The sequence below is a fragment of the Actinomycetota bacterium genome, from assembly GCA_014360655.1.
Taxonomy (GTDB): Bacteria; Actinomycetota; Geothermincolia; order Geothermincolales; family RBG-13-55-18; genus JACIXC01.
Genome location: JACIXC010000002.1, coordinates 171,416 through 229,086, shown reverse-complemented (window position 1 = coordinate 229,086; position 57,671 = coordinate 171,416). Strand labels below are relative to the sequence as shown.

Sequence of the window (57,671 nt, the reverse complement as noted above, 5' to 3'; positions counted from 1 at the left end):
ATGCGCAGCGACCTGGCGGTGCTGACGTGGGCGAGGTGGAGACGTGCCCCCGTTTCCTCGGCCAGCAGCAGGTCACGCGCCACCATGACCTCCTCCGCGAGTGCGGGCATGCCGCGCAGTCCGAGGGCGAAGGAGACCTCTCCCTCGTTCACCTGGCCGCCCCGCGAAAGCCCGCGGTCCTCGGGATGGGATACTATGATCCCGTCGAAGCCCTTTACGTACTCCAGCGCGCGCCTCATGAGCCCGGCGTCCTCGATGCCGTCGCCGTCGTCGGAGAAGGCCCTCACCCGCGCCCTGCTGAGGTGCATCAACCCCATCTCTGCCAGCTCGCGGCCCTCCCTTCCCCGCGTGACGCAGCCCACGGGGAAAAGGTCCGCGAGGCCCAGTTTCACGGCCTTGAGCGCCAGCTCCTCCACCAGCGCGGCATTGTCCAGGGGCGGTTCCGTGTTCGGCATGCAACAGACGGCCGTGAAGCCTCCCCGCAGCGCCGCGGCCAGCCCGCTCTCCAGCGTCTCCTCGTCCTCCCTTCCCGGCTCCCGCAGGTGCACGTGTATGTCCAGGAAACCCGGAGCCAGTATCATGCCCTCCGCGCCTATCACCTCGCGCCCCTCCGCGGGGATGCCCTTCCCCATCTCGGCCACGCGCCCCCTGGAGACAAGAACATCAAGGGTCTCGTCCCTCCCGAGGAAGGGGTCCATGAGCCGCGCGCCCCTTATGAGTATGTCAGGCAAGGGCGCCACCTCCTTCCGCTCCCCCCAGGAGCAGGAAGAGAACGGCCATGCGCACCGCCACCCCGGAGGACACCTGCGAGTTTATCGCCGCGTGCGGCGCGTCAGCCACCTCGGAGGAGATCTCCACCCCCCGGTTCACCGGTCCGGGGTGCATCACCACCACCCCCGGCTTCGCCCTGCGCATGCGCTCCATGTTCAACTGGTAACATCTGGCATATTCTTCCAGGCTGGGGAACCTCGCCTCCTGCTGTCTCTCCTTCTGTATGCGCAGCATGTAGAGCACGTCGCAACGTGGTATCACCTCGTCGAAGGAATGCGACACCTCGACGTCGCCGGGCATGGAGGGCGGCAGCAGGGTGGGAGGCGCCACCGCCAAGACCCGCATGCCCGCCGCCCTGCAGGCTTTCATGCCCGAGCGCGCCACGCGGGAATGCAGGATGTCCCCCACGTAGGCGATGGTAAGTCCTTCCAGGTCTCCCAGCCGTTCCCGCATGGTGAAGATGTCGAGCAGCGCCTGGGTGGGGTGTGCGTGCATGCCGTCCCCGGCGTTGATCACCGTCACGTCAAGCCACTTCCTCAGCAGCCAGGGGGCTCCCGCCACGGGATGGCGCACGATCACGGCATCCACCCCCATGGCACGCAGGGTGAGGGCGGTGTCCTTCAGGCTCTCGCCCTTCTCCACGCTTGAGGCGGAGGCGGTGAAGTTCAGCACGTCGGCGCTCAGGCTCTTCGCGGCCACCTCGAAGGAGAGTCGGGTGCGGGTGGATGGTTCGTAGAACAGGTTGACCACCGTCTTGCCCCGCAGGGCGGGGACCTTCTTGATGGGCCTGCGCAGAACCTCGGAAAAGGAGTGGGCCATCTCCAGAATCCGTTCCAGGTCCTCCTTATCCAGGTCGTCCACGTCCAGTAGATGGCCCCTAACGGCCATGGGATACCTCCGTGTCACCGCTCACCCCGGGCGACGGCACCGGCCGTCCCGCGCCCTTCTCCGCCCCGGCCGGCGGATATGCCGGGCCTCCTCCCGCACACCACCCGCTCATGCTCCCGTCCGCCTTCCTCTCGCTGCATCTCCATACCGCTCCCGTCTTCCCGCTCTCACGCATGCCCCGGCCTCCCGAAAAGGGTCCCGTTGCGGGACCGGGCCTCAATCCTGGTACCCGATGAAGACCCCGTCCTCGCCGTCCACCTCCCGCAGGGCGACCTTCACCTCCTCATCGCGAGAGGTCGGGATGTTCTTGCCCACGTAGTCAGCCCTGATGGGCAGCTCGCGGTGCCCCCTGTCCACCAGGACCGCCAGCTGGATGGATGCGGGGCGTCCGAAATCTATGATGGCGTCCATGGCCGCGCGCACGCTGCGGCCGGTAAACAGCACATCGTCCACGATGACCACCTGCTTCCCGTCGATGTCGGGCGGCAGGTAGGTCTCCTTCACCACCGGCTGCTCCAGGGTATGCAGGTCATCCCTATAGAGGGTGATGTCCAGCCTCCCGACGGGCACCTCCACGCCCTCGATCTCCCGTATGGCCTCCGCTATGCGGCCGGAAAGGGGGACGCCGCGCGTGCGGATGCCGACCAGCACCAGGTCCTTTGCTCCCTTGTTACGCTCCACTATCTCGTGGGCTATACGACGTACGGCACGCTGCACGTCTTTCTCCTCCATCACCCTTGCCTTCTCCACGAAGCTCATCTCCATCACCTTGCGTTAAAAAACCTTCCTGCGGCCGGCGCAGGAAGGTCTCCTTTCACGCTTATTCTCCTTTTTCCCTTGCCAGCCTCACGGGACTGGTTTAAAGGTCTATCCCATAATAGCATCGCACCGGTCCCCGGGCAACGCTATCCATACACATAGTTCTTCTTCCGTGATCACTTATCCTTTCCTCTCCGAATGATCCTTTTTGCGTTTCTTTTTCCTTCATGTTGTCATACGAGCATCGCCGGGGCCCTTTCGAGCGATATCATAAGAGGCCTCCTTATTTCCACCCACCAAGCCCGGGGAACCACAGGGCCGGTCGCAGCGAGCCTTTACTGAACCACCCACCCAGGCCGGGTCCGGGGGTCGGGCGAACGACATCGCAAGCGGCCTCCATCATGGCCCTGGCGAAGTGTCCCCTTTAAAGTGAGGGATTACCCGGAGGAAGGGAATTACCCATCACGAGGCCGCGCGTCGCGGAGTGAGCACGAGCCCCCGGCCCGGCCTCTTTATGCAACCACCCATCCCGGGGAACCACAGGGCCGGTCGCAGCGAGCTTGCGAGCGAGACCGTTACCCGGCGGCCCGGCCGCCGCAAGAAGCAAAGACACGCGCCCATCAGCCATAAGGCGTGCCCCGACCCTTGTGTATCTAAGCCAGGCGGTCCCGGTAAAGCCTCCCCAGCACCCCGTTGACGAACTTACCGGAATCCTCGGTCGAGAAGGCCTTGGCCAGCTCCACGTACTCGTTGATAGTGACGTTGGTGGGGATGTCCTCACGGTAGAGGAGCTCCGCGAACCCCAGGCGCAGGAGGTTGCGGTCGACCATGGGCATGCGTTCCAGCGACCAGCGGTCCGCGTAGGAGTCGATAAGCCCGTCTATCTCCTCACGGTGCTCGAGGTAAAGATCCACGAGGTCCAGGGAGAAAACGGGGATCTCAGGCGGGTAGAGCAGGCTCTCCGAGCCGAAGGAGGACAGTTCCTCTATCCGCGCCTCGTCGCCGAGAAGGAGGTGCACCCTCTCCATGGATATGTCGGGGATGCCGTCGGGAGGGGTCGGGTTCTCCTCTATCCCCTCTTCCAGCATGCGCCGGAAACCCTCCACCACGGAGTCAAGGTCTTCCCCGGTAAGGTCCGCCTGGTAAAGGATATCGCAGGCCAGCTTCCTGGCCAGCGTACGCCTGCCGAAGGGATGGGATTCGCTCACCTAGACGGCGTTCACCCCCGTGACGTTGACGTCAACCGCATCCACCCGCCATCCGGTCATGGACTCCACCGCCTCCTTCACAGCACGCTGCACCTCTCTCCCCACTTCGTGGAAGTCCCTGCCGTAATCCATGTGCACCTCGACCTCGAAGGTCACGGCGCCCTCGTTCGCTTCCGCCTTTATGCCCTTTGCGAGGTTCTTCCGCTTCCTTCCCTCGTCCGCGACCTCGCCGCGCATGGCCACCCCCGAGGCCCCCTCCACGCGCGAGAGGGCTATGCCCGCCATGAGCTCGAGCATCCCATGTCGCAGCCTGTAATCCCCCGCGTCAATCATGCTCGCCCTGCCTCCCGAGCTACTCGACCCGCTCCACGTACTCGCCGCTGCGTGTATCGATCTTCACCCTGTTCCCCGCCTCTATGAAGAAGGGGACGTTCACCACGAGACCCGTCTCCAGGGTGGCCGGCTTGCTTCCCCCGCTGGCGGTGTCGCCCTTCACGCCGGGCGCCGTCTCCACCACCTCCATCTCCACGAAGACGGGCGGCTCCACGCCCACCGGCTTACCTTCGTAGAGCGGAACCTCCACCGTTATCCCCTCAACCAGGTACTTCGCGGTCTCCCCCACTTCTTCGCCCGATATGGGCATCTGCTCGTAGCTATCAAGGTCCATGAAGAGGTAGTTGTCTCCGTCACGATAGAGATACTGCATGCGCCGCTTGTCCAGGACGGCCAGCTCCACACGCTCCCCGGCCCGGAAGGTCTTCTCGATCACCGCTCCCGTCTTGAGGTTCTTTAAGCGGGTTCGCACGAAGGCGCCTCCCTTGCCCGGCTTCACGTGTTGAAAATAGACCAGGTTGTACAGCGTGCCGTCCAGTTCGATGGTGATGCCGTTCCTGAAATCCGCCGTGGTTATCATGTCGCCTTTCTCCCTTGTTGCTCCTGCCTACGCGTCCCATTTTAACACAGGAGAACATCCCTTATTTCCACACAACTGAGGCCGGGAACGACCGGGTCGGTCGCAGCGAGCCTGCGAGCGAGACCGTTACCCGGCGGCCCGGCCGCCGGAAGAAGGAAAGGCGCGCGGCGCCGAGCGAGACCGTTACCCTGAGGCCCCGGGCCGGAAGAACGACATATACGCAACCACCAAGGCCGGGAACGACCGGGTCGGTCGCAGCGAGCCTGCGAGCGAGACCGTTACCCGGCGGCCCGGCCGCCGGAAGAAGGAAAGGCGCGCGGCGCCGAGCGAGACCATTACCCCGAGGCCCCGGGCCGGAAGAAGTACATATACGCACCCAGCAAGCCCGGGGAATTACAGGGTCGGTCGCAGCGAGCCTGCGAGCGAGACCGTTACCCGGCGGCCCGGCCGCCGGGTAAGTTCAGTAATCTGAGGGGTCGAGGGAATGCGGGAACGACGCGAGCACCTCCATCCCGTGGGCGGTGACCAAAACCATGTCCTCCACCCTCACTCCCCCCACCCCCGGAAGGTATATGCCCGGCTCCACGGTGAAGACCATGCCCTCCTCCAGCAAGTCCCGGCTCTTCGGCCCCACGTGCGGCCTTTCGTGCACCTCCAGCCCCACCCCGTGACCCAGTCCGTGGCCGAAAGCCTCCCCGTACCCCGCTTTTTCGATAACCTCCCGTGCCGCCCTGTCAACCTCGCGGGCCCTTACGCCCGCCCTCACCGCCGCCAGTGCACGCTCCCGCGCTTCCATGACCAGGCGGTGCGCCTTCACGAGCTCGGCAGGCACCCTTCCGAAGGCGAGGGTGCGCGTGCAGTCCGTGTTATACCCCCCGTACACCACGCCCCAGTCGATTACCGCCGCCCCCGCCAGCCCTTTCCGGGACGGCTTGGCGTGCACCAGGGCCCCCCTGCTCCCCGAAGCCACGATGGTCTCGAAGGCAGTGGTCTCGGCACCCCGCCTGCGTGCCGCGAAGTCCACCTCCATGGCGAGTTCCCACTCCGTGGTGCGCTTATCCACCCGTCCCAGGGCCTCCCGGAAGGCCTCCTCCGCCACCCTCAGCCCCTTTTTTAGAACCTCCACCTCGCTCCGGCTCTTGCGTGCCCTCAGCGCCTGCGTCTCCGCCCCCATCGCGACCAGCGAGGCCACTCCCCGCAACTGTCTTCGCAGCCTTAAGAGTTCCGCGTAGGTCACCGTACCCGGATCGAAACCTATCCTCATCACCCCCGGGGCGCCCTTCGCCGTGCGCCGGGACAGCACCTCCCGCAGGGCCTGTCCGAATCCGTCCTCGCAGATCACGACACGCAAGCCCGCCACCTCGAGGGCTGCCTGCTCCCGGTAGCGGAAGTCGGTGATAAAGTATCCCGACCTTCCGAGGAGGAGCACCATGCCGCTGGAGCCGCTGAAACCGCAGAGGTAACGTACGTCCGCCGGGCCGCTCAACAGCAGGCCGTCCAGCCTCTCCCTCGACATTACGGCCCGCAAGCGGCTCATGCGCCTGCGATATTCTTCATCCTTGAAGGCCATAACCGCTCCCGAACGGGATCTTCCTCCGGCACATCGACTGCTCCACGCCGGCCGCCGATCGCTCCCCCTCAGTCGGGAGGCTCTCGACCGTCACCTTCCAGCGCGCGAGGGCCATTGGCGTCTTTTCCCTGCCCTTTCTCCGCGTAACGGAGGAAGAAGACGGCAAGGGCGGCGATGATCGCGGCCCAGACGATGTGGGCCAGGAACTCGAAGATGTACCAGTCTATCCAGCCCAGGACCCCGCCGGTCTCGGCACGGGGGAGGAAATATACCCGGTCTATGCCCAGCACCAGCATGAGCAGCACCACCGCGAGCAGGTAACAGGCGAGGATGCGCAGCTTGAAGAGCGTAACGGCCAGCTTTTCCGGGTCCCTCCCCGTGAGGGCGAAGCCTATCCCGAAGAGCATCACCCCCAGGGCGAGCAGGTTGGCGTTCACCGCCAGCCAGGGCGAGAAGGCCGCCACCCAGCCGGATACCCCGTGCAGCACCACGCTTTCCCCCTCGTCGACGAGCTGGTCTCCCTGGTAGCGTGGCTCCCGGACGACTATGACCGCACCCTTCCCCGCCAGGTCGACCCCGTAGACCATGTTTATGGCGAGATTCAACGTGAAATAGGCTACCAGAATGAGGCCGGCCAGCGCGAGGAACCAGAAAAAATCCTTCTTCGCCGGCTCCTTACCGCCCTTTCCCGCGTATTCCCTTCTCAACATGCGGCCTTTCTCCTTCCGCTAATACCTGCAGACTCCTATATAGAATATTTTCTGCGCGCCCCCTTTCTCCTGCACTACTCCCTCTTTTCCGCCTTTTCGAGCGTTTTGCCGTCCCATCGCCTCTCCGGCTCGCGATCGATCCTTCTCGCCCATGCAGGGTGCGGGTGGCGGCGAGTACCTCTTGCAGCGTTCCTTGCGCCATCATGCAAGGAACACGACGACACCGTAACTCCGGCGAGAATGCTCAAAGCCCCATCGCATCCCAGGCAAGGATCAAGACAGGCGTAAAGTGCGTTTAAGACGGAGGCCGAAGCCTCCCGTAAAAATATGGGGCGGCGGTCATCCGCCGCCCCTATCGCCGTCCTTCTTCACAGTTCCTTCCAGGATTTCACCTTGAAGGGGATGCGGAACGCCTCACCCAGCACCGACGGGTTACGATATGTTATCGAGTAATTCGCAAGCGGGAACCAGGAGAAGGCGGACCCGCTCGAGTTGAGTACTATATCGCCCCTTGCCGTGATCTGCCCGTATATGTTCTTGAACCACCCCATCTCGTAGACCACGCTGACCGGGTCGGTAGTCGGGTCATAGGTCTCATGAGCGGCATAGATGAAAACCCGGTCATTGTCGTCGATCTTCATGTTGCCGCTTGCGTCATAGTAAAACTTGTTCTTGGCGATTATCTGGAACTCGGCGTCGCCGGCTCCCTGCCTCGACAGTTCCCTTAACCTGATATTGCCGGTTGCCACCAACACGGCCTTGGTGTTTACAGGAACGGTCACCGAGTTTATGAGTAGGTTGCCATTGCAGAAAACGACGTATACACTCGATTTCACGTCGTCCGCCCCGAGGGTCAACGAGTACTCGCCCCCCGGAGGCGCCGTGACATAGTGGCGGGGATCTTTGTCAACCTCCATCTGTGCCTTGGCCTCCTCCGCGTAGTAGGCGAAGTCACACTGCGGCATCAACACTTCGTTGTAGGAAAGGGGCTCTATCGGCTCGGGCAAGGAGTCGCTGAAGGAGACCGGCGGCGTCTTCGTGCCTTCCTGCACATCACCTCCGCCCACCTCCTGTATCGTCGGGCCGTCTGCGGTCTTGTCCCTGGCGTTCGGCTTCATGTACAGGATGGCCTCGGCGTTAAGATACTCCGAAGCACGTAAGGTCATCTCCCCTCCGGACGAGAAACCCCCCGCGAGGTTTGGAGGATTGATGACGCTGCCTCCACCTTTCACGTAAAAATGGGACCGTGCTTTAGAAATAATTAAGCCCACTGCATCACAATTTACGTTCACGTTACCCAGTGCGTAAAGGCTGCCGTCGATTGTCACAGCGGCTCGGGAGGAACCAAGAGCCGCATTACTGTCAGCCAATGCCTGGAATCTCCCGGCACAATAAACGCTCCCCCCCACGGTGATACCACCATCTGCGCCCCCGTAATGGGCATTCACGTTAAGCGTAACGTCCTTACCTGAATAAATGCTCCCGTTGATATTGTGGGAGGTTACGACATTACCGGTCCGGCTGCTCCCGTCAAGGGTGACGTTCGCCTTGCTGCTGACCGAACCCTTGATATCGGTGGTGACGTTGCACGAACTGAGGCTCGCACTGATGTTGTTTTCTCCGACTACATCGCTTATCGAATAGACGTTCCCCGTGATGCCGATCTTCAGGCTATGGCTAAAGAAAATGCCTCCAGTCGACATCTCGTTGCACAGGCTCACGCCCCTTCCACCATGTGTGAAGCTTGAATCGTTCCATATTGCGCTTAACTTCCCTCTCGAATGAATGTTGCCTACCAAGTTCGTCGTTGCGTCGCTCGCCGCGGAAGCCCTGTTTTCGATGAGGACACCGCCGTTATCGCTGTCGGAAGAGGCCATTGCGCCGCTGTATATGTCGCCGTTTATGTTCAAGCTCGAGCTGCTTATGAAGCGGGCACGTTTTTTGATGATCACGTCACCCTTTTCGGTTATTATATCGCCGTTCAGGTTGAAGCTGTTCGATCCCACCAGAGAAGATGAATTGGAGACGATCACGTCCTTCCCGGCATAGATATCACCGTTTATGGAGCAAGTTGTGATGTTTAATGCCCTGAGATCCCCGTCCATGTTCATGTCTATCTTGCCCTCCTTGGAGAACAGCACGTAATCCAGGGCGTTGTAATACTTGCCGCCCGCGAAGCTGATCACCTCCTCCACGGTGCGGTAATAGGTCCTCTCCACCCCCTCCACGTTGGCGCGGTACTCGCCGTACGAGGTTATCTTCCAGTCATAAGGGTCCCCGTCGCCGAAGTCGGGGTTCCTGGTGACCGTCACCGTGTAGGAGCCCTTGCCGTCCCAGAGGTAGGAGGTGGGGATGGTCGTGCTGTCCTCGATGCTCCCCCCCGCCAGGCGCGCATGCGCCACGTCCAGCCCGGTCTCCGCTGCGGCCAGCGCGCGGGAGGCGGGCGTAACGCCCACCGCGTTCCTCAGGGCCACCGAGGTGTAGAGCAGGAGCAGAGCCCCGAGGATGCCGATGACCATGATGGCGAACACGACGAAGAGCATGGCGAAACCGCCTTCGTCCCCGCCCCGCGAAACTGCAGGGCCGTGTCCCCGCCATACGTTCGCGTGACTCTCTTTCGTTTTCTTCCTCTCAGCCATGGCCCCTCACTCCCGTCTCCTCGTCTCGTTGCGCAGGCACATGACGGCTTGCCGCCTCACTTCTTGATCCTCACCCTGGTGGTGGCGGTCTTCTCCACCGCGACGCCACCGCCGCTCCTGGCCAGGGTGAGCACTATTTCCACCTGGGTTATGCTGTCTCGTATAGCCTGGCTGCCGTCGGGGTTCGTCAACTGGGTATCCGCCTTGTCGTAATAGGCGAAAGCCAGGCTTTTCACCCCGCTCGCTATGACCTTATCGCCCGCGAAGAGAGCGGTGCAGGTCATCTTGAGCTTATCTCCGTCGAGGAAAAAGCGCACGGTCTGAAGGTCATTGCTCCCCAGCACGTACCCTTGAAAGGTGAGGTCGCTGCTCCTGGCCCTCGTAAAGGTCCTTGCCGTGCGCAGCTGGTCCACCATGTTGTCCATGGCCATGCGCAGCTCCTCCGCGATATCCGAACTCGATACCACAACCTCCCCCTCGCTCAGGTGAGCGTCCAGGAGGTTGAAGGTGGCGAAGACCAGCAGGGAGAGGATGAAAAAGGCCACGATGAGCTCGACGAGGGTGAAGCCCTCTTCGCCGGAGTGGGTCCCGCATGAACCGATTCGGCTGCAGCGTGCCGGCAAGTCGACTAGCCTCATGTTTACCCTTCCCTCTTGAACACTATGCGATCAACGTACCAGGGCTGCCAGGTCCCGGTGCTGTCGTTTCGCAACCTGATCTCCGCAAATCCGCCCTCGTCCGGACCGCTCGCAGATTTCATGCTCTCGTCCATCTCCACCCACACCCTGGCCTGGGAACGGTTAGCCTTCACCTGCAAGCCCGTCCACTGCTTGTCAATGCCGGTATGGGGCGGTGCGTTGTCGTTCTTCACATGCACGCTCAGTGTGCCTCCCTTTTCGAATCCCATGCCCCTGACTTCCACGAAATACATCTCGCCCCTGGTTCTAAGGTTGACGGTTCCGTGATCGGGGTCGTTCTCCCAGGCCCAGGCGTTGCGAACCGGTCCCATAGGATCTATATAGGTCAGCTCGCCCTCCGTGCTCAGGTCCCATGCGCTCCAATCCGTCCACACACCCCCTGTATCGCAACCTTGGTAACGGCTTTTGATCTTCAAGGAATACAGGTCCGACGTGGAGGGGACATCCGCCGTTCGGAGCACGGGAACACCCAGCTTTATTTCAAAAGCGGCACGGTATTCATACCCGCGTATGGCGTCCTGGTAGCGCGAGTCCGTCCCGCCGCCACTATTGACCCCGTAGAGTTCCCATTCCGCCAGGTCGCAATCGATGAAGTTCAGCGAGGCCGACACCCGCCTTCCAGACAGCGAGGACACCGGCTCGTCCATGGCCTCACTGGCCACCAGGTAATCCGTGGGGGCCGGTTCCGTGTTCTTCCTCAGGCGCAGCTCGAAATCGGTTTGCGGAGTGAGGGGATTGTCGTCGAAACACTCTCCCTCCAGGGTCATCCGCACATCGTAGTAGTTCTGCCACAGCCCGTAGGTGTTGACCGAGTAACCGTAGATGATGGGCGCCGGGCGACGGATATCGAATGCCGGGTTCATGGCCGCTCCCAACCCGTTGGCGTTTTTCGCGTATAACCAGTAGAGGCCGCGCTGGTCATCAGCCACACTTGGAGCGATATTGAAATCGACGTCCAGCGTGTATTCGTCAACATGGTATCGGTCATATGCTTCGAACACGTTGTCCCCGTTCGGCGGATCGGCGGAACCGGCTCCCAAATAGACGGCGACCTGTTCGTCGAAGTTCAGGCCGATGATACGGATCCTGTACATATAAGGCCGGTCATCGTATACGAAATTGCGTTTTTGCGATGTCGCCACGGGAGTGAACGAACCATCGGCTTCCACGTAACCCAGCACATAGGCATCGTATATAGCCGGCGGTCCCTCGAGGTAATAATTGAAGCTCTCGGGGAGATCGATATAGGTATTGCCCTTCACTTCCGTGCTCGGCGTGGCACGGTCTATGCAGTTGATGACACGCACCTTGTACCATCCGCCGATGTGGCCTACGAAATTGAAGTTGCATCTGGCCGCGAGGCCGGATGCCTGATAGCCCTTGGGGTCGGTATACGTGGTCAACGTGAAATTGGTGCCCGTGATGATGTCCGCAGGCTGATTGGTCTGTGGATTAAGTTGCGTGTGTATGAGCTGGATGGTTGCACCGATGCCCGGGTTCTGTCCCTCCGGCGCCTTGATGTGGGTGAAATAACCCACGTTCGTGAAGTACAGCGCCTCGTTGGTGGTTCTCTCGAATCCCTTTCGATCCCCGTCGCTGTCGTAAAAACCGGAGGTCCCGCCGAATATCGGCAGGGGGTATTCGACCACAAACGCCTTGTTGCGCACGGAGATGACGTGGTTTACCACCAGGAAGGCATCCCATTCTCCGACGACCCTCCGTGGCGACCAGGGGTTGTGCGCCAGGGAGGCCCCCCCGCTGTTGAGGGTTACCGTTCCTTCGAGGTATCTGCCCCAGGCATCCTCCCCGTACACCAGGCTGCTCGGGGTGATGTCGTTGTCGTCCACGCGCACCAGCTTCACCGACACCAGCCCCGAGGCGAGATCCGGCGCCTTAAAGCCCTCGCCGTAGAAGCGCAACTTGATATTGCTCTGCGTGTGGGGGGCACTGATGCAGTCGCCGTAGGTGTTGTAACGCGTCCCCTTTTTGTTCGCGTCCGTGTCCACGTTCACCACCTTGTCTATGAAGACGTTGGCAAGCACGTCGGTGGGCGAGGCGTAAAGGTTGGTCGAGGTGAACTGTCTGCCGCTGCCCACCGTCACCCTCACCTCGTAGAGGATCAGGTTCAACGCTTTCCCCGTATCGGTAATGGGCCGGTCGTAGCCGTAGATCTTCATGGGGCCCCAGTTTTCGTCCAGGACAGTGAGGTCGGCCGCCTCCTGCAGAGTCCTCCCGCTCACCAGTTCCTCGTCCAGGTAGGCCATGCGTATCTCCACCTTCATGCCCTTGTAAGGCTCCACCGTGCTGCTCTTCATCTCCACGTAGGGCGCATCGCTGAAACCGTTGTCGTAGACGGGCGAGCGTGAGCCCCAGTAAAAATCGTCTACGTCCTTTTTGACGCTCTGGTCCTCGGCGGAATGGGCATAATAGAAGGGGATGTTCTTCACCCGCTCGCTGTAGAGCCGCAAGCATTCCTGGGCCAGGTTCATGTCCGTGGCCGCCGCGGAAACCTGGAAGGCGGAATCGAACATGTTCACCATGGGTATGAGGGCCAAGGCCAGGATGATGAAGGCCACCATGACTTCCGCCACGGAGAAACCGGCGTCGTCACCGAGATTTTTGAAAACCCTCCCAAGCCGCCGCATCATGCTCGCCTCCTCCTGCACGCCGTGCGGTATTCTCTCGTATCTCGCTCTCTCCTTTTCGCCCGCCACATGTTCAGATGATCTCCCCCAGGTCGTTGAAGGTGACCGTCCCCGTCAGGTCAGCCTTTCTCAAGGTCACTTGGAAACTACCTCCCGCGGGACTCACAACGCTCACCGTCACAGCCGTCCCCCTTCTCTGGAACAGGAAGACGGAGGGCGTCACCACCTCCACGGCGCCCTCCGCTATCTTGAACCAGTAATGCCCCATGCCGTCCGTGGTGTAAGAGGAGGCTGCGGTCGGGGTCTCGGTGGGAGCCTTATCGTTGTATTCGTTGCTTCCGTTCGGATACGCCCGGTAGATGGCGTATTGATTGGGGTGTTCTCCGGCTGCATCCCAGAACTCGAGGTAAACGTCAACGCCTTCCTGAAGGGCAATATTGCGGCATCGGGTTATCGCCCTCTCGACCTCCTCAACTCCGCTTCTCAACGCCAATCCCTTGCGTGAATTGGCGTAATTTACCGTGGCCACGAGAAGGAAGATACCCAATATCATCACCACCGCCACCAGTTCCAGGAGGGAGAAGCCATCTTCCCTGCTCATTTTGCGTCTTTCCGCACAATCGCCTTTCATATGCGACCGCCTTTATGCCCCTGCAACCCTCTTTCGTCCGCCTGCGCCGCCTTACGACATGCTTTCATCGCGAATTGCGTTTCACCTCGTTAATCGTTTAATCGAACTTCCTTTACCCCAGCTTAATACAAAAAAGTACATCCCGCGGCAAAATAGCCGTTAACCATGTTACGATAATGTTACGAAACACGATTACCTGGGAAAATGCCTTTTCCGGAGAGCGCTCTCCACTCCCGCGATACGAACGTCGATAGGCGGGGGACCGATGAAACCGCCTGTCCTGTCCCCCGTCTTCGCCGCCTCCCCATGTCACTCCACGCATCGTAGCAATCGCGCCACGGCCTGCAGGGCCAACATGTACCCCTGCGTGCCCAGGCCGCTTATCACGCCACGCACCACGGGCGAGACCACCGAGGTTTTCCTCCACTCCTCCCGTGCGTAGATGTTGCTTATATGCACCTCAACCTTCGGGATATCCATGTCGGCCAGGGCGTCCCTCAGGGAGTAACCGTAATGGGTTAGGGCGCCGGGATTGATGATCAGGCCCGCGGCGCGTCCTTTGAGGGTCTGCAGGTAGTCTATGATGGCGCCCTCGTGGTTGCTCTGGAAGAACTCCAGCTCGAGCCCCAGTTCTTCCGCCTTCCCCTGCAGGTCATCTTTCACCTCCTCCCAGGTCCGGCTGCCGTAGATCCCCGGTTCACGGCTGCCCAGCAGGTTGAGGTTGGGCCCGTTAACCACGGCTATCAATGACATCCGCCGCTACCTCCTTCTCTTCTTAACGTACCACGTCGGCCTACGCAGGAGCCGTTTCTCCCAGGACTTCCTCTACCGCACGCTCCACCAGCCCGCGGGGCGGGGAATCCACCAGCACGGGCACCTGCCATTCCTCGAGGAGCACGAAGCGCAGCGCCTCGCCTTTCTTCTTGTCCCTTTGCATGTGGGCCAGCACGTGGTCGGCGGCTAGGTCCCGGGGAAGGCGCGCCTCCCCGAGCAACGGGGAAAGGACCTGCAGGTGCCGTTCCATGAGGTTCACCCTGGCCATCCCGGCCAGCTCCGCGAGGCGGGACGCCATTATCATGCCCAGCGCCACCGCCTCACCGTGGCGTAACGCACGGTAGGACGTCGCCGCCTCCAGGGCATGACCGAAGGTGTGCCCGTAATTGAGCAGGGCCCTCTCTCCCGAGAGGTCCCGCTCGTCCGCGGAGACCACCCTCGCTTTGTGAGCGGCACACGCCGCCACCAGGCTCGAGAAATCGTAATCCTCGCCCGGGATGCCTTCCCTCCATCCCTCCATCTCAGCCAGTATCGCCTCCTCGTAGAGAAAGCCGTACTTGGCCACCTCCGCAAGGCCGCTCCTTAACTCCCGCCCGGGAAGGGTCGCGAGCAGGGCGACGTCGGCAAGCACTGCCGCCGGCTGGTGGAATGCCCCCACAAGGTTCTTCCCCTCCGGCATGTCCACTCCCACCTTGCCCCCTATGCTCGAGTCCACCATGGCCATGAGGGTGGTGGGAACCTGCAGGTAGCGGATACCCCTCAAGTAGGTGGCGGCCAGGAAGCCGGCGAGGTCCCCCACCACCCCTCCGCCGAAGGCCAGCAGCACGTCTTCCCTGGTGATGTCGGCCTTCAGGAGCGCGCGGTATCCCCTCTCGAGGGTTCCCAGGTTCTTCTCCTCCTCCCCCGCGGGGAAGAGGAAGAACGCGGTGGCCTCCTCTCCCGGCACCGCTTCGCGCAGGATGCCCCGCAACCGTTCGCCGTGGAGCTCCATGATCTCGGGGTGGCTCACCACCGCCACACGCCGAGGCGCCAGGCGCCGCAGCAGGGAGGGAAGGACGCTCGCGAGGATATCCCTCCCCACGTGGACCTCGTAGCCCCCGCCCGCCGTCCTTACCGGTATCTTTTCCATGCCTCCGCTATCTCTCCCGCAATCTCCTCGGCGCTTTTTCCCCCCACATCCACCACGAGATGGGCCGCCTCCCGGTACTTTTCCCTTCTTGCCTCCATGAGCTCCTCCACCCTGCGAGAAAGCCCGCCTCCCCGCAGCAGCGGCCGCCCCTCCCCGCCCTCAAGCCTCCGCAGCAGTGTCTCCATGTCCGCATCCAGGTAGCAGACCATGCAGCTATCCCTGAGAAGCTCCACGTTCTCCCGCCTGAGGACTATCCCGCCCCCGCAGGCGATCACCTTTCCCCGACCCCGTAATTCCCGTCTCAGCGCCTCGCTCTCCCGCGCGCGGAAACCCTCCTCTCCCTCGCGCGAGAATATCTCCTCTATGTCCATGCCCGCACCGGCCTCGATGCGCTCATCGAGGTCGACGAAGGTCAAGCCCAGGCGCGAGGCGAGCAAGGGGCCCACGGTGCTCTTACCCGCGCCCATGAAGCCCACCAGGGCCAGGTTGCGCCTGCTTCCGCGAGACCCCTCCATGAACATTTCTCCATGCCTAAAAGGCTCTCTGCCGCTCCAGCAGGTCCCGGAAGCGCGCTTCCATCTCCTCCAGGCTGTCGCCGCCCAACTTCTCCATGAGCGCGTCCGCGAGGACGAGAGCGACCGCGGACTCCGCCACCACGGCCGCGGCGGGAACCGCGCAGACATCCGCCCTTTCCACCGCGGCGTCCACCCTCTCCTTGCTCACCAGGTCCACGGAAGCGAGCGGCCTGCGCAGGGTGGGGATGGGCTTCATGGCCGCCCTCACCACCAGGGGCTCCCCGTTGCTAATGCCGCCCTCCAGCCCTCCTCCGTGGTTGGAAAGCCTGTGGAACCCTCGTCCGGGTGAGTGGTCTATGGCATCGGCAGCCGCGCTGCCTCTCATCCCCGCCAGCCGGAACCCGTCTCCGATCTCCACCCCCTTTATGGCCTGGATGCCCATGATCGCCGCCGCCAGCCGTGCGTCAAGGCGGCGGTCCCAGTGCACGTGGCTGCCCAGCCCAGGGGGAACCCGGAAGGCGATGACCTCGAAGACTCCCCCCAGGGAATCTCCCTCTTCCCTCGCGCGGTCCACCTCCTCGCGCATGCGCAGCGAAATCTCGCCGTCCAAGCAGCGCACGGGATCCCCGTCCGCCTTCGCGACCTCCCTTTCCGCCGGCAGCCCCCGTTCTTCCGGAACCGCGACGGTCCCGATCCTCAAGACGTGGGAATAGAGCCTCATGTCGAAGCAGGCCAGGAGGGCCTTCGCGAGTGCGCCCGCGCATACCCTCCCCACCGTCTCGCGCGCCGAGGAGCGCTCAAGCACGTCCCGCACATCGTGCGTCCCGTACTTCAGGGCTCCCGCCAGGTCCGCGTGTCCCGGCCGGGGCGCGGTCAGCGGCCGCGCCATCACCTCTCCCTCCACGGGCATGGTCTCCCGCCACTTCTCGTACTCGGCGTTTCTCACCAGCATAGCGACGGGGCTGCCCAGGGTCCTGCCTCCGCGCACTCCACCCAGGACCTCCACCTCGTCACCTTCCAGCTCCATGCGGGCGCCTCGACCATATCCCAGCCGCCTCCTCGCGAGCTCGGCCTCTATCGCCTTTCCGCTCACGGGAACCCCGTACGGCATCCCCTCGACGACGGTCACGATCCCCGGTCCGTGCGATTCGCCCGCATCGAGAAACCTCAGCATGGAACCCGACCTCTTTCCCTTACCACGATACGAGATCTACCATAACAGACCGCTTTCATCCTCCGCCGGCCCACGTCTCCCATATCCTTCCAGCGTTTTCCGGCTTTCCCGTTATGAAAAAAGGGCGGCTTCCGCGCCGCCCTCCTCGCCCCTCTTCCCGCTCAGATCTTGCGCAGCTGGTTCACCTTCAGCTCGTACGCTTCGTCTCCACAGACCAGGACGAGCGTACTCGTGTCCTTTATCTCCTGCACCTTGAAGACGTCAGCGAACTCGCTGCCCGCCTTGAGCTTCTGGTACTTGTTGTCGTTAACCTTTATGTCCGCGTAGCGGATGCCCCTCATCTCGTAGATGTCCGTGACCATGACCACCCTCTGGTTCACGTCCGTCGTCACCGGCACCGCGGACGGGGCGGATGTCACCGGGGCGCCCGTCGTGGTGCCTCCGCCCTCCTCGTAGTTGGGGAATCCCAGCATCTGCCATTCCTTGCCGGCGAGGTTGCCGCTGTTCTCGCGCAGGGTGCCCACCTCTCCCATCAGGGGATAGAAGGGGTCGTTAAGCACCCAGACCTCCACGTAGGGGATCTCCCCCATCTGCTGGTCCATCTCCTCCATGTGGATCTGGAACTTCTGCTCCACCACGCGCGAGGCCAGGCCGCTCGAGTCCAGTTCCATCGTACCGCGGCCGGAGAGCATGGCCTGGGAGAGCGTAGTCCTGCCCGCGCGCTCCGCGCCCGGTTCCGCGGCAAGCACCAGCGACACGACTACGATGAGGGTAAGCGCAAGCCCCAGCAGCAGCCGGTGCATGGCTCCCTCTCTGTCGTCACGGGCGCCGGCTTTTCCGCTCCCGCGGAAACCCGTTTCCTTCGTGCCAGCCATCTCACATAACCCCTTCCCGCTCTTCGCTCATCCGCCGGCGCCGGGCGTGGTCAAGATTTTTTCTATACCCTGGTTGCTGGTGAAGAACACCCGCATGGTGATGGTGGCCTGGATGTAGGGTAGCCCAGCGTCAGCCTCATTAATGGCCAGCTTCACCACCTTCACCGAGCGTGGCAGCCTCTCGATGTGGTTGAAGAACTCCACCAGGTTGAAATACCTTCCGTTGAACACGGTCTCGCACGTCATCACGTAGTAATTGCCCGCCGCCACGGGTATGGAAGGCGTGAAGGAGTAGAAATCAAGCCCCGCTTCCTCGGCGGCGTGATCTATCTGCTCGATGACGTCGGCGAGCTCGATGTTCTCCGGTATGCGTTCCTTGATCACCTCGATCTGCCGTGTGAACTGCTCGGGGTCCTTTTCGTACTGCTTCAGCTGGCTGAGCCTGTTCTGCTCCGCCTGAACGCTCGCCTCCATGTTCTCTATCTCCGCGTCCACCTCGCTTATCTTGTTGCGCTGGGGAAAGACGATCAGGAACAGGCCCAGCACCAGGACGATCACGCACACGATCGCTCCTGCCAGCAGCTTCAAACCGGCGCCGATCCTTAACCGCATCCCTTAACCCCCCGTGCTCTCGGGTGCCTTCCCGGAAACCCCCGCCCAAATGGCCTTCTCGGGGTTCCACCGTGCCGTTATCGTGAACTGTATGGCCCAGTCGGAGAAGGACTCCTCCTGCCGCTCGAAGACGCCGGGGGAGGTCTCCACCGTCACCACCCTCGTCTCCGATATATTGGTCTGGGTGGAGCTCGTTATCCAGAGGTCGCTCCATTCCTCCATGTTCTGCAGTCGCACGAAAAACTCCGCCACCTTGGGGTGACCCCGGAAGTAATAATAATAGGGGTAGGCGTCCAGGAAGCCCTTCGCCTTGAAGTCGCTGGCCCTGGGCAGCCAGGTCTGTATGCACAGCCATGCCGGCGTGGCGTAACCCTGTATCTCTATGGGCGTCCCGCCCGCCGCCGCTTGCCCGGGAGCGGCTCCCGCGAGGGCCTCCAGCGGCTGCGCGTCGATGGTCAACGAGGTCAACCATATGGTGGGGGCACGTGGATTGGAGGCGGTGGCCAGCCCCTCCGGAACGTACATGGCCAGGTCGTTGAGCATCTGGGCCCAGGCTATCCTGCCCGCGTTAGCCTGCATGAAGAGTTCCTGCAGCGACTTCAGTTCCCTTTGCTGGGCCTCGAACCTCTCTATGGGCTTCGTCTGCCTCTGCAGTTCCTCGAGTTCCGCGCGCTTTTCCTTAAGGGTATCCTCCTTGCCCGCCTTCTGCGCGCTGAACAGGAAGTAGAGCCCGGCGATGATCGCCAGCGTCACCAGTCCCATGAGGATGAACCAGGGGACCAGTCGCGGCTGCTCGACCTTCTCCTTTATCTCGGGAGGCAGGAGGTTTATCCTGGTCATTCAACCACCTCCCTAAGCGCCAGGCCCACGCACACGGCCACCGAGGGCTCTATCTCCGCCAGTTCCTCGGGTGTATAGGGGAGCTTGCCCAATTGCACGTTCTGGAAAGGCCTCCCTATCTCTACCGGCAGGCGCAGTCCCCTGTTCATCTCCTGCGCAAGGTTGACGGTGAGCGACCCGCTCCCCGAGAGGATCACCTTGCTGAAGGCCCTTTCCTGCGTCTGCGCCACGTAATAATCTATGGAGCGCCGTATCTCGCCCACGAAGTTCACGATCTCCTGCTCGAGGACGCCCGTGGCTTCGGGATTGACGATCATGCCCCGGCGCACCGACTCCGCCTCCTCCCACTGCATGTCCAGCCTGTTGACGACGGCGCGCACGAAATCATCCCCACCGCGCAGGAGGAAGCGGGCGAAGCGCGGCGCGCCCTCCTTGAGGATGGTTATATTGGTTATCCCGGCCCCCACGTTTATGAGGCAGAGCGCCTCCCCCTCCCCGTAACCGGCCTGCAGCGCCTCCATGGGGATCAGCGAGCGGGGAAGCGCGAAAGCCTTTAGGTCTATGGCCGCTATGGAGAGACCCGCGGCGCGCAGCACCTCGATGAAACTCTGTATCATCTCCTTGTGGGCGGCCACCAGGAGCACCGTGAGCATGCGCTCCTCCTCTGCGGTCATGAACTCCTCGATGATGTCGAAGTCGAGTATGGCGTCATCCACCGGTATGGGGATGAATTCCTGAACCTGGAAGCGGAGGGCGCTTTCCAGCTCCTCCTTCTCCATGTAAGGCAACTCGATGGGGCGCACGATGACCTTCTGGTTGGCGATGCCCAGGGTCACCGACTTGCTCTTGATCCCCGTCAGCGGCCACAGCTCTTTCAGCGCCTCCGCCAGGGTGACCCCGTCCTCCACCTCGCCGTCTCTCACCACTCCCTCGGGTATGTGTACGATGCCCAGGTTGGTGAGGACGGCCTCCCCTTTCCCGATGGTCACCTCCGCCACCTTGACGGAATTGGAGCTGATGTCCAGGCCTACGGCCACGCTTCCTTTCTTAGGGCTCATTTATCCCCCCGAGATCAGCCTCTCTCCACCCTCTCGCTTCCCTTGGTGAGGTAAGCGTTCACGTCGCTTTCCTTAATGCGGTAATTCTTGCCAACCCTGATGGCGGGTATCTGCCCGCTCTTCACCAGCCTGTAAACGGTCATGTTGGACACCCTCAGGATATTAGCCACTTCGTTGACCGTCAACAACTTGTTGCCGAAACTCTCCCCCAACACCTATCCTCCAAGCTTTTATTGGCTTCGACTCTTGCGACATCCTTTCCTTCCGCATACCCTCTTAAAGCGCACCTCGCAAAAAGACAATATTATTCATCGTAAACATCATCAACAAACTTTAGCTGTTTTTAATATCTCCAACATACTATTAAAAGAATATATAAAAGCAATTCTAGTTGTCAATATTAGACAAAATTAACAGGAATCTCCCCCGCCAATACCGCCCAACTCTTCGCCCCATCCGCCCCGGCCATCATGGGGAAGGCAAACCGCTTACCATGCCTATCCAGGGACCTGCACGTTTGGCGCTGGCCTTCCCCCCGAGCCTTAGGGCATGTACGTGGCGGCCACGATGGCCTTTTCTCTTCAACCCTTGGAGAATTGGGATATGAGGGAGAATATGGGCATGTACAGCGAGATGACGATGGTGCCCACCACCACGCCCAGGAAGACGATGAGTACGGGCTCGAGCAGTGAGGTCAGGGCCTCCACCGTCGCCGCCACTTCGGAATCATAGAAGTCCGAGACCTTGTTCAACATGGTGTCCAGGGCTCCCGTCTCCTCCCCGATGGCCAGCATCTGGGTGACCATGGGCGGGAAGAGCGGGCTCTGCCCCAGCGGCCTGGCGATGGATTCCCCTTCCTTGACGCCGGCGCGAACGTTGTCCACCGCCTCCGCCACCAGCATGTTGCCCACCGTGTTGGAGGTTATCTCCAGCGCCTGCAGGATGGGCACGCCGCTGGCCACCAGGGTCCCCAGCGTGCGCGAGAAACGGGAGAGGGACATCTTGTGGAACAGCGACCCGAAGATGGGGAGCTTCAATTTAAGGGCGTCGAGCTTGCGGCGACCGGCCGGAGTCTTGAGCCACCTGCGCAGGAAGACGAAACCCACGATGAGGGCGACGATGAGCAGCGCTCCCTTCCAGCTTGCCAGGAAATGGCTGATGCCCACGATGATCCGGGTAAGGAAAGGAAGGGTGGCGCCCATGTCCCGGAACATCTTCTCGAAGATGGGTACGACGAATATGAGCATGACGAAGAGGAGCAGGACGGAGATGGCGAACATGGCGACCGGGTAGGTCATGGCCGATTTGATGCGCCTCCTTATCTCGTCCTCGCTCTCGAGCGTGGTGGCGATACGCAACAGCACGTCGTCGAGCACGCCGCCGATCTCCCCGGCCCTTACCATGCTGGTGTAAAGGTCCTTGAAGATCTTGGGGTGCTTGGACAGCGCCTCCGAGAGGGACCTCCCCATCTCCACCTCGTGCTGCACGTCGGCGATCACCTCCGTGAGCACGGGGCTTTCCGTCTGCTCCGACAGGATGCTCAGGCACTTCACCAGGGGAAGGCCCGCGTTGATCATGGTCGCGAACTGGCGCGTGAAGACCGTGATGTCCTTTGGTTTTACCTTCGGCTGGAGGATGCGTATCTCCTTCTTGGCGATGGGGACCCTCTCCTCCTCGACCCCTATGACGAAATACCCCATCTCGCGGAGTTTCTGGGATACCGCCTGCTCGCTGTCGGCCTCCAGCTTGCCGCTAATTATCTTCCCCTGCCGGTCCCTCACCCGGTAGGAATAGGTGCGCGCCACGATCTCCTCCCCTTCTTTCCGAGCCCATCCTGTCTAAAGCGTTTACTTTATTAACACATACAACATCTTCAACAATATTGTCAATGCTGACCTGACGTTCACAGCTCTTTACAGCATTTACGCCAGGCCATCAATTGATTTATCGTAATTTCAACACCAACCTTTAACGGGAAACGCCCCGGGAGGCTCAGAGCCCTCCCTCGTACCCCCCCGGCAAAGCCACGTCGCAATCCTCGTTGATAAGCCTCACCAGCGTTCCCGTCTTCTCTGTATCCGTTTCCCGCAGAAGCCTCACCATGTTGAACGCAACCGCCTCCAGGTAGAGCCGCCGCGAGCCCTCCGCGTCTCCCAGGGCGCCGTACATTATGGCGAGGTCCTTGAGGATGGAATATCTTCCCACGAACTTGCCACGCAGGGCCGCGGCCTTCTCGAAGGCCTCCCTGGCATCCTCCTTGCGACCCTCCATCATGTATATGTCGGCCAGGGCGGCGTAGAGGTCGGCGGAATCCGGGTTCGCCGCCACGCCCCGCAGGGCGAAGTCCAGCGCCTCCTGGTGCCTTCCCGCATCGTATATCAGCCCGCTCACCACGTAATAGGCGTCCACGTAATGGGGGTCGAGATAGGAGACCAGGAGGTAATACGCCACGAGTTCCCGGTCGTCGCCGTAGGTGTGATGGAGCTTGTCGGCCTTGATGAAGTAAACGTAGGCGAGGTACTGCCTTATCCCCCCCAGGAAACGCGTGAGGCTTTCTGCGGAGGGGAAGCCCCCGTCCCCCTTCGTTCCCGCCGGCGTCCCGTCCAGGGCCGCCTGGAAGAATGTTGCAAGCAGCAGAAGCGCCGCCGCCAGGACGAGCGTCTCGCTTCTCAACGCCTTTCTCAACGCACCCTCCTACCCGTCAGCGGCCGCGCCTTACAAGTCCTCTCTTCCGGAAAAGGCCTCTCCCGGGGAGAATGCTTTCCGCTCGCGCCCCTCTTCACCGTTCCGGCCCGGGGCGCATGCTCACAGGTCCTTCCTCTCGAAGAGGAGGACTCCCGCCGCGGCAAAGATGACGATGAAGGAAACGGCCAAGCCGAAGATGAGGGCGAGTTCGACCGCCCCCACCCTGAAGATCCTCTCGCCGTGGGCCACCGTCTCGTTTATGTTCATCCTCTCCAGGTTGGGCAACATGTAGTAGAAGATGCCCGCGAGCCCGCGCAGCACCGGGGAGTTCTCCGCGTTGCTCATGGCGTTGTGGAGGAAATCCCCCTTCACGTGCGCCACAACGTAAAAGAGGCCCGTCAGGAGCACCCCGGGGATGGGAGTGATATACACGGACACGAGCATGGCCACCGAGGCCAGGACGGCGCCCTCCAGGAAGATGGCGAAGAAAGCCTTGGCCAGCCCGGGGTTCAGGACGCGATAGCGCGCCCCCACGAACGCCAGGACCACCAGGTAGGTGAAGGCCAGGCTCGCGGCCAGTACGACGAGGACGCCCAGGTATTTCCCGACGTAGTACTGCCTCCTACGCAGGGGGCGCGACAGCGTGTTATAGATGGAGCGCCTCCCCGCCTCCCCCGGGATGATGGTCGCTCCCAGGATCACGGCCAGCACGAAGGCCATGATGCTGGTCAATCCCAGGGCGGCCTCACGCGCCAGGTCCAGCTGTACCCCGACCTCCGCCGTGGGGAGCATGGGAACGAGCAGGATGAGTAGCGCGGTGAAGGCGAGCACGGCGTAGAAGACCTTGCGGTGAAGCGCGTCCATCACCACGCCCCAGGCCACGGCCGCCGTTTTGCTCATCTCCATCCACCCTCCCCTGCGCCTCCGACGCGGGAGACGAAGAACTCCTCCAGGGTCATGCGCCGCGGCCTCACTTCCTCCACCTCCAGGCCAGCCGCGATAAGGGTGTGCAGCGCGGGATTCAGCTCGCCGCGGCGCACGAAGAGTCCCGTGCGGTCCGCATTCCACGTGGCTGAGGGTGGAAGGGCGGGGGTTTCCTCTCCCACCGCGCGCCGCAGCCTGATCTCCAGCTCGTCTCCGGAGCGCAACAGCTCGTCAAGGCTTCCGGAGGCCACGTTCTTCCCCGCGGCCACCACCGCCACCCGGTCGCAGATCTCCTCGATCTCCGACAGTTGATGAGAGCTGAGAAGGATGGTGGTGCCTCCCTCGCGAAGGCCTGCCAGTATCTCCCTTACCTGTACCTTTCCCAGCGGGTCCAGCCCGGTGGACGGTTCGTCGAGCACCAGGAATTCCGGCTCCGCCAGCATGGCCTGGGCCAGCCCCACCCGCTGCAGCATCCCCTTGGAGAATTTTTCAAGGGGCAGATCCGCCGCGTCCGCGAGTCCCACCAGGTTCATGAGATGGCTGCAGCGCTCCCGGATCCTCGCGGCGTCCATTCCCGCCAGGCGCCCGTAATAGGAGAGAAGGCGGCGCGGCGTGAGGTAGAGCTCGAAATAGGGCTGCTCCGGAAGGAACCCCATGCGCGCCCGCGCCCGCGGGCTCGTCCCCTCCTCCCCCAGTACGGTGAAGCTCCCGGCGTCCGGTCTGGCCAGGCCCATGATGATCTTGAGGGTGGTGGTCTTGCCGGCGCCGTTGGGTCCGAGCAGGCCGAAGATGCTCCCCCGCGGCACCTCCAGGTTAAGCCCGCGCAGCGCCTCCCGCCGCGCCCTGCGCCACCTGACGGGATAGCTCTTGTAAAGCCCCCTTACGGCGAGGACATGCTCCATGGCTCAAACCGTCAACCTATCAGCCTCTCCATCTCGTCACGGTTGTTGCAGCGGGACATGGCGACCTCGTACGAGATGATGCCGCGCTTGTAGAGGGCGGCGATGGACATGTCCATGGTCTGCATCTTGTACTGCCCTCCAGCCTGCATGGCGGAGTAGATCTGGTGCGCCTTCGCCTCGCGGATGAGGTTGCGTATGGCGGATGTGGCCACCATCACCTCCACGGCCGGGATACGAGACTGCCCGTCCTTGGTGGGCAGGAGCTGCTGGGTGACGATGGCCTGTATGGTTGCGGCGAGCTGCATGCGCACCTGCTGCTGCTGGTAGGTGGGGAAGACGTCTATGATGCGGTCGATGGTCTGCGGCGCATCCTGCGTGTGCAGGGTGGCGAAGACCAGGTGCCCTGTCTCGGCGGCGGTGAGAGCCGTGGAAATCGTTTCCAAGTCCCTCATCTCCCCCACAAGGATGACGTCCGGGTCCTGGCGCAACACGTACTTGAGGGCGTTGGAGAAGGAGTGGGTGTCGCCGCCGACCTCGCGCTGGTTGACGATGCACTTCTTGTGCACGTGCAGGAACTCGATGGGGTCTTCGACGGTGATGATGTGCAGGTTGCGGTTCTCGTTTATGATGTTGATCATCGCCGCCAGCGTGGTGGATTTCCCCTGCCCCGTGGGACCGGTCACCAGGATGAACCCGCGCGGCAGCATGCAGAAGTCGTAGAGCACGCTGGGCAGGTTGAGCTCTTCCACGGTCTTTATGCGATAGGGGATGATGCGGAAAGCCGCTCCGATGCTGTTGCGCTGGAAGTACGCGTTCACGCGGAAGCGCGCGCTCCCCGGCACGGAATACGAGAGGTCGTACTCCAGGTTGCTTTCCAGCTGTTCCCGCTGCCTGGCGGTGAGTATGCTGTAGACCATGTCCCGGGTGTCGTTGGCCGTCAGGCGGGGATACTCCTCCAGGCGCACCAGCACCCCGTTGATGCGCATGACCGGAGGCGCTCCCACCGTGATATGCAGGTCGGAGGCTCCCCTTACCAGCACCTCCTCCAGAAGCTCGTTGATATCCAGTTTGGCCAAGCTCATCTCCTCCTCTCGCAGTACCCTCTGCCGAACCCCATAACCCTTCTTCGCCTCGTCGTTATCACCTCGCGGTCACCCGCGACGACATTCTCAAGCGGCCTCCTCCCGGGCCGGCGCTCCCGCCTCCGGGATTGAGGTAAAGGTGTCACATGATGACCCGCAACACCTCCTCCAACGAGGTTATTCCCTGCCGCACCTTGATGAAACCCTCCTCGCGCATGGTCCTCATCCCCTCCGACCGCGCCATCTCCGCTATCTCCACGTGGGGGGCGTTCCTGGCCACCAGGTGCTCTATGTTCTCAGTCACCTCCAGGACCTCGTAGATGCCTATCCTTCCCTTGAAACCGGTGTTGTTGCACGCCGGGCACCCGCGGGCACGGAAGAGCACGTGCTCGCTCTCGCCTTCCCACTTGAAGCCTATTTTTTCCAGGTACTCCTCGTCCGGCTCGTAGGGCTCCTTGCAGCGCTCGCACAACCTCCTCGCCAGGCGCTGGGAGCTCACGCAGTCCACGGCCGAGGCGATGAGGAAGGGCTCGATGCCCATCTCGAGGAGGCGGGTGAGGGCGCTGGGGGCGTCGTTGGTGTGCAGGGTGGAGAGCACCAGGTGACCGGTGAGAGCCGACTCTATGGCTATTTGTGCCGATTCGGGGTCCCTGATCTCTCCGATCATCACTATGTCCGGGTCGCAGCGGAGTATGGAGCGCAGCGCGGATGCGAAGGTCAGTCCCGCCTTGTAGTGCACCTGCACCTGGTTTATGAGGGGCAGGCGGTACTCCACCGGGTCCTCCACGGTGATGATGTTCTTCTTTATGGTGTTGAGCACGTTGAGGGTGGCGTAGAGGGTGGTGGTCTTGCCGCTGCCGGTGGGCCCGGTGACCATGATGGTGCCGTAAGGCTTGTGGAAGCTGCGCGAGTACACCTCCAGGCTGTCCTCGCTGAAGCCGAGTTCCTCCAGGCTCATGAGGGAAGCGCTCTTGTCCAGCACGCGCAGTACCACCTTCTCCCCGTAGATGGTGGGAAGGGAGGCCACGCGCAGGTCGATCTGCTTTCCCAGGATCTCCACCGAGGCCCTGCCGTCCTGTGGCAGCCTCTTCTCGGCGATGTTCATGTCCGCCATGACCTTTATGCGGGCGACGACACCCGGGTGTATCTGCTTGGGGTTTCTCCTGATCTCGTGCAGCACGCCGTCTATGCGGAAGCGCACGCGCACGTCGTGCTCCATGGGCTCTATGTGCACGTCGCTGGCGCGGTCGTTCACCGCCTCGGATATGAGCAGGTTCACGTACTTCACGATGGGCGCGTCCTCGGCCTCCGCCTCGCCGCCTTCCTCCGCCATCCGCTCAGCGAAGTCCTCCGTGGAGAGGTCTATATCCGTTTCCGTGCGGCAGTAGCGGTTGATGGCCGCCACGATATCCTCCTTGGTGGCCACCACCGGCTCTATCTGCATCCCCGTCATGATGCGCACGTCGTCGAGGGCGAAGACGTTGGTGGGATCGGCCATGGCCACCACCAGCTTGTCGTTCTCAAAACCGATGGGGATGAGGGTGTAGCGGCGTGCCACCTCTGCATCCACCAGCGACGAAGCGGAGATGTCCACGTCGTAGTTGGCGAGGTCCACGTACCTGAGGCCGATCTGGCGGGCGAGAATGGAGGTGAGCGCGCCCTCGCTCACCATCTTCATGTCGATGAGTACCCTGCCCAGGGATTCCCCCGTCTCCTTCTGCCTCTCCAGGGCCCTCTGCAGCTGCTCCTCGTTGATGATGCGGTTCTTTACGAGGATCTGTCCCAGTTTTTCCTTCTTAGGCTTCTGCATCTCCGGTCGTTTTTCCCTTCTTTTCCCCTGCCTTCGCAGTCGTCGCCGCGGCATACGCCGCCCGCATCTCCTCCAGGGGAGCCTCCTCTCCCGTCCAGAGCCTGAAGGAGGCAGCGGCCTGCCGGACGAGCATGCCGCCGCCGTCGGCGGTCCTCGCCCCGCGCAGGGACGCTTCCCGGAGGAAAGCTGACCCATGGGCGCCATACTTGAGATCCACCGCCCATCCGCCTTCCTCCAACCCTGCGAGCGGAAGGGCGAACAGCCACTCCCCTCCGGCGTCCGCCGGCGTGCAGTTCACAACCAGCGCGGCGCGGAAGGAAGGCCCGCCCGTATTGCAACCCGTTCTCTCAACCCATATCTCGGTAGAGGGAAACTCCCTCTTTAACATGCCCGCCATGTCGCGTGCCCTTTCCTCCGTGCGGTTGAATATGATGATGGGGGATGCCCCTTCACGCGCCGCGGCCAGGGCGACCGCGCGCGCGGCCCCTCCCGCGCCTATCACGGCCACGCAGCGCTCCCGTATATCCATCCCCTCCTCCTCCATGAAGGCCCGAAAACCCTCCACGTCCGTGTTGTAACCGATGATCCTACTCCCCTCCACGAGCAGCGTGTTCACCGCCCCAAGCAGCGACGCGTCCCCCATCAGCTCGTCCGCGCAACGCGCGGCTTCCAGCTTGTGGGGCACGGTGACGTTTGCCCCCCGGAAACCCATGGCCCGCAGTCCCCTCAGGGCCTCCGCCACCTCGCCGGGCGGGACGCGCAGGGGTACGTAGATCCAGTTCATCCCCCGCGCGCGGAAGGCGGCGTTCTGTATCGCGGGGGACAGGGTGTACGCGATGTCGTGGCCGATGAGGCCGACAAGCTGGGTCTCCCCGTCCACCATGCAACCGTAAAGCTCCGTCTCTCTCACCTCACATTCCATCCCTTCCCCATCGCCACAGGCGGCGTCGCGTTTCCCAGACCGCAAGCGGTCCCTTCCCCTTCCGCGTGCCGGTTCCGCTCGGCCCGCGTCGCTCACTCCGTCCGCCGCTCACTGACCCCCGTATGGCTGCCCCTGTCCGCCCCCTCTTGCGTCATCCCTCACACAATTAAATATCCGTCAAGGACATGCTTCCTTCAAGTGCGGACGTGTTAGCCTCTCCAGTGGGAGGTGGAGGATCCGGAGGCGGCGTTGGCGACGGCGCGTCATCCCCGGCACGCATCCCCGTCGCCGCCCCGCGCCACCACGACCTCGACCGTTACATGAAATTCACGCGCTATACGCTTATGCTATGCCAACCGTCACCCCGGTCGGCGGGGGGTCATTTATCGAGGGTCTTGAGGATGTCGTATAGCAGCCCCAGGAGAACCTTCTTGACGTCCTCCTTCTCCAACGCGTTGCATGGGATTATCTGGATATCCCCGTCTATGTTCAGTTCCTTCCTGATCTGCTCGATTACCTGGGAGTGGTTGCCCTCGGGCACCCGCGTTGCCCCGATCACGTAGGGCGCGTCCGAGAGGGTGCCGAAGAACTCCAGTATGCGCCTGCCCTCGGCGAAGGTCTCCGGTCGGCTGGCGTCCAGCATGAGGATGTACCCGAGCATGCCCTCGCTGAGTATCTGCCACATGAAATCGAACCTCTCCTGGCCCGGGGTCCCGAAAAGGTAGAGCACGATGTCCTTGGAGATGGTGATGCGGCCGAAGTCCATGGCCACGGTGGTCTCCGCCTTGACCCTGCGCGTCGAGTCCGAGATGGCCCTCTCGGTGGAGACGATGGCGATCTCGCTTATACTCTTTATGAAGGTGGTCTTGCCCGCGCTGAACGGGCCGGTAACCACGATCTTAAAGGACCGCACTTCTTACTGCACCCCTTACAATCTCTTGATACCGTCGATTATGCGCATGATGATGCTCTTGGTCACCGCCTTGTCCCTCTTAACCTTGGGCACAGGCTTTCCCCTATCTATTTCCTCCACCCCGCCCTCTTCTCCTTTCGGTTTCACTGGTATCTTTATCTTCTTGGTGGGCTGCGGCACCGCCGCCCCCGTCAACTCAGCGAGCTCCCGCTCCAGGGAGTATCCTTCCGGCTCGTATCCTTCCTCGTATTCCTCCTCCGCTCCCCTGGCGTACTCCCCGGGAGCCGCCGCCGTCTCCCGCTGCGCCTCCAGGCCCGCTTCCTCCAGGGCCTCCCGTGCAGGTTCCGCCACAGCCCCCGCCGCCGGTCCTTCAGGGCCCGTCAACCGTTCCAGCAGCGGCTGCGGCGCCTCCAAGACGGGAGGGACCTCGGCAGCTTCCGCCGCCGGCTCCACCACCGGTGCCACCGCGGGGGGCGGCGTCTCCGCCACGGGCGGCGTCATCGCTTCCGGCATGGCCGTGAAGGGGGCTTCCTGCGGCGGAGGCGCGGTTTCGAGGGTCTCCCCCGCGGCGGGCGGCGTCTCCACCAGCTTCTCCAGGAGGTCGAGGGGCTGCGGCGCCTCCAAGACGGGAGGGACCTCGGCAGCTTCCGCCGCCGGCTCCACCACCGGTGCCACCGCGGGGGGCGGCGTCTCCGCCACGGGCGGCGTCATCGCTTCCGGCATGGCCGTGAAGGGGGCTTCCTGCGGCGGAGGCGCGGTTTCGAGGGTCTCCCCCGCGGCGGGCGGCGTCTCCACCAGCTTCTCCAGGAGGTCGAGGGGCTGCGGCGCCTCCAAGACGGGAGGGACCTCGGCAGCTTCCGCCGCCGGCTCCACCACCGGTGCCACCGCGGGGGGCGGCGTCTCCGCCACGGGCGGCGTCATCGCTTCCGGCATGGCCGTGAAGGGGGCTTCCTGCGGCGGAGGCGCGGTTTCGAGGGTCTCCCCCGCGGCGGGCGGCGTCTCCACCTCCCTTACGACCCCGGCGGGAGGCTCGCCGGTGCCCGTTTCGCCCCCTCCTGCGAGCAGCTCCCTCTCCAGGGCCTCCAGTTCCTCCTCGATGCCCGGCGCTCCCGCCGCGGCGGTGGCCTGCGCCTCGAGTATCTCCCTCTCCAGCTCCTCTATCTCCTTGAGCAGGTCGTCTTCCACCTCGCCGCCTGCAGCGGCGGCGGGCGCTTCCTCTTTCTCTCCTATATCGAAGAAGGTCTCCGTGGAGGAGGCCTCAGGTTCCGATACGAGCGAGATGAGCTCCTCTATCTCGGCATGACCTTCCAGGATGGCCAGTTTCTCTTCAACGGGGATGTCCTCGAGCATAACCCTCTCCAGGATGTCCGCGTCGGCACCCTCCGGCCGCGGCGCGCCGGCAGGAAGGAGCGGCTCTTTCTCCGTCTCCTCCCGCTCCTCGATGGGAGCCGCGGCCACGGCCTCCTTCTCCTCCACGGGGATGTCCTCGAGCATCACCCTCTCCAGGATGTCCGCATCGGCACCCTCCGGCCGCGGCGCGCCGGCAGGAAGGAGCGGCTCTTCCGCAAGCTCTTCCAACGGCAGCCCGGCGGCGACTCCCCCCGCACCGCTCAACTCATGAAAGGACTGCGCGACTTCCTCCACTACCTCATCTCCTGCCTTCTCGGGAGCGCCGGGCTCTCCGGACACGGCGACGCCCGCCTCCTCGGCCTCGGACTCCTCCCGTAATACTGCCTCCCCTTGCGGCGCGGCGACCGGTTCTCCCGCCCGCAACCTGCTCTCCAGGATCCTGGCGGGGTCGATAGCGGGTGCGCGCGTCTCGCCCGCTGCAGCCGGTTCCTCTGCTCTCGGCCCGATGGTCTTCTGGAGGTGGCTCTTCCATTCCTCGGGTATCTGCTCCGGCTCGAGCTCGGGTATCTCCTCCTCGCCGGCCAACCTGGCGATCTTCCCGTACTTCTTCTCCAGGTAAGCCCGTTTCGCGGCCCTCGCCTCCGCGCTCTCCCTGGTCATCTTCTCCCCCTCGAAGGGGAGGGCGGTCACTGCGGGGGTACCGGGGACCTTCTCCTCCTTTTCCTCCGCCTCGGGCTCCTCCAACTCCATGCCCTCGGGAAGGAGGGAGCTTATCTTGCGCTTCAGCTCCTCCAGCTCGGCTTCCTTGGTGTCGATCTCGAGGACCCGCTCCGCCTCCAGCGTCTCCTCCAGGGTGGCCCGCTTCATCTCCTCGACCACCTGCTCTTCCTTCCTCTTCTCCTCCTCGAGGACCTGGAGAGAGCCGGGAAGGGGGGCTTCCCCGACGGTTGCGGGCCCTTCTTCGGCGGCCTCCTCGGCGGCCTCTTCCACGGCGACCTCTTGCACGGCTCCTTTCACGGCCTCCTCGGCGGCCTCTTCCGCCCCTTCTTCCGCCGCCGCCTCCGTGACCGCTTCCGCTTCCATCAGCTCCTCGACGACTTCCACCTCCGGCGCGACGGGCGCTTCCTCGATGAGGATCTCGCCCTCCATCTCGTCGCCCAGCTCTATCTCCACCGCCTCCACCATCCCGGTGGCGGCGCCCTCCAGGACTTCCTCCGCCATGCCCTCCGCCGTTATACCCGGAAGAACGGCGGCCTCTTCCCCGCCGGCAGCCCCTTGCGCCCGTTCCCCCGCGAGTGCCGCCTCCCGCGCTTCGGCGACTCCGGGTACGCCCACTTCACGGGCGGCCGTCTCCCCCCGGGGAACGGCCTCCACCTCCAGCATGTCCATCACCGACCCGATGGCCTCGCTCAGCTCCGGCTCCGCCTCCCCGGCCCCGGTGAGGGCCGCTTCTTCCTCGAGCAGGGGTACGCCGCCTCTCGTCAGCTCCCTGTCCACCGCGCTCTCCGCGGGCTCTTCCACAAGCTCCGGCGCCCCCGTCACGGCGCTCTCCGCCTCCGTGGCCGCCCCCTCCTCCCTACCTCCGGAGAGAAGCGCCTCCTCGAGATCCGGTACCTCGACGACCTCCTCAGCTCCCGCCTCCTTCTCCAGCTCCTCCGCCAGCCGCTCCAGCCTCCGGTCGGCCTCCTTCTCCTCCAGGTCGGGGGTGACGTTCTCCAGCAGCCCGGAGCTGATGAGGCCGTAGAGTATCTTGCAGGCGTGCAGGGTGCTCATCCCCGTCTGCTCCACTATCTGGCGCACCGTCTTCTCCCCGTCCACGTGGGTGAGCACCATCCACTCCTCGGGCGTCAGGCTTATCTGCGCGGCTTCCCTCCCCTGCATGGAGGTCATGCGGAAGACCACGTCCAGGTGGGGTATCTTCTTCTCGATACGGTTCCACTCGTCCAGGCGCCGGGAGCCCTCCATGATGAGCTCCTCGGTGCTTATGGAGAGGCCTATGTCTTCCTCGGGGAAGACCATGCCCGGTTGAAAGTCGAACTCGCCGTCCGTCCAGCGCAGCATCTCGAAAACGGCGTCCTGTATCTGCTCCTCCACGAAGACCTCGAGCTGCTCCTTGGTGATGTAACCCATGCGTATGAGAAGCTGCCCCAGCCGTTGCCCGCGCGCCTCCTTCTTCTGCATTTCGAGCGCCTCGTCCAGCTGCGCCTTGTTGATGATGCCGGCTCCGAGCAGCTTCATGCCCAGGGACTGCCTCTTCCAGTTGGTGGTGGCGAAGAAGACCTCCCCGTTGCGGAAGCATATGTAACCCCTCGCCTGTCCCCGCGTGAGGTTGAGCGTCCCGTTCTTCTTGCTGAAATTCAGCAACTGGAACAGGTCCGGGAGGCTGAAATCCTTTAAACTTCCCTTCAGAGCCATGCCGCCCGTTTCTCCTCGAGGAGCGCCACGAGAACCGTCGTGTTTACGCTCATCCTCTTCTCGTCTCGTCTTTTTCTCATTACATATTAATCGTATGCAAATCCGTTTTTTATTACCCCCCTCGTTTATCATCCACCCCCATGCAGCGAGACGCAAGCAAGCGCCCGTCTTGACCCTCCGCCCCGCCGAGGCCGTCACCGCCCGTCCTGATAGTGCCCTCTCTTTCGCCTCTCTTTCACTCGTATTCGATGCGGAATTCCGACTTGATTATCTCGGCTATCTTCTTCGCCGCTCCCTTGACGTCGTAGAGCACCAGGCCCAGCTTGCTCCCCTTGCGGACCAGGGCCGTGAGCACCGCGTCCTCCCCGGCGGCCATGAGGAATACGTAGCCCGCGTTTCCCTCGACGAAGACCTGCGCCAGCTCCCCGCGCCCGAGCTCCTCGGACGTCCTCTCCCCCAGGCTCAGGAGGGCGGCCGACATGGCACCCAGCCTGTCCTCCTCGAGCGTGTTGGGAAGTACCGACGCCATGACCAGACCATCCATGCTCACCACCGCGGCCGCATCCACCTCCGCGGACTTCGCGACCAGCTCGCTGAGTGCGTTGCGCAGTCTTTCCTCCCTCGATTCCGCCAAGTATGCAACCTCCCGCAGGTAAGATCGTTTTCCGTAACCTTAGCGGCTCATTGGAACAACTTCTCCAGCTCTTCCGCCGTCCTCTTCGCTTCCATGAAGACCACGCCCAGTTTCGCCTCCGGCTTCACCAGGAGCGACAGCAAGGCGTCCGGCCCGCAGTGGACCAGGAGGAGATAGCCCTGGTCGCCCTTCACATAGACCTGCTCCAGCGCACCGCGCTTGAGATCGCGGGCCGCCCTCTCTCCCATGCTCAGCACGGAGGCCGAGAGGGCTCCTATCATCTCCTCGTCGGCATCGTCCGAAACGTCCGACGCCAGGGCCATGGCGTCCGAGCTGATGAGCACCGCGGCCTCGATCTCCGGCATGCCCGACCTGAGCTCCCTCAGGATGGTGTTCATCTTCTCGATTCTTTCCGAAGCCAAGTCAACCTCCAGATAAGCCGCTATAGCTCCCCGTCACGGCGACCGGTCTCCCGTGCCTCTCAGAGAGAGCTCTCTATGGCAGGGAGAAACTTCCGGATGTCGTACCTCGCCTTGCCCAGGTTGGCTCCCGCGGGCAGGATGGAAACCAGGATAGCGTCGCTGCCCACCGCGCTCATCAGTATGGCTCCCTTTTCGAATTCGAACATCGCCTGCGCCATCGGTCCCTGGGCCAGCTCCAGTCCGATCACCTCGGCAGCCCCAAGGGAGCTTGGGGCTATGGCGCCCACGGCCTCCAGGTGGGTTGCATCCTCTCCCGCCGTCTCGATGATGAAACCGTCCCTTCCCACTACGAGAGCCGCTCTCACCGTTCCCGTGGCCACGAGTTCCTCGAGTACCTTCCTCAGATCGGGCAAACCGCACCACCTCCTGCCCCGTGGAGAAAACGGCTTTCTCCTCCTTCTTTCCGCATCGTAGAATAACCAGCCCCAGTGCGCATAATCGGCCGCCGCGGGGCAATATTTCCGTTAGTATTGTTGCTCAATTATACTAAAGTTAATTAGTTTGTCCAATAGTTAAGTATCGACATTTCCGGTTTTTTCTTGAAGCTGCCTCCCTTCATCCCTCCTCTCAGCACCTCGATGGCCGCGTGCGGCCGCCGTGCTCCGCCTTGCGAGGTGGGTAGAACCGCCGCTCCCGCCGTACCGGGCGCACCGGCGAACCCTCCCCTCCGCCCACCCGCCTCCGGCGACTTCATCGTCATTCAACATGATTGTGTTTTAACCGGGGAGCGGTTGCAACTCACCGACCCACATCAACGCCACGGTCGCCTCGGCACGGGGTCGCTTCACCGCGCATCGTCGCGAGATCGCCGCCTTGCCGTCTCCGTGATGATATATCGTATGCAACCGGATACTTCTTCATAATCAGTTATCCGTCCCTCGATTGGTGCCGTCCGAGCTCCCATGGACACGCCCCACGAGTATCCCCCCTACGTCAGAAGACGGCCCTGCACTTGGCCTTCGTCCTCTCGTCCCACGAGTGGGTCCCCGCCCCCAAGCCGGCGACGGTCAGGGCCTCCGCGCGACAGGCCTCCAGGCAGCTGAGGCAGCCTATGCAGCTGTCCGGGTTGACGACCTCAGGCACGCCGTCGCCCCTGGCGAAGACCGGATATTCCGTGTTCTTCACCTGGGGACAGGCATCCAGGCATTCCCAGCAGCCTATGCACCTCCCGGCGTTTACCTGCGGCGCCGTTATCCTTTCATCATCTTCCAATCTTTACCTCCAGCGTCTTCAATGCAGGCCGCAGGGGACACACGGGGCATAAGCCCTGACCACCATCTGCAGTACATCCGTTGTCCTCGGCTCTCCCTCGAGCCCCATCTCCCCCGCGACCTTCGCCAGGGAACTCTCGAGCACGCGCAGATTGAACTGCAGGGGCGTGATCAGCCTCACGTCCTTCACCAGGCCCTCCCCCGTCACCTCCACCTCGTAGACCATCATGCCCTCGGGCGCCTCCAGCACGGCGGCCCCCCTGCCGGGCGCCGGCGACACCGCCACGGATATCTCGCCCTGCGGGGGCTCCTCCAGCAGCTCCCGCATCCTCTCCCAGGCATGTATCATCTCCAGGACGCGCAAAGCGTGTCCCACCAGGCAGGCATGGACGGGAAACCCCCACTGAGCCCTGACCTCCGCGAGCTCCTCGTCCGCCAAGGGAGTCCCATAACTACCGTTGACGTTTATCCTGGCGAGGGGCCCGACACGCAGCTCCCCGTGACCCTCCAGGCTTGCTGGCCTCACATGACTGTGGGGGGAGTTCTCCTCCAGCAGCTTGTTCGCGAGCTCCCCGTGAGAGAGCACCGTACTTTCTGCGCCCTCCGGGGAAGCGATCACCGCGTTGCCGCCGAGCAGCGTCATCCCCCCCGCGCCGCGCAGGGCGAGGGAGGGGACGGGCACGTTCCCCATCCTGCTCGCCAGCTCCTCGCTTCTCCTGAGGAGCAACTTGATGAGGCGGGCCGTCTCCACCAGGAGGGGCCTGGCCTCCTCCAGTTGCGAACGCAACCTCTCCCTGCCCTCCTCCGTGATGTCCCGGGCGGCGCCGCCGGGTCGGAAATTCACGGGGTGGACGGCGCTTCCTCCCACCTCCCTCAGGACCGTGGTCCCCAGGGACTTGATGCCCAGCAGCCTGCGCACCACCTCCTCGTCCACCCTGTAGATGCTCACGATGTTGCGCAGGCTCGGGTCCGAGGAGGGGAAGAGCAGGTCGGGCAGCCCGTGCACGGAAAGGGACACCGCGTGGCGCTCGAAAAGCTGCCCGTGCATGGCCAGCTCGCGGAGGGCACGCAGGCGCGGCGGCGTTTCCACCCCCAGCGCCTTCTCCACGGCCATGGCCGCGCCCACCTGGTGAAAAACGGAATCGCACCCGCAGATGCGGGAGACCAGGGGCAGGAGGTTCTCAAGGTGTGCGCCGGATACGATCCTTTCGAACCCCCGGTAACCGAAGGCCGAGAAACGCGCCTCGGGCGGGGCCGCCTCCTCGCTCACTATACGGAGGGTTGCGGTCCCGTTTATCCTGGTGACGGGATCCACCACCAGCTCAGCCAAGTGAACTCACCACCTCGATGCCTCCTACCCCGCAGGGCCCGCAGGCTCCTTCCTACCTCCCGCCCATGCGGTGGATGTACGGAGAACTGCCTTCCCGGCGCCGCCTCCTCAACGCCGGCTCCGCGAGACAGAACATGAAACAGGTGTGCGCGGGGTCGTTCACGGCCTCCTCCACCTCGCCGGCCTTTTTCCCCGTGGCTCTCGCCAGGCGCCTCACCGTCTCCCCCTTCAAGTCCGTCCCGGGGTCGAGGAGCGCGCGGTCGCTGGGCCCCCGGCAACCACGGCACGGCACCCCCATCTCGGTGGGGCAGCGGGCACCGCATCCGTCGCGCGTCAGGGGCCCCATGCAGGCGTAACCCGACTCGATCAGGCATTCACCTTTCCTGGGCGGGGCTTCCGTCGTGCGCCTGGGCCCGGGCTGCGGCAACTCCGGGCAGGAAACACGGCATTCCGCGCACAGCGTAGAGCCCTCGCGCAGGGGCTGCGTGCCGGCCAGGGCGGCCTGCAGGAACCCCTTCATGAGCTCCTGCGTGGGCGGGCAACCCGGGAGGTAATAATCCACCTTGATGAACGAATCCAGGGGAAGGAGCCGCTTTACGCCGCCGGGCGCCCCCTCGCAGGGCTCACCCCCGAAACGCCGCCTCATGATCTCTTCTTCCGCAAAGCGGTCCGCCAGCCCCTGTACGCCGCCGAAGCAGGCGCACGTTCCCAAGGCCGCCACGCGCGCCGCCTTCTCCCTCACCTCGCGTGCCCTGGCGAAATGTCCCGCATGCCGCACCGTTCCTTCAACCAGGGCCAGATCGACCTCGGCTATCTCGCGGCTGTCCATGAGAAAGGGCGCGAAGGATATCCTGTTCTCCCCGATGATGGTGTAGAGATATTCCTCGAGGCCGAGGAATACCGCCTGGCAACCCAGGCAGGAACTCAGGGACAGCAAAGCCACCTGCATGTCTTACTCCAGGGTCGTCTTTAACACCACAAGGCATGCCCCCGGTCCCGCGTGCTCGGTGTGAAGATCCACCTTGCGCCCGAAGATGCTCTGCAGCATGCCCGCGGCGTAGCCGTGCACCGCCTGGCAGGCCACCCCTCCCAGCTTAACGCCCGCGGCCAGGCACGCGTCACGGACGGGGCACCCCTCGAAGAGAAGGCGGATGAACATCTCCTCAACCTCGTAGACCCAGTAATCCTCGTCTTCCTTGTTCTTCCACAGGGTCACCCTCCAGGCCCCGTCCCGCTGCGGGAAGATCCAGGACAGGGCGCGCTCCAGGTCGTCGGTGCGGTCGTACGCCCGCGCCTCCCTCGTGCCCAGATCCTTGCCCGCGAAATACATCAGCTGTGAGGTGGAACGGCCGGTCACTTCCTCGCCCGCCAGGTTGAGGATAGCCAGCGCTTCGCTGAGCGCGCGCAGGCGCGCGTCAGGGGTTTCCATGTCCTCAGCCACTGCCCGACCTTCCTCGTGAGAGTAGCGGCTTCCTTCCTTTCCTATTAAACATGAAACGGCTGCGGCGCGCCAACAGACCCGCGTGAAGCGGAGGGAGGACGCCGGCGCCCGACGCGCGCCGCACGATTGGAGGACATGTGCGACGTACCGCGGCGCGCCTCCCTATCACCACGCGGCGAATCAGCGCGTTGCGCCGGCACGCCCCGCTCTCAGTTCCCCTGCACCTCCTCCTTCACGCGCAGGAACTCCGCGTAATCGGACGTGAAGAAATGGCCGCCGTCACCCGTGGCCACGTAGTACAGGTAGTCGACCTCCGCGGGCTCCAGTGCGGCCCGCAGGCTCGCAAGGCCCGGGCTGCAGATCGGGGCGGGCGGCAGCCCTTTATGCAGGTAGGTGTTGTAGGGGGACGGCGTCTTAAGGTCCTCGTAGGTGAGCACCGCCTTCCATGAGGGGAGGGCGTACTGCACCGTGGCGTCTATCTGCAGGAACATGTCCCTGCGCAGGCGGTTGTATACCACCGCCGCCACCAGGGGTCTCTCGTCGTCGCGCATTGCCTCCCGCTCGACGAGGGAGGCGACGATCACCGCCTGGTAGGGCGTAATTGACAGCGCTTCCGTGCGCGACCAGTCCAGTTCCGAAGCCTCCGCCTCGAATTGCCTCAGGAGGGTCTCTATCACCCCTTGCGCGTCGCTTTCCGGCGGCAGGTCGTAGGTCTTGGGAAAGAGGAAGCCCTCGAGGTTCCCGCGCATCTCGGGCGGGATGAAGGAACACTCGAAGATACCGCTTCCGGCCACGCGCAGGAATTCCTCGCGCGGTATCCCCAGGGCCTTCTCCACCTGAGCGGCCGTCTCCGCCACCGTGAGCCCCTCGGGCAGGGTGAGGCGCAGCTGGTAATTGGGTCCCGCCTCCAGGGCCGCGAACACCTCCCCGTACCTCATGCCGGTGTAGAAGAGGTAGTGGCCGGACTTGAACCTGCCCTGCCTTCCCTGCAGCCACGCCAGCAGCCGGAAGATGCTGGCCGAGGTGATGATGCCTTTCTCGTGCAGCTTTGCGGCGATCTGCGAGGCAGATTCGCCCTCTTCGATGGTCACGTGAACGGGTTCCTCCCCCTTCGTGGGGCAGAAATAGTGCAGGTAAAGGACTGCGCATAACGTCGCCGAAAGGAGCAGCGCCAGCAGGAAGACGGCGATGCGCCTCCTGCGCCGTACGCGCGCCCTCCTCTCCGCCCTCGTCTCCGTCGCTCCCGCCTCGAGGACCCGCGTACGCGTAACGTGTCTTCCGGCGGGGCATCGCCCCTTCTCGCCTCCATCGCCCTGACCACCATGCTCCTCCCAGGCCTGCCGCGAGGACACGGGAAGGGCGTCATCGCCGCGGCCTTCCACGGGCTCACGCTCGCCGTTCCCCGTCAATCCCGTTCCGCCTTCCTCTTCCCGTCCAGGTACGACTGCAGGACGAGGGAGGCGGCTTCCGCGTCCACCCCTGCGCGCCGGCGCCGTTTCCCTCCCTCGCGCAGCCTCCTCGTCGCCTCCACCGTGGACAGCCTCTCGTCCCAGAGGATCACCTCGAGGGACGGCAGCGCCCGCAGCGCTTCCGCGTACCTGCGCGCCACGGCCGCCTGGGCTCCTTCCCTGCCGCGCATGGTGAGAGGAAGCCCTATCACCACCTCCCGCACGCCTTCCGCCACCTTACCGGATACGTACTCCCGCAAGGCCTCCGGGTCAATGTCGTGCAGGGTCTCCAGGGGATAGGCATGCACTCCCAACGGGTCGGAAACGGCCACCCCCACGCGGCGCTCGCCGATATCCAGCCCCAGGCTACGCATGCCCGTCTCCCAGGCCCCGCCTTATCTCCTCGGTCACCTCCTGGAGGGCTTCCGCCACCCTCCCCGCCTGGGAACCGCCGCCCACGGCCATGTCCGGCCTGCCGCCGCCCCCCCCTCCCAGCAGCGCGGCCGCCCTCCTCGCCAGCTCCACGGCGCTGAGCCCCTTTTCAACCAGTTCCCGCGAGAGGTGGACCACGATGTTCGCCTTGCCTCCCTGCACGGCGGCGATGCTCACCGCCTTCGCCTTCCTCCTCGCCAGGGTCCTCTCGGCGAGCTCCCGCAAGGCCTGGGGGTCGAGGTCCCTCACCTCCGCGGTGAGGAGAAGCCCCCCCGCGACCTCGCTCTCCCGCCAGGATATGCCCCCGTCCACCAGCGAGGACATCTCCTCCTTCTCCCTCCTGCGCAGCTCGCTCTCCAGCTCCTTCACGCGCTGCTGCAGCCGGCTCAACCTCTCGGGCAACTTCTCCACGTCGACCTTGAGCGAGGATGCCATCTCCTCCAGCATGTCGCGGCGGCGGCGCACGTAGCGGTAGGCTTCGCTGCCGGTCAGGGCCTCGATGCGCCGCATGTTGGCGCCGATACCCGCCTCGCTCACCACCACCAGCATGCCGATCTCTCCCGTCCTCGCCACGTGGGTACCCCCGCAGAGCTCGCGGCTCAGCTCGTCCACCTCCACCACCCGCACGTAATCCTCGTATTTCTCGCCGAAGAGGGCGACGGCGTTGATGCTCAACGCGTACTCGTAGGTGGTGACGTATGCCCTCACCGGGTAATCCTCCATGACGGCCCTGTTGGCCATCTCCTCCACCCTTGCCAACTCCTCGCGGGTCAGTGGGGCGTAATGGGTGAAGTCGAAGCGGAGCCTGTGGGGTTCCACGAGGGAGCCCGCCTGCTTGGCATGGTCTCCCAGAACGTGCCGCAGGGCATTGTGCAGGAGGTGCGTGGCGGTATGGTTGCGCCTTATGGCCATGCGGCGCTCACGGTCCACGCTGGCCTCCACCTCTTCGCCCGCCACGAGCCTGCCGCGGACGACCCGCGCGCGGTGGGCGGTGAGGCCTCGCGTCGGATGCACCGTATCGAGCACCTGCGCCTCTCCGGAAGGGGATGCTATCAACCCGGTATCGCCCACCTGGCCGCCCTTCTCCCCGTAAAAGGGGGTGCGGTCGAGGAAGAGCTCCACCTCATCCCCCTGCGCCGCCTCGGATACCGCGCGGCCGTCCCTGACCACGGCCATTAGCCTCGCGCGGTCGCTCATGGTCTCGTACCCCGTGAAATGGCTCTCGCCGTAGTTGTCCAGTATCTCGGCGTATATCTCCTGCTCCTGGGCGGAATAACCCTCTTCCACGCGCGCCGCCCGCGCCCTCTCCCTCTGCTCCCGCATGAGGGCCTCAAACCCCTCCTCATCCAGCTCCAAGCCCTCCTCACGCGCCAGCTCCCGCGTCAACTCCAGCGGAAAACCCAGGGTGTCGTGGAGGTAGAACACCGCCTCGCCCGGCACCGTGCGCTTCCCCTCCCTGCGCAGGTCCTCCATGGTCCCGGCCAGGTAGACGAGCCCGCTGCGCAGCGTCTGCGAGAACCTCTCTTCCTCGCCGCGCACTATGGAGACGATGAAGGAGCGGTCCCGCTTCAGTTCGGGGTATGCGTCTCCCATGATCTCCAGCACCACGTCCACCAGGCGGGGGAGGAAGATCTCCTCTATCCCCAGCAGCCGCCCGTGGCGCACCGCGCGCCGTATCAGCCTGCGCAGTATATACCCTCGATCCTCGTTGGACGGCAGCACGCCGTCGCCCACCAGGAAGGTGAAGGCGCGCGCGTGGTCGGCCACTATCTTCACCGATATGTCGCTTTCCCCGCCCCTCCCGTAGCTCACGCCGCCGAGGTCACATACGGCCTGCAACACCGGCGCCAGCAGGTCCGTCTCGAAGTTGCTGGCTACCCCCTGCATGACCGAGGCGAGCCGCTCCAGTCCCAGTCCCGTGTCGATGTTCTTCGAGGGCAGGGGGTGCAGGCCGCCCTCTGCGTCGCGGTCGAACTGCATGAAGACCAGGTTCCACAACTCGAGGTAGCGGTCGCAGTCGCATCCCACGCGGCAATCGGGCCTGCCGCATCCGTACTCCTCCCCCTGGTCGTAGATTATCTCCGAGCAGGGGCCGCACGGACCGGTGGTGCCCATGTCCCAGAAGTTGTCCTCCTCGCCCAGGCGGACGAGGCGGTCTTCCGGAACGCCCACCACGTCTCTCCAGATCTCGTAGGCCTCGTCGTCCTCCCTGAAAACGGAGCAATACATGCGTCCGGGGTCCAGCCCCATCACGCCGGTCAGGAACTCCCACGCCCACGGTATGGCCTCACGCTTGTAGTAATCGCCGAAGCTGAAGTTGCCCAGCATCTCGAAGAAGGTGAGGTGACGCGCCGTGTGACCCACCTTCTCGATGTCCGTGGTGCGCACGCACTTCTGGCAGGTGGTGGCCCGCGTGAAGTCCGGCTTCTGGAGGGCGAGGAAGAAGGGCTTGAACTGCACCATGCCCGCGTTGGTCAGAAGCAGGGTGGGGTCATCGGGTATGAGGGAGGAGCTCTTCACCACGCGGTGTCCCCTCTCCCGGAAGAACTCCAGGAACCTGTCCCTTATCTCGTCGCTGCGCAAGTCCGTTCCTCCCCGTGAAAGACGACGCCATGCGCCCCGCCTGCCGCGAGGGCATGCCCGGTATCGTGTTCCATGTTCGCTTATTCTACATCATCGCGCGCTTGGCGCGCATGGAGTCGCGGCAATCTACCGGGGGTTCCCGCGGGGGCTGCGCGACACGCACGGATCCATTGCGTGTAGGTCCGTTCTCCCCGCCTCCCTTGCGGCGGTAAGCGGGCGTCGGCACCATGCCTCGGGCTTCCCGCCCCCGTTTCGGAGAGGCCCGCGAGGCCCGCTGCCTGCGGGCGGCCAGACAAGCAGGGCGGTCCTGCAACGGTTACGCATCGTGTCGCCCGCGGGTCCGGCCGCCAGCGGGAGGCAAAGAAAGCGGGGCTATGCCGAGACTCTTACGCGCCGTATTCCGCGGGGTCCGGCCGCTCGCGGGAGGCGAAGCGGAAACCGGCCGTATGGATCAGTCCCCCTCCGCGTCCCGTGCTCCCTTCCCGCCGGAGGAAACGGAGCCGAGCGCCCTCCGCGCCCCCACGCCCAGGCCCAGTATCCTCGCCAGGGGGGAGGTGAGCGCCTTCTGCGCCGCCTTGGTCGCCTCGTTCACGCTTCCGGCCATACTTTCCACGGACGCAAGCACCCCGTCGACGCGCGCCATCTCGACGTTGACGTGGTCCATGGTCGTCTGAAGCTTCGTGAGCAGCGGGACGGCCTCGTGCCGGATGTCATTGAGTATGCGGTTGGTGATGGAGAGGGACCTGGCCAGCTTTAAGGTCACCACCGCCAGCGCTAGCATGAAGAGGGCGAAGGAGACGGCGCACACCAGCGCGGCGATCCCACCCAAGCGCAAGCCCCCCTCAATGTTCCTGTCGCCGCCGGGAAAGGTAATCCTGGATGGCCGCGTGGATGCCCTCGGCGGCGAGATTGGAGCAATGCATCTTCTCCGGCGGCAGGCCGTCCAGCGCCTCCGCAACCTGCTCGTCGGTTATCTTCAGGGCCTCCTCTATGGTCAAGCCCTTTACCATTTCCGTGCCCATGCTTCCCGAGGCGACGGCCGCCCCGCAGCCGAAGGTCTTGTATTTCACGTCCACCAGCCGGCCGTTCTCAACCTTGATATAGACCTCCATCATGTCCCCGCACACCGGGCTGCCCACCCTGCCCACACCGTCGCAATCCGGGATCGTCCCAACGTTGCGGGGATTCTGGAAATGTTCTATCACCTTGTCGCTGTACACCTTTTTCTCCTGTTCGCACGCGGTTTTTCAACTTTTCGAGGATAGCACCGGCCCGGAAGGGGTGTCAAATGGGCCGTGCCCGGACGGGCAGCGCCCGTCATCCGCACGAACGCGCTCATCGCGTTCCATCCCTCCCCTCCCCCGTCCTGCGTTTCCATTCCCCGGCCAGTTCCGCCTCCTCCCCGTTTTCCCCGGGCCGGTAGAACTCGCGGCCCTCAAGCTCGGGGGGAAGGTAACTCTGCCTGACGTAGGAACCGGGAAAGGCATGGGGATAGAGGTAGTCCCTGCCGTGGCCCAGCGCCGCGGCGGCGGGGTAGTGGGCGTCCCTCAGGTGTGCCGGCACGGGGGGAGTCAGGCCCTCGGCCACCTCCCTGTCCGCCTCCGCTATGGCGCGTGTGGCGGAATTGCTCTTAGGGGCGAGGGAAAGGTAGAGGGCCGCATGCGCGAGGTTCAGCCTGCACTCGGGGAGTCCCACGAAATCCACGGCTTGCGCCGCCGCCACCGCCACCTGTAGGGCGTTCGCGTCCGCCAGGCCTATATCCTCCGAGGCGAAGATGACCATGCGCCGCGCGATGAACCTGGGGTCCTCCCCGGCGTAGAGCATGCGAGCCAGCCAGTAGACCGCGGCGTGTGGGTCGGAGCCCCGCATGGACTTGATGAAGGCGGATATGGTGTCGTAATGCGCGTCCCCCCACTTGTCGTAGAGGAGCGCCTTGCGTTGTGCCGCCTCCTCCGCGGCCTGCAGGTCGATGCGCCTCACCCCGCCTTCCTCCTTCGCCAGCAGTGCCGCCGCCTCCAGGGTGTTCAGGGCGACCCTCGCATCCCCTCCCGAGAGGCGGACGATGTGATCCAGGGCTGCTTCCTCCACCACCAGGCCGAGCCGCGCCAGGCCCCTTTCCTCGTCCGCGAGGGCCCTCTCCACGATGGTCCTCACCTCATCCTCGTTCAGGGGCTTGAGGCGGAATATCTTGGAGCGTGAGACGAGGGCCGGGTTCACCTCGAAATAGGGGTTCTCCGTGGTGGCGCCGATGAGGACGATGCGCCCGTCCTCCACCGCCGGGAGTAGGGCGTCTTGCTGCGCCTTGTTGAACCTGTGTATCTCGTCGATGAAGACGATGGTGCGCTGCCCGTGCATGGCCCGCCTGTCCCCGGCCTCCTGGATGAGCCTGCGCACCTCGGCAACGCCGCTCGCCACCGCGGAAATCTGCTGGAAATGAGCCCGTGTCATGGCGGCGATGATCGCCGCCAGCGTGGTCTTGCCCGAACCGGGTGGACCCCAGAAGATCGCTGTCGCCAGCCGGTCTTCCTCTATGGCCCGGCGCAGGTAGGTGCCCTCGCCCACCAGTTCCTCCTGGCCCACGAACTCCTCGAGGGAGCGCGGGCGCATGCGCAGGGCCAGCGGCGCCTCTCTCCTGAGCATCTCCTCCCGTGCGCTTTCGAAGAGATCCAAGGGGATCTCCTTTCTCTCCGGAGCCAGGGGCCTGTGCCGGAAATCCCCGGCAAGTAACCCCCGCCTCGACGGCGACCCTCGCCAGGAAACCGCCGAGAACAATATACCGCGCGCCCCCGACAAGTAGGCTGCCCGGTCACGCACGGCAAGCGGTAGCTCGTTGAAGACGGCCCGTCGCCCCGTCCAAGCAAAATAATCGGACTCCACCCTGCCGTCCACGCCGCTATCTTGAACCTGCACCCACGCAGGTGGGCACCTACCGCAGGCCTCCGCAGTCCCCCACCCGGGTTGGGGGCATTGCGTCCGCCGGCGGAAAGCGGTTCCCTTTTTCGAAGTGTTGGCTCAACGATAAACCACGGCGCACAACGTACAAGGTCGAGCCCGCAAACCGCGCTACCTATATTTTATATTCCGGCATGGCGGAGCGCAAACCACTGGCCTTGCCAGGATGATAGGGTGGCCTCCCGATCTTTTTATCTGGAAAGCGCCTGCCGAAACGATACGGCATCGTTCTCCCGATATCCTCCGCTTCTGCACGCACGGACTCTATCATCCCGCCGGTCGCGTTCCCGCGACCCGCGGCCGGCCCGGCCGCGCGGGTATCCCATACGGCGGATCCGGAGCCGTGGATTCCAGCTTCGTGGAGCGTAGATCCGCTATTGCGGCCTCCGCCATGATGGTCTCTTCTCAACCCGCCGGTCGCGTTCCCGCGACCCGCGGCCGGCTCGGCCGCGCGGGCAGTCCCGCATCGAATGCCGGCTCGAGCGGGGCGTTCTATCGACCGCCATCCCGAGGAAGTAAGGTAACCGATGATAAATATTAGGGGATATCCGTATGCGGCATCGCTCACCTCCCTGCGTGCGGCCGCGCGTTTTCCTTCGTCGGCACACGCGGGGTCAGCCGGTGAGACGAACGGTGCCGGTGTCGGGGCGCGGCGGTGCGCCTCAGGGATCCCCGGCCTCCGCCTCCACGCTCAGCTCCTCCAGCCTGTCGCGCACTTCCTGCACGCTTTTCCCCGGGGTGGAGGCGCCTCCCAGCACCGTTACCTTTCTCGCTCCCTGCAGGACATCGGCCGTCAACTCCCCCGCCGCCTCCACCTTGATGGTCCTGGTGCCGGCGGTTGCGCAGATCTTGCGCATGAACTCGGTGTTCGAGCTTTCCTTTCCTCCCACCACCACCACGAGGTCCGAATCGAAAGCCGCTTTCAGCGCCTCGGCCTGGCGGGCCAGCGTGTTGCGGCAGAGGGTGTTTATGAGCTTCATCTCGCCGACCTCCCTCATCACCTCGGGGACCTCGTTGATGAGGCCGTCAAGGAGACTGCGGAACGTGAGCAGGTCCACCGTGGTCTGGGCGATAAGGCCCACCTTCCTCACCTTTTCCGTGCGCTTGCTCCACCATTCCTTCAGCTCCTGGGTGTCCTTGATGACCTCGGCGTTCCCGCCCACGTGGCCGAGGATGGCCGCCACCTCTGGATGCGCGGCGTCGCCCACGATGAAGAGGTGGTAGCCCTCCTTCACGAGGCGCATGGCCGCCCTCTGCGCCTTCTTCACCGTGGGGCAGGTGGCATCCACCAGCGCGGCGCCCTTTTCGCGCAGGAGGGCGGCGGTCGCGGGCGGTATGCCGTGAGACCTCACCACCACCAGCGCGCCCCTCAGGGACAGCCCGCGCAGCACCTCCTCATCCTCCGGCAGTATCTGCAGCCCCCTCTCCTGCAGCTCCCCCACCACGTGCGGGTTGTGTATGATGGGCCCCAGCGAAAACACCTTCCCCCGCGCCCCGGCGAGGGTCTCCTCCGCGAGTCGCAGGGCGCGCCTGACCCCGGGGCAGAAACCGGCATAGCGGGCGACCTTTATCTCCATTCCCGTTCCTTTCCTCTCCCGTCCTCAAACCCCCCCTGCACACGGGGGCACCCGCGCATGCCGTCCCCAATCACGGAGCCGCCATGCCTCGCGGGCCGCTCGTCCACGCGCGAGCCGCCCCGGGCTACCCTCCCGCCCTCACCGTCACATACCTTGATTTTACAGCTGGCGCAGGCGCAGCTCCTTGAGCTGCTCGGGATAGATGGCATCCGGAGCCCCGGTCAAGGGGTCCGCACCCGATTGCGTCTTGGGAAAGGCGATCACCTCGCGGATGGATTCCCTCCCCGCCATTATCATGACCAGGCGGTCAAGACCGAAGGCTATGCCGCCGTGCGGCGGCGGCCCGTAGCGGAAGGCCTCGAGGAGGAAGGAGAACTTCTCTCGCACCTCCTCGTCGCGCAATCCCAGGATGCGGAAAACGCGCTCCTGCAGGGCGGGCTGGTGGATGCGGATGCTGCCGCCTCCCAGCTCCACGCCGTTGAGCACCAGGTCGTAGGAGTCGGAGGTCGCCTCGAGGGGCCGCTCCTCAAGGAAATCCAGGCATTCCCGCGACGGCGCGGTGAAGGGATGGTGGTTGCTCTTGTACCTCTTTTCCTCCTCGTCCCACTCGAAGAGCGGGAAACGGGTCACCCACACGAAGGAGAACCTCCGCTCCGGCGTCACCGGGTAAAGGCGCGCGCAGTGATCGCGTATTCCGGAGAGAACCGCATTGGTCTCCTCCCCTCCCGCCGCCAGCACCAGCACCTCTCCCTCCTGCAGCCCGGCGGCGCGCAGCGTGTCCGCGACCTCGCGCCCGTCGAGGAACTTGGCAACCGGCGACCTTATCTCGTCACCCTCTCGCACCATCCAAACCAGGCCCCCCGCCCCCAGTCGCTGCGCCTCCTCGACCAGGCCGTCCAGCTCGCGTCGCGCGGGTTTCCTCATGCCCGCGACCTTGAAGCCCCTTATCCTCCCGCCCGCCTCCAGGGCGGCGCGGAACACCTTGCAGGTAGTACCGGCGTATATGGCGGAATAATCCCCTATCTCCATCCCCCAGCGGACATCCGGCCGGTCGCTCCCGTAGCGTTCCATGGCCTCGTGCCAGGTAAGGCGGGGAAACGGCGTGGCCAGTTCTTCCCCCAGCAGCTCGCCGAAGAGGTATGCGAACATCTCGTCCATGAGGCCCATGACGTCCTCCGGTTCAACGAAGGACATCTCCAGGTCTATCTGGGTGAACTCCGGCTGGCGGTCCGCCCGCAGGTCCTCGTCACGGAAGCAGCGCGCGATCTGGTAATACCTCTCCATGCCGGCTACCATCAGGAGTTGCTTGAAAAGCTGCGGCGACTGCGGGAGGGCGTAAAACTTGCCGGGCTGCAGGCGGGAGGGCACCACGAAGTCCCGCGCCCCTTCCGGGGTACTCTTGGTGAGCATGGGCGTCTCGATCTCGAGGAAACCGCGGGCATCCAGGAAATCGCGCACCGCCTTGCACACGCGGCTGCGCAGGATGAGGGCGTCACGCTGCTCGCCGCGGCGCAGGTCGAGGTAGCGGTAGCGGAGGCGCAGCGTCTCATCCACCTCCCCCCCTCCTTCTATCTCGAAGGGCGGGGTCTGGGAGGCGCTCAGAACCGTCACCCTCTCGGCCATGACCTCGATCTCCCCGGTGGCCAACCTGGGGTTCACCGCCTCCGGCGGCCTGGTCCTCACTTTACCCGCGCAGGAGATCACGTACTCGCTGCGCAGTGAGCGGGCTACGGCGTGCGCCCGGGAGCTGACCTCCGGGTTGAACACCACCTGCACCAGCCCGGAGATGTCCCTCAGGTCTATGAAGATGACGCCCCCGTGATCCCGTCTCGTGTGCACCCACCCGTTGAGGACCACCTCGGCGCCGGCGTCCGCGGACCTCAGCTCCCCGCAGCAACGGGTCCTCTTCTCCCAATCTCCGTCTGCCATTTCCTTCAGCCCCTCGCGCTAAGATCGCCCTGTCGGCTACCGCCGCTTCCTGCTTCCAGACGTTGCCGCAGCGTCCGCCATATGGCATCTCCTTCCAACCTGTCCTGGGTACCCCCCTCCATGTCGCGCAGGGTGAGGTAACCCCCGGAGAGTTCCTCCTCGCCGATGAGCAGGCAGTAGCGGAAACCTCCCCTGTCGGCCTCCCGCATCTGTGCCTTGGGGCTGCGCTCCATGTGGTCGAGGTCGGCGCGGATACCCATTTCCCTTATCCTTCCAGCTACTGCGAAGGCTCTCTTCCTCGCTTCTTCCCCGATGGCCACCACGTACACGCCTTTCCTGCCCTCCTCCTCGATGCGGGGCCGCGCATTCATCACCCGCTCCAAGCCGATGGAGAAACCCACCGCGGGCGTGGGCTTCCCCCCCATCTCCTCCACTAGGTGGTCGTACCTTCCCCCGGCCGCCAGGGAGTTCTGCGACCCCAGTGCGGGGTCCTGGAATTCGAACACCGTGCGCGTGTAGTAATCCAGCCCCCTCACCAGCCTTTCTTCCACGCTGAACGCCACCCCCGCCTCCTGCAGCAGTTCGCTCACCTGCCGGAAATGCTCCCGGCAGGCTTCGCAGAGGAATTCCCGTATCCCGGGCGCCCCACCCAGGACGCGGCCGCAGGCCTTCTCCTTGCAGTCCAGCACCCTCAGGGGGTTCTCCACCGCGCGCCTGCGGCAGTCGGCGCACAGCTCTCCCTCCTTGTCCCGCAGGTACTCACGCAGCGCGTCGACGTAAGCCGGCCTGCAGGCGCGGTCGCCCACGCTGTTGATCGCCAGCACGCATTTCACCGCGAGGCGGGAGAGGAAGTGGTGGCAGAGGAGGATGACCTCGGCATCCGCACTGGGCCGGGGCGAGCCCATGAGCTCCACGCCCAGCTGCGTGAACTGGCGGTAACGGCCCGCCTGGGGACGCTCGTGACGGAACATGGGTCCGCGGTAGTAGAGCTTTACCGGCAATCCAGACTTTTCCAGCCGGTGCTGCACGAAGGCTCGCGCCACCCCCGCAGTGGCCTCAGGCCGCAGGGTGAGACTGCGTCCGCCCTTGTCCTCGAAGGTGAACATCTCCTTGCGCACGATGTCCGTGCTCTCGCCGATACCGCGCGCGAACACCTCGGTGTGCTCCATGAGGGGGAGCATGATCTCCTCGTAACCGTAGGTGCGGAAAAGGGCGGCTCCCATGTCCATCACCCTCCGCCAGCGCTCGCTCTGCGGGGGCAGTACATCCATGGTGCCCCTGGGCGACTTGGCCTCCATCCCTTGTCCTTTCTTCCCTGCAACTCCTCCGGCGTGATCCCCGCACGCGCTACGAGCGGCCGTCCCCTTGCGCCCCCGTGCCGTCCTCGGCGGGGCCGCGCAGGCGACGCCCCGCGCGCCATCTCACCGCAAGCCCACCAGGAACGGGTTGTGCGCCTTCTCCACGCGCAGGACGGTCTGCGGGCCGTGACCGGGCATGATGAGCGTATCCTCCGGCAGGTCCCAGACCTTTTCCCTCACCGACTCCAGGAGCGCCTGCAGCGACCCTCCCCGCAGGTCCGTCCTGCCTATGGAACCCTGGAATATGAGGTCCCCGCAGAAGAGGTATCCCGGCGTGTAGAAACTCACGCTGCCGGGGGTGTGGCCCGGGGTATGGAGGACACGCAAGGCAACCCCTCCCACCTCTATGACATCGCCGTCCGCTATGTGGCGCACCTCGCGGGGGCGCCTGGGAAACGCCCCTACCGCGAGTCCCACGAACCTGCTGCGGGCGGCGGTAAGCGCGCCTGCGTCCAGCTCGTGTATGTAGACGGGAGCCCCCACCTCCTCGCTCAAGGGTCCCGCTCCCGCCACGTGGTCCGGGTGTCCGTGCGTGCACAGTATGCCGCGGCATGCGAGCGCTGCCCGCTGCAGGCGCTGCACTATATGTCTTACCTCGCCCGCGGGGTCTATGACCACGGCCTGGGAGCCCTCATCCGCCGCCAGTATATAGCAATTGGTCGCGAGCATGCCTACGGTCAGGGTCTCGAGGAACATGGAACCTCCGCTGTTTCCTGCCTTTCCTCAACGGAACAGCAGTCATTATATCCTCAAAGGGCGGGACTTCTCCATACGCGGCGGCGCTCGCGGCGGAGATCATGCCGAGGCGCTCATTGCGCGGGCGATTCGACGAGGATGGTCACCGGCCCGTCATTCACCAGCTCCACCTCCATGTGCTTCCCGAAGACCCCGCGCGCGGGCGGAAAGCCCGCGCGCGCGAAGGCCTCGCAGGTCTGCCGGTAGAGCTCCTCTGCCCTCTCCGGGGGGGCGGCCGCAACGTAGCTGGGCCGCCTTCCCTTGCGGGCATCCCCGTAGAGGGTGAATTGCGAGACCACCATGATCTCGCCCCCCACCTCCGCCAGGGATAGGTTCAGCTTGCCCTGTGGATCGTCGAAGATGCGCAGGTTCACGACCTTGTTCACTATGAAGTCGATATCACGTGCGTCGTCCCGGGCGGCAACGCCCAGGAGCACGAGTAACCCCGCCCCGATACGCGACACCTCCTCGCCGTCCACGCGGACGGCACAACTCTTCACCCTCTGCAGCAGAGCCCTCATGCCGTACCCTCCGGAAACACGGGGACGGCTCCCGCTGTGCGTAGCCGCGCGAGCCCCGCCCGCGTCAGCTCCCGGGAACCACCCGGTAGGCGTTGTAGACGGAATCGACCTTGCGCACGTTGCGCAGTATATCCTCCAGGTGGGATATATTGGCGAGCTCGAAGACGAAGCGGCTGACCGCCACGTTCTCCCGGTTGATGTTCATGGTCGCAGAGAGGATGTTCACGTGGTACTCCCCCATGACCGTGGTGATGTCCCGCAAGAGGCGGGGCCGGTCCATGGCCTCCACGCAGATCTCCACCTGGAAGCTGGTCGGCTGCTTGGTGTCCCAGCTCACCTCGATGCTGCGGTAATCCTGCTCCCTCATGTGGCGAGCGTTCGGGCAATCCGCCCTGTGCACGGACACTCCGCGCCCCCTGGTTACGAAGCCGACGATGCGGTCATAGGGGACGGGGTTGCAGCAGTGGGCTATGCGCACCAGGACGTTCTCCACCCCCTCGACCTTCACCCCCTTGGTATAGGCGGGGGTCTTGCGGCGCCGCTTCGGCGTGGGCGGCGCCTCGGTGACCTCCTCGGGAGGTCCCAACCGCGTGACGAGGTGGTTGACCACCTGCTGGGCGGAGGTCTTGCCCGCGCCGATGCTCGCGTAAAGGTCGTCCAGGCCCACGAAACCGTATTCTTCCCTCGCGATATCCTCCAGGGTGTCCGTGCCCAGGATCTTCTGCAGGGGAAGGCGGGCCTTGCGCATGGCCTTGACGAGCATCTCCCTCCCCTCCTGGGCGTCCTCCTGGCGCCTCTCCTTGGAGAAGAACTGGCGTATCTTGGTCTTGGCGCGCGCCGTCTTGACGATGTTTATCCAGTCCTTGGAGGGCCCGGGTGAGGTGTTGGAGGTGATGATGGTGACCATGTCCCCGTTGCGCAGGTTGTACTCTAGGGGGACCAGCCTGTCGTTCACCTTTGCCCCCACGCAGCGGTGCCCGACCTCGGTATGGATGGCATAGGCGAAATCGATGGGCGTCGAGCCCTTGGGCAGGTCGATGATGTCTCCCTTGGGCGTGAAGACGAAGACCTCGTCCTCGAAGAGGTCGATCTTCAGGGATTCCATGAACTCCTGGGGGTCGGAGAGGTCATGTTGCCACTCCACGATGCGCTTTATCCACGCCAGCCGCTCCCTTATGCGCTCCTGGGTGCGGCGCGTCTCCTTGTAACGCCAGTGGGCGGCTATGCCGTATTCCGCCCTGCGGTGCATGTCGTAAGTGCGTATCTGTATCTCCAGGGGTTTCCCCTGTGGCCCCATCACCGTGGTGTGCAGGCTCTCGTAGATGCCGAAACGCGGCTTGGCGATATAGTCCTTTATGCGACCGGGCACGGGTTGCCAGAGCGAATGCACGATGCCCATGACGGTGTAGCACTCCTCCCTGGCGTGCACCAGGATGCGCACCGCGAAGAGGTCGTAGATCTCGTCGAACTGCTTGCCGCGCTCCCTCATCTTCGTGTAGATGCTGTAATAGTGCTTCACGCGGCCGCTGATCTCCGCCTTGATGTGGGATTGCCTGAGCAGGGCCTGCAGCTCCCTCTCCACCTGCCTTATGTACTCCTCCCTCTCGCCCCTCCTCTGGTTGACCATCTGCACGATCTCCTGGAAGCGCAGCGGGTAGAGGGTGGCGAAGGCGAGGTCTTCCAGCTGCCACTTGAGCTGCGAGATGCCCAGGCGGTGGGCGAGAGGCGCGTAGATCTCAAGCGTCTCCCGCGCCTTCTCCCTCTGCTTCTCCTCCGAGAGGTGCCCGATGGTCTTCATGTTGTCCAGCCGGTCGGCGAGCTTGATGATCACCACCCTGATGTCGCGCGCCATGGCCACGAACATCTTGCGGAAATTCTCCGCCTTCTCCTCCTCGCGGCTGCGGAAGGAGAGATGGTCCAGCTTGGTCACGCCGTCTATGATCTCCGCCACCTCGGGACCGAACCTCTTCCTCACGTCCTCCAGCGTGATGTCGGTATCCTCCACCACGTCGTGGAGGAGGGCGGCGGCGAGGGTGGTCTCGTCCATCTGCATGTCGGCGAGTATGTGCGCCACGCCCAGGGGATGCAGTATGTATTCCTCCCCGCTCTTCCGCAGCTGGTCGCCGTGATGCTCGCGGGCGAACTCGTAGGCTTCCCGGATGAGCTTTACATCCCCCTTGCCGTTGTAGGATCTCACCTTCTGGATGAGGGATTCCACGGACTGCGACAAGCCTTCCTACCTCCCTTTTCCTCGCGCGTTCCTCCTATCCTGATAGTGCCACAATGGCAAGGCCACTGAAAAGCCGCTGCAGGGGTCTTTCCGGCTGATGTAGGAAGGCGCAGCCCCGTCTTCCGCACGGTAGTCGCCCTCCCGCATGCTTCTGCGGGCGTCGGGAGCCTTCGTCGCAGCAGGCGTCCTGGCGTCAGCGCTTTTTCTTCTTCTTTTTCCTGCCGCCTCCCGGCCCCTTGGTGGTGGCCTTCTTGCGCTGCTGCGCTGCTGATGGCCTGCCGGCGGAGGGTTTGCCGGCGGCCCGCGGTCTGGCGGGGGTGGGTTTGGCAGCCGGGGGTTCGGCGGCGGCCTCCAGCCCTCCGGGCGTTTCCGCCGCAGCCGTCTTGCCGCCCGATCTCTCGCCCCTCGCGGCCGCCTCTTCCACGACTTCCTCCGCTCCCTCGGGGGCGGCTTTTCCCGCCCCCGCGGCCCTGGCCTTGCTCACCAGTATGGCCTCGCGGGCCCCCCGCGCCCCCACCCTCTCGCGCACCGCCGCGTAGCGCGGCTCCCTCTCCTTCCACATGGCCAGCAGCGGCGAGGCGATGAAGATGGAGGAATAGCCTCCCAGGAGCACCCCCAGGAAGAGCGCGAAGGCGAAGTCCTTGAGCGTCTCACCCCCGAAGACGAGGATGGTAATTATTGGCAGGAGGGTCGTCAGGGTGGTGCCGATGGAACGCATGAGGGTCTGGTTTACGCTCTCGTTCACGATGCCGGAAAAGGATATCCTGCCGGCGCGCGCCATGAGGTTGGTGTTCTCCTCCACGCGGTCGAAGACCACTATGGTGTCGTAAAGCGAATAGCCCAGTATGGTCAGGAAGGCGATCACCGTCACCGGCGTGACCTGCCGCCGCGTGAGGGCGTAGATGCCCACGGTTATGATGGTGTCGTGGATGAGGGCGGCGATGGCCGTCACCGCCATCTTGAACTCCAGGCGCAGGGTTATGTAGATGAGGATCACCACCAGGAAGACGCCCAGCGCAATGAGCGCCTTGCTGCTCACCTCCCGTCCCCACTCGGAGCCTACCTGTTCCTCCTGCAGGATCTCCGCGATCCCGTACCTATCCCGCAAGCGTCCCTCGACCGCCTCTATGGTCTCCTTGCGTGTCTGTGTTTCCTCTATGTAGGGCATGCGCAGGGTGAGGGTCATGCCGTCGCCCGATACCTGCACGATGGCCTTGTCGAGACCCTGTGCCGCGTAATCGCCGAGGATGGACCGCACCTCTCCCACGTCGGCGGGGCGCTCCAGGTCCATCTTCACCAGGTAACCGCCCCTGAACTCGATCCCCAGGTTGAGCCCCATGACAGCCAGCGCCGCCACCGAGGCCGCGAGAAGCAGGGCGGAAAAGGCGAACCAGTAGACGTTGGGCGGGGAAAGGGGCTTGCCGCCGACCAGGTTGTACTTTACCTCTCTGCCCCTCACGTACATCAGGCCTCACCCCCCGCGACCTCGCGCCCCACCCCCACCATGCGCGGGCGGTTGTAAACCTTGAGGCCGGAGAGGAGGGACACCGCGTTGCGGGTGAAGAAGTAGGATATGAAGACGTCCAGGATGGTGGCGATGCCCAGGGTGAAGGCGAAACCCTTCACCGCGCCCATGGCCAGTATCCAGAGTATGAGGGCGGTGATGAAGGTGGCCGCGTCCGCGGCTATGATGGTGCGGAAGGCCGAGCGGTAGGAGCGCTCCACCGAGGAGCGGACCGCCTTGCCCTCTCTCACCTCCTCCTTGAGGCGCTCGAAGAAGACCACGCTGGAGTCCGCGGAGATGCCCACCGAGACCACGATGCCGGCGATGCCGGCCAGGGTAAGGGACCAGTTGACGAAGCGCCCCAGGAGGACCACGATGCCGAACATGAGCAGTCCGAAGATGCCCAGGGAAGCGCAGGTCACTATCCCCAGCATCCTGTAAACGGCGAGCATGAAGATGGCCACCAGAATCAGCCCTACCAGCCCGGCGATGAGCCCCTGCCGCAGTGAATCCCTTCCCAGCGTGGCGCTGATGTTCTCCACCAGGGGGTCGGGCTCGAACTCCACCGGGAGCGCCCCCATCCTCAGCACCAGCGCCAGGTCCCGCGCCTCCTCGCGCGTGAAATCACCGGTGATCTCCCCTCGTCCCCCGCTTATCTCCGACTGCACGGTGGGGAAGGACTCGATGCGGTAATCGAGGACTATGGCCAGCTGCTTGTTGAGGAGTTCCCTGGTCAGGGAGGCGAACTGCGGCGCGGCCTCGTCGGTGAGCTCGAAAACGATCTTGAAGCCGCCTTTTTCCTGGTCCACCGCCGGGTCCGCCGTCTTGATGATGTCGCCGGTCAGCCGCGTGGGCCCCATCCTCACCTTGAGTACCCTGTCCTTCTCCTCCTTTTGCAGCACGATCTCCTGGTCTTTCAGGGCCTGGTAGGTCTCGAGGTCCTCGGGGTTTATGGCCGTCACCTGCGTCTGCTCGTAATTCTCGCTTTCGGGATATATTACCTCCAGCACCTCCCGGAACTGCAGTTGCGCCGTGCTGCCGATGATCTTCAGCACCCGCTCGGGGTCCTGCTCGCCGGGGATCTGCACCAGCACGCGGTTCTCGCCCTGCGCGGCCACCACGGGCTCCGTCAGTCCCAGGGCGTTGACGCGGCGGCGCACGATGTCGGCGGCTTTCTCCATCTTCTCCGCCGTGGCATCTCCCAGCGCCTGCAGGGTGACGCTTATGCCTCCCTGCAGGTCCAGACCCAGGCGGGGGCTGTACCCGCCCACAAGTATGGGTATGTACATGCCCAGAAGGATGGCGACCACCACGGCCAGCATGCCCAGGGACCTGCCCCTTTTCACCTTTCACCTCCTGCAGGCGGCTTACTGGCCGCCTCCTCTCGTGTCCTGCCCTTAAATTCCCTATGCAGGGGGATCGAACGCTCCGCGGAAACGCCCCGCGCCATGTGCCGCATGCGCCGGGGAGCGATGGAAGGGCCTCTTCCCCGCCCTCCGGCAAAAAGGCCGCGCATGCGACGCCGCCTTCACGCTTCGGGGAACTTCTCGGACGGGTGAGGTCACTCGCTTTCCTCCGGGGAGCCCTCCGGAGCCTCCTCCTCCTCGACCGTCTCTTCCTCGGGCTCCTCCTCTTCCGGCTCCTCCTTCGCGGAAAAGACCCTGGCGATGGCGCTCTTGGCCACGCGGATCTCCACGTCCTCCGCAACCTCCAGGAGGACGGTATCCTCCTCGACCTCGGTTATCACGCCGTAGATCCCGGACGAGGTCATGACGTCGTCCCCCGCCCGCAGGTTGTTCATCAGTTCCATCTGCTGGCGCATGCGCTTCTGCTGTGGGCGGATGAGCATGAAGTAGAAAATGACGATGAGGCCGACGATGAGTATTATTGAC

At 64.0% G+C, this 57,671-nt stretch carries 52 protein-coding genes (2 of these 52 running past the window's edge); all 52 read right to left on the bottom strand.

Annotated features, from left to right (window positions below):
* Window positions 1-698: the 5' portion of a dihydroorotase gene (locus H5T73_02550; protein ID MBC7246648.1), read on the bottom strand. It extends 592 nt beyond the left edge of the window; 698 of the gene's 1,290 nt are visible here — the first part of the coding sequence; the start codon lies at window positions 696-698; its stop codon lies off the left edge, out of view.
* Window positions 699-723: 25 nt separating this feature from the next.
* A complete protein-coding gene (locus H5T73_02545) occupies window positions 724-1,659 on the bottom strand; it encodes an aspartate carbamoyltransferase catalytic subunit (protein ID MBC7246647.1) in 936 nt (311 codons plus the stop codon).
* Window positions 1,660-1,875: 216 nt separating this feature from the next.
* Complete coding sequence (gene pyrR / locus H5T73_02540) at window positions 1,876-2,418, bottom strand: bifunctional pyr operon transcriptional regulator/uracil phosphoribosyltransferase PyrR (GenBank protein ID MBC7246646.1); 543 nt, start codon at window positions 2,416-2,418, stop codon at window positions 1,876-1,878.
* A gap of 653 nt (window positions 2,419-3,071) precedes the next feature.
* On the bottom strand, window positions 3,072-3,626 hold the full coding sequence (nusB, locus tag H5T73_02535) for a transcription antitermination factor NusB (GenBank protein MBC7246645.1): 555 nt from the start codon (window positions 3,624-3,626) through the stop codon (window positions 3,072-3,074).
* Complete coding sequence (locus H5T73_02530; protein MBC7246644.1) at window positions 3,627-3,959, bottom strand: Asp23/Gls24 family envelope stress response protein; 333 nt, start codon at window positions 3,957-3,959, stop codon at window positions 3,627-3,629.
* Between the two features lie 19 nt (window positions 3,960-3,978).
* Complete coding sequence (gene efp / locus H5T73_02525) at window positions 3,979-4,539, bottom strand: elongation factor P (protein MBC7246643.1); 561 nt, start codon at window positions 4,537-4,539, stop codon at window positions 3,979-3,981.
* A 460-nt stretch (window positions 4,540-4,999) separates the two neighbouring features.
* Window positions 5,000-6,109, bottom strand: a complete 1,110-nt coding sequence (locus tag H5T73_02520) for an aminopeptidase P family protein (protein ID MBC7246642.1) — start codon at window positions 6,107-6,109, stop codon at window positions 5,000-5,002.
* 68 nt (window positions 6,110-6,177) lie between these two features.
* Complete coding sequence (locus H5T73_02515; protein ID MBC7246641.1) at window positions 6,178-6,819, bottom strand: hypothetical protein; 642 nt, start codon at window positions 6,817-6,819, stop codon at window positions 6,178-6,180.
* 368 nt (window positions 6,820-7,187) lie between these two features.
* Window positions 7,188-9,458: a hypothetical protein gene (locus H5T73_02510; GenBank protein MBC7246640.1), complete on the bottom strand. Its 2,271-nt coding sequence runs from the start codon at window positions 9,456-9,458 to the stop codon at window positions 7,188-7,190.
* A 56-nt stretch (window positions 9,459-9,514) separates the two neighbouring features.
* Window positions 9,515-10,096, bottom strand: a complete 582-nt coding sequence (locus H5T73_02505) for a prepilin-type N-terminal cleavage/methylation domain-containing protein (protein ID MBC7246639.1) — start codon at window positions 10,094-10,096, stop codon at window positions 9,515-9,517.
* A 2-nt stretch (window positions 10,097-10,098) separates the two neighbouring features.
* Window positions 10,099-12,870: a hypothetical protein gene (locus H5T73_02500; protein MBC7246638.1), complete on the bottom strand. Its 2,772-nt coding sequence runs from the start codon at window positions 12,868-12,870 to the stop codon at window positions 10,099-10,101.
* A gap of 4 nt (window positions 12,871-12,874) precedes the next feature.
* Window positions 12,875-13,402 (bottom strand): type II secretion system protein, encoded by a 528-nt coding sequence (locus H5T73_02495; protein MBC7246637.1) that lies wholly within the window; start codon window positions 13,400-13,402, stop codon window positions 12,875-12,877.
* Window positions 13,403-13,741: 339 nt separating this feature from the next.
* The gene (gene aroQ / locus H5T73_02490) at window positions 13,742-14,185 is read right to left on the bottom strand and encodes a type II 3-dehydroquinate dehydratase (protein MBC7246636.1); all 444 of its coding nucleotides are present in this window, start codon (window positions 14,183-14,185) and stop codon (window positions 13,742-13,744) included.
* Between the two features lie 40 nt (window positions 14,186-14,225).
* Complete coding sequence (gene aroB, locus H5T73_02485; protein ID MBC7246635.1) at window positions 14,226-15,335, bottom strand: 3-dehydroquinate synthase; 1,110 nt, start codon at window positions 15,333-15,335, stop codon at window positions 14,226-14,228.
* Window positions 15,317-15,850, bottom strand: a complete 534-nt coding sequence (locus H5T73_02480) for a shikimate kinase (GenBank protein MBC7246634.1) — start codon at window positions 15,848-15,850, stop codon at window positions 15,317-15,319. The genes aroB and H5T73_02480 overlap by 19 nt, the downstream gene beginning before the upstream one ends.
* A gap of 16 nt (window positions 15,851-15,866) precedes the next feature.
* Complete coding sequence (aroC, locus tag H5T73_02475) at window positions 15,867-17,024, bottom strand: chorismate synthase (protein MBC7246633.1); 1,158 nt, start codon at window positions 17,022-17,024, stop codon at window positions 15,867-15,869.
* Between the two features lie 161 nt (window positions 17,025-17,185).
* Entirely contained in the window at window positions 17,186-17,899 is a 714-nt protein-coding gene (locus tag H5T73_02470; GenBank protein ID MBC7246632.1) for a hypothetical protein, read from the bottom strand.
* A gap of 27 nt (window positions 17,900-17,926) precedes the next feature.
* Window positions 17,927-18,487, bottom strand: coding sequence for a type 4a pilus biogenesis protein PilO (pilO, locus tag H5T73_02465; protein ID MBC7246631.1), 561 nt, complete (start codon window positions 18,485-18,487; stop codon window positions 17,927-17,929).
* Between the two features lie 27 nt (window positions 18,488-18,514).
* Window positions 18,515-19,351, bottom strand: a complete 837-nt coding sequence (locus H5T73_02460; protein ID MBC7246630.1) for a hypothetical protein — start codon at window positions 19,349-19,351, stop codon at window positions 18,515-18,517.
* Window positions 19,348-20,409, bottom strand: coding sequence for a type IV pilus assembly protein PilM (pilM, locus tag H5T73_02455; protein MBC7246629.1), 1,062 nt, complete (start codon window positions 20,407-20,409; stop codon window positions 19,348-19,350). The genes H5T73_02460 and pilM overlap by 4 nt, the downstream gene beginning before the upstream one ends.
* A 14-nt stretch (window positions 20,410-20,423) precedes the next feature.
* Window positions 20,424-20,621: a helix-turn-helix domain-containing protein gene (locus tag H5T73_02450; GenBank protein ID MBC7246628.1), complete on the bottom strand. Its 198-nt coding sequence runs from the start codon at window positions 20,619-20,621 to the stop codon at window positions 20,424-20,426.
* 369 nt (window positions 20,622-20,990) lie between these two features.
* Window positions 20,991-22,214, bottom strand: a complete 1,224-nt coding sequence (locus H5T73_02445; protein MBC7246627.1) for a type II secretion system F family protein — start codon at window positions 22,212-22,214, stop codon at window positions 20,991-20,993.
* 187 nt (window positions 22,215-22,401) lie between these two features.
* On the bottom strand, window positions 22,402-23,082 hold the full coding sequence (locus H5T73_02440) for a tetratricopeptide repeat protein (protein MBC7246626.1): 681 nt from the start codon (window positions 23,080-23,082) through the stop codon (window positions 22,402-22,404).
* 132 nt (window positions 23,083-23,214) lie between these two features.
* Window positions 23,215-24,000 (bottom strand): ABC transporter permease, encoded by a 786-nt coding sequence (locus tag H5T73_02435; GenBank protein MBC7246625.1) that lies wholly within the window; start codon window positions 23,998-24,000, stop codon window positions 23,215-23,217.
* Entirely contained in the window at window positions 23,991-24,920 is a 930-nt protein-coding gene (locus H5T73_02430) for an ABC transporter ATP-binding protein (protein MBC7246624.1), read from the bottom strand. The genes H5T73_02435 and H5T73_02430 overlap by 10 nt, the downstream gene beginning before the upstream one ends.
* 11 nt (window positions 24,921-24,931) lie before the next feature.
* Entirely contained in the window at window positions 24,932-25,987 is a 1,056-nt protein-coding gene (locus tag H5T73_02425; GenBank protein MBC7246623.1) for a type IV pilus twitching motility protein PilT, read from the bottom strand.
* Window positions 25,988-26,144: 157 nt separating this feature from the next.
* On the bottom strand, window positions 26,145-27,812 hold the full coding sequence (pilB, locus tag H5T73_02420) for a type IV-A pilus assembly ATPase PilB (GenBank protein ID MBC7246622.1): 1,668 nt from the start codon (window positions 27,810-27,812) through the stop codon (window positions 26,145-26,147).
* Complete coding sequence (gene aroE / locus H5T73_02415; GenBank protein MBC7246621.1) at window positions 27,799-28,722, bottom strand: shikimate dehydrogenase; 924 nt, start codon at window positions 28,720-28,722, stop codon at window positions 27,799-27,801. Before aroE ends, pilB begins: the two co-directional genes overlap by 14 nt.
* A gap of 391 nt (window positions 28,723-29,113) precedes the next feature.
* The gene (locus H5T73_02410; GenBank protein ID MBC7246620.1) at window positions 29,114-29,647 is read right to left on the bottom strand and encodes an ATP/GTP-binding protein; all 534 of its coding nucleotides are present in this window, start codon (window positions 29,645-29,647) and stop codon (window positions 29,114-29,116) included.
* Between the two features lie 15 nt (window positions 29,648-29,662).
* Complete coding sequence (locus tag H5T73_02405; GenBank protein MBC7246619.1) at window positions 29,663-33,412, bottom strand: DUF4388 domain-containing protein; 3,750 nt, start codon at window positions 33,410-33,412, stop codon at window positions 29,663-29,665.
* Window positions 33,413-33,647: 235 nt separating this feature from the next.
* Window positions 33,648-34,046 carry a roadblock/LC7 domain-containing protein gene (locus tag H5T73_02400; protein MBC7246618.1) on the bottom strand — a complete coding sequence of 133 codons (399 nt, stop codon included), beginning with the start codon at window positions 34,044-34,046 and terminating at the stop codon, window positions 33,648-33,650.
* Window positions 34,047-34,093: 47 nt separating this feature from the next.
* Complete coding sequence (locus H5T73_02395) at window positions 34,094-34,444, bottom strand: roadblock/LC7 domain-containing protein (GenBank protein MBC7246617.1); 351 nt, start codon at window positions 34,442-34,444, stop codon at window positions 34,094-34,096.
* 83 nt (window positions 34,445-34,527) lie between these two features.
* Window positions 34,528-34,881 (bottom strand): roadblock/LC7 domain-containing protein, encoded by a 354-nt coding sequence (locus H5T73_02390; protein ID MBC7246616.1) that lies wholly within the window; start codon window positions 34,879-34,881, stop codon window positions 34,528-34,530.
* A 580-nt stretch (window positions 34,882-35,461) separates the two neighbouring features.
* Entirely contained in the window at window positions 35,462-35,722 is a 261-nt protein-coding gene (locus H5T73_02385; GenBank protein ID MBC7246615.1) for a 4Fe-4S binding protein, read from the bottom strand.
* 36 nt (window positions 35,723-35,758) lie between these two features.
* Window positions 35,759-37,069, bottom strand: a complete 1,311-nt coding sequence (locus H5T73_02380) for a nickel-dependent hydrogenase large subunit (GenBank protein ID MBC7246614.1) — start codon at window positions 37,067-37,069, stop codon at window positions 35,759-35,761.
* Window positions 37,070-37,121: 52 nt separating this feature from the next.
* The gene (locus H5T73_02375) at window positions 37,122-38,018 is read right to left on the bottom strand and encodes a hypothetical protein (GenBank protein MBC7246613.1); all 897 of its coding nucleotides are present in this window, start codon (window positions 38,016-38,018) and stop codon (window positions 37,122-37,124) included.
* Between the two features lie 3 nt (window positions 38,019-38,021).
* Entirely contained in the window at window positions 38,022-38,510 is a 489-nt protein-coding gene (locus H5T73_02370; protein MBC7246612.1) for a hypothetical protein, read from the bottom strand.
* 209 nt (window positions 38,511-38,719) lie between these two features.
* Entirely contained in the window at window positions 38,720-39,919 is a 1,200-nt protein-coding gene (gene mltG / locus H5T73_02365) for an endolytic transglycosylase MltG (protein MBC7246611.1), read from the bottom strand.
* A complete protein-coding gene (ruvX, locus tag H5T73_02360; GenBank protein MBC7246610.1) occupies window positions 39,916-40,332 on the bottom strand; it encodes a Holliday junction resolvase RuvX in 417 nt (138 codons plus the stop codon). Before ruvX ends, mltG begins: the two co-directional genes overlap by 4 nt.
* The gene (gene alaS, locus H5T73_02355) at window positions 40,325-42,973 is read right to left on the bottom strand and encodes an alanine--tRNA ligase (GenBank protein ID MBC7246609.1); all 2,649 of its coding nucleotides are present in this window, start codon (window positions 42,971-42,973) and stop codon (window positions 40,325-40,327) included. Before alaS ends, ruvX begins: the two co-directional genes overlap by 8 nt.
* Before the next feature lie 451 nt (window positions 42,974-43,424).
* Window positions 43,425-43,802 carry a DUF948 domain-containing protein gene (locus tag H5T73_02350; GenBank protein MBC7246608.1) on the bottom strand — a complete coding sequence of 126 codons (378 nt, stop codon included), beginning with the start codon at window positions 43,800-43,802 and terminating at the stop codon, window positions 43,425-43,427.
* Window positions 43,803-43,815: 13 nt separating this feature from the next.
* Window positions 43,816-44,193 carry a Fe-S cluster assembly scaffold protein NifU gene (nifU, locus tag H5T73_02345; protein MBC7246607.1) on the bottom strand — a complete coding sequence of 126 codons (378 nt, stop codon included), beginning with the start codon at window positions 44,191-44,193 and terminating at the stop codon, window positions 43,816-43,818.
* A 115-nt stretch (window positions 44,194-44,308) separates the two neighbouring features.
* Entirely contained in the window at window positions 44,309-45,643 is a 1,335-nt protein-coding gene (locus H5T73_02340; protein ID MBC7246606.1) for a replication-associated recombination protein A, read from the bottom strand.
* A 944-nt stretch (window positions 45,644-46,587) separates the two neighbouring features.
* Window positions 46,588-47,502, bottom strand: coding sequence for a 4-hydroxy-3-methylbut-2-enyl diphosphate reductase (gene ispH, locus H5T73_02335; protein MBC7246605.1), 915 nt, complete (start codon window positions 47,500-47,502; stop codon window positions 46,588-46,590).
* A 159-nt stretch (window positions 47,503-47,661) separates the two neighbouring features.
* Window positions 47,662-49,431, bottom strand: coding sequence for an aspartate--tRNA ligase (gene aspS / locus H5T73_02330; GenBank protein ID MBC7246604.1), 1,770 nt, complete (start codon window positions 49,429-49,431; stop codon window positions 47,662-47,664).
* A gap of 5 nt (window positions 49,432-49,436) precedes the next feature.
* Window positions 49,437-50,729 carry a histidine--tRNA ligase gene (locus tag H5T73_02325; GenBank protein MBC7246603.1) on the bottom strand — a complete coding sequence of 431 codons (1,293 nt, stop codon included), beginning with the start codon at window positions 50,727-50,729 and terminating at the stop codon, window positions 49,437-49,439.
* A 123-nt stretch (window positions 50,730-50,852) separates the two neighbouring features.
* Entirely contained in the window at window positions 50,853-51,485 is a 633-nt protein-coding gene (locus tag H5T73_02320) for an MBL fold metallo-hydrolase (protein ID MBC7246602.1), read from the bottom strand.
* A 113-nt stretch (window positions 51,486-51,598) separates the two neighbouring features.
* Entirely contained in the window at window positions 51,599-52,045 is a 447-nt protein-coding gene (locus tag H5T73_02315; protein ID MBC7246601.1) for a D-tyrosyl-tRNA(Tyr) deacylase, read from the bottom strand.
* 64 nt (window positions 52,046-52,109) lie between these two features.
* Window positions 52,110-54,275: a bifunctional (p)ppGpp synthetase/guanosine-3',5'-bis(diphosphate) 3'-pyrophosphohydrolase gene (locus H5T73_02310; protein ID MBC7246600.1), complete on the bottom strand. Its 2,166-nt coding sequence runs from the start codon at window positions 54,273-54,275 to the stop codon at window positions 52,110-52,112.
* A 193-nt stretch (window positions 54,276-54,468) separates the two neighbouring features.
* Window positions 54,469-55,740, bottom strand: coding sequence for a protein translocase subunit SecF (gene secF, locus H5T73_02305; GenBank protein ID MBC7246599.1), 1,272 nt, complete (start codon window positions 55,738-55,740; stop codon window positions 54,469-54,471).
* Complete coding sequence (gene secD / locus H5T73_02300; protein ID MBC7246598.1) at window positions 55,740-57,125, bottom strand: protein translocase subunit SecD; 1,386 nt, start codon at window positions 57,123-57,125, stop codon at window positions 55,740-55,742. Before secD ends, secF begins: the two co-directional genes overlap by 1 nt.
* A 215-nt stretch (window positions 57,126-57,340) precedes the next feature.
* Window positions 57,341-57,671, bottom strand: the 3' portion of a protein-coding gene (yajC, locus tag H5T73_02295; GenBank protein MBC7246597.1) for a preprotein translocase subunit YajC. Its footprint extends 2 nt past the window's final position; the window shows 331 of its 333 coding nt (coding positions 3-333); the start codon is cut by the window's right edge — 1 of its three bases falls inside, at window position 57,671; its stop codon occupies window positions 57,341-57,343.

Bases quoted from the DNA above. Each gene is read 5' to 3' on its own strand.
- aroQ (MBC7246636.1), bottom strand. From the start codon at position 14,185: ATGTCATTGATAGCCGTGGTTAACGGGCCCAACCTCAACCTGCTGGGC.
- H5T73_02510 (MBC7246640.1), bottom strand. From the start codon at position 9,458: ATGGCTGAGAGGAAGAAAACGAAAGAGAGTCACGCGAACGTATGGCGG.
- H5T73_02405 (MBC7246619.1), bottom strand. From the start codon at position 33,412: ATGGCTCTGAAGGGAAGTTTAAAGGATTTCAGCCTCCCGGACCTGTTC.
- H5T73_02375 (MBC7246613.1), bottom strand. From the start codon at position 38,018: ATGCAGGTGGCTTTGCTGTCCCTGAGTTCCTGCCTGGGTTGCCAGGCG.
- pilM (MBC7246629.1), bottom strand. From the start codon at position 20,409: ATGAGCCCTAAGAAAGGAAGCGTGGCCGTAGGCCTGGACATCAGCTCC.
- H5T73_02435 (MBC7246625.1), bottom strand. From the start codon at position 24,000: ATGGAGATGAGCAAAACGGCGGCCGTGGCCTGGGGCGTGGTGATGGAC.
- H5T73_02395 (MBC7246617.1), bottom strand. From the start codon at position 34,444: ATGAACACCATCCTGAGGGAGCTCAGGTCGGGCATGCCGGAGATCGAG.
- H5T73_02460 (MBC7246630.1), bottom strand. From the start codon at position 19,351: ATGACCAGGATAAACCTCCTGCCTCCCGAGATAAAGGAGAAGGTCGAG.
- H5T73_02545 (MBC7246647.1), bottom strand. From the start codon at position 1,659: ATGGCCGTTAGGGGCCATCTACTGGACGTGGACGACCTGGATAAGGAG.
- aspS (MBC7246604.1), bottom strand. From the start codon at position 49,431: ATGGCAGACGGAGATTGGGAGAAGAGGACCCGTTGCTGCGGGGAGCTG.
- pilB (MBC7246622.1), bottom strand. From the start codon at position 27,812: ATGCAGAAGCCTAAGAAGGAAAAACTGGGACAGATCCTCGTAAAGAAC.
- secF (MBC7246599.1), bottom strand. From the start codon at position 55,740: ATGTACGTGAGGGGCAGAGAGGTAAAGTACAACCTGGTCGGCGGCAAG.
- H5T73_02430 (MBC7246624.1), bottom strand. From the start codon at position 24,920: ATGGAGCATGTCCTCGCCGTAAGGGGGCTTTACAAGAGCTATCCCGTC.
- ruvX (MBC7246610.1), bottom strand. From the start codon at position 40,332: ATGCGTAGCCTGGGGCTGGATATCGGCGAGCGCCGCGTGGGGGTGGCC.
- H5T73_02470 (MBC7246632.1), bottom strand. From the start codon at position 17,899: ATGGCTGGCACGAAGGAAACGGGTTTCCGCGGGAGCGGAAAAGCCGGC.
- H5T73_02315 (MBC7246601.1), bottom strand. From the start codon at position 52,045: ATGAGGGCTCTGCTGCAGAGGGTGAAGAGTTGTGCCGTCCGCGTGGAC.
- efp (MBC7246643.1), bottom strand. From the start codon at position 4,539: ATGATAACCACGGCGGATTTCAGGAACGGCATCACCATCGAACTGGAC.
- ispH (MBC7246605.1), bottom strand. From the start codon at position 47,502: ATGGAGATAAAGGTCGCCCGCTATGCCGGTTTCTGCCCCGGGGTCAGG.
- H5T73_02320 (MBC7246602.1), bottom strand. From the start codon at position 51,485: ATGTTCCTCGAGACCCTGACCGTAGGCATGCTCGCGACCAATTGCTAT.
- aroB (MBC7246635.1), bottom strand. From the start codon at position 15,335: ATGGAAAAGATACCGGTAAGGACGGCGGGCGGGGGCTACGAGGTCCAC.
- H5T73_02530 (MBC7246644.1), bottom strand. From the start codon at position 3,959: ATGATTGACGCGGGGGATTACAGGCTGCGACATGGGATGCTCGAGCTC.
- pyrR (MBC7246646.1), bottom strand. From the start codon at position 2,418: ATGAGCTTCGTGGAGAAGGCAAGGGTGATGGAGGAGAAAGACGTGCAG.
- H5T73_02505 (MBC7246639.1), bottom strand. From the start codon at position 10,096: ATGAGGCTAGTCGACTTGCCGGCACGCTGCAGCCGAATCGGTTCATGC.
- H5T73_02495 (MBC7246637.1), bottom strand. From the start codon at position 13,402: ATGAGCAGGGAAGATGGCTTCTCCCTCCTGGAACTGGTGGCGGTGGTG.
- H5T73_02480 (MBC7246634.1), bottom strand. From the start codon at position 15,850: ATGGAGGGGTCTCGCGGAAGCAGGCGCAACCTGGCCCTGGTGGGCTTC.
- H5T73_02325 (MBC7246603.1), bottom strand. From the start codon at position 50,729: ATGGAGGCCAAGTCGCCCAGGGGCACCATGGATGTACTGCCCCCGCAG.
- aroC (MBC7246633.1), bottom strand. From the start codon at position 17,024: ATGCTGAGGTTTCTCGATGCGGGCGAATCGCACGGACCGGGGATCGTG.
- H5T73_02520 (MBC7246642.1), bottom strand. From the start codon at position 6,109: ATGGCCTTCAAGGATGAAGAATATCGCAGGCGCATGAGCCGCTTGCGG.
- H5T73_02515 (MBC7246641.1), bottom strand. From the start codon at position 6,819: ATGTTGAGAAGGGAATACGCGGGAAAGGGCGGTAAGGAGCCGGCGAAG.